Here is a 57,671-nt window from a genome sequence, read left to right as displayed (position 1 = left end):
CCGGCCGCGGTGACCTGTGCAGCCCGGACCAACCGGACGCATGGATCGATTTCCACGACAACCCGAACGAGACCGACGAGAACCTCACTGCCTCCGTGCGCAATCTCGCGGCGGGCAAGTTCTCCCGGCTGACGCTCATGCTGCAGGCCAAGGACGAGAGCGACCCGGCGGCTTGGAAGCGGTTCGACGACAACGCCGAACTTCAGGTGATCTACGTTCCGAAGCCGGGCGTACCGTCGTCGGTGGGGCTCATTCCGGGAGACGGAACGACCGCCTACTGCAACAAGTCCCAGTCGGACCCGCTGATCGTCACGCGGGTGGATCCGATGGCCCAGGCTCGGGTGCAGACGCAGGTGAAGCCCAAATCCACCGAAGAGAAGGGTGAGCTGCAGGCGGAGTTCGTCGTCCAGCGCGGTGACGACGCGGACTGGCACCAGGTGTGGTCCGACTACCGGCCGAAACCGGGCTGGGATCCGGACGAGACGCTGGAGAAGGTCCGGATGGACAACCGCGCCGACGGCGGGCTCTACCGCATGCGGGCGCGCACCCAGTCGCACTGGACGTACGGCACGAAGTCCGGCGACCTGTGGTCGACCTACTCCTCTTGGTGCTACTTCAAGATCGACTCCACGGCGCCGAAGGTCCCGAAGATCACTGCCAACGGCGTGTACACCGAGTGCACCGCCAACCTGTGCGAGGGCAAGGGGGGACCCGGGATCACGGGCTCCTTCCAGCTCGAACCGAACGTCGCCGACCAGAAGGAGGACATCAAGGCCTATCGCTGGCGTCTGCTGACCGACAAGAAACCGACCATCAAGGCCGGTTCGACCGTGATCATCGAGCCGGTGCCGTCGCTGGCCGGCACGCAGGTGCTGACGGTTCAGGCCAAGGACGTGCGAGAACGGTGGGGCGAGCCCGCCGAGTTCGTCTTCAAGGTGGCCAATGCCTCTGGTCCGGTGGGTACTTGGCACTTCGATGACGGGACACCCGGCTCCACGGTGACGACGGCCAAGGACACGGCGACCGAGGGCACGCGCCACGACGCCAAGCTGTACCCGCAGACCGATGGAACCACGGCAGGCTGGTCCGTGCTCGGCCGACGCGGTACGGCTGACTACTCCCTGCGTCTGAACGATGACGTCACGGACAGCACCAAGCAGACCGGCTACGCCGCGACCGCGAGCCCTGCCGTGAACACGGGGGACTCCTTCACTCTCTCCGCGTGGGTTCTGCTCACCGACGACTCGAAGAACCGCGTGGTCGCCTCGGCGACGGGGGCCAACGACTCGGCCTTCGCCTTGTACTACTCCTCGTCGTACAAAAAGTGGATCTTCAACCGTTCGGCGGCTGACGTGAAGACCGGGGCCGTCTACGTGCGCTCTCTCGCGGACACCGCGAGCCCGCCCAAGGAGGTCTGGACCCACCTCGCGGGCGTCTTCGACACCAAGGGCGACACCGACAAGACGAACGACACCATCCAGCTCTTCGTCAACGGTCGCGCGCAGGGGCAACCCGTGAGGCTGTACGGCGCCTCCACCGCGTACACGCCGTGGGCGTCAACCGAGGGACTGCAGGTCGGCCGCTCCAAGACCGGCGCCGCCTACGGCGGGTACTTCCTCGGACGCGTGGACGAACTCAACGTGTGGCAGCGCGTGCTGACCCCGGACGAGATCCGTCAGGACGCGCGCCTGGAGTCCGACGGCGTCGCGGCGACCGAGCTGGTCGCCTACTGGGACAGCGCCACCGCTGCGAACGGCAAGATCGTGGAGTTCACCTCCTATGCCCCGGGCTCCATGGACATCTCGTCCACGGGAGCACTGGCGGACCCGGAAGAGAACGAACTGCATCTCGACGGGACCTCCGGGTACATGGCGACGACGGGACCGGTGATCGACGAAACGGGGTCCTTCACGGTTACCGCCGACGTCAAGCTGGACGGTGCGAAGTTCGCCGCCATGCCGATCGGCGGGCGGGCCCAGGTCTTCGGTCAGGCCACCCCGGACGGCAAGGAGTCGTCGTGGGCGCTGTGGGTCGAGAAGGTCTCCGCGGACGGTTACCTGTGGTGCTTCGGCCGCACCGCGACCGACTCCACCGGCATTGTCGTCGCCAGCGCCTCGGTGCCGTCCGAGACTTCGGCGGAGATGGACACCTGGGTCCAGGTGACCGGTGTCTACGACGCCACCGAGGAAGCGGGCAGCGGCTACGGCAACACCCACCTGTACGTGAGTGAGGCCGAGCAGGCTCAGGAAGGCGGCTCCGCCTTCACCGCGCTCGAGCAGGGCGGTGGCGAGATCGCCGCCGGCCGCGGTCGCTCCGGCGGCACCACCGGGTACTACCTGCCCGGATCGCTCGACGAGGTCCGGGTATGGGCGGGCGCCATGAGCGCCGATCAGGTTCGCTCGAAGGCGCTCGGCGCGCCGGGCGACGAGTAGAGCGAGCAGCACGGTCAGGGGCTGGGTGGCAGGCAAGTGTGCCTGCCACCCAGCGGACACGCGATCCGCCGGTGCTGCACACGCCTCCAGGCCCCATTCCTTTCCACGATCACCACGGCAGACGTGCCGTGGTCAGCGCTGCCCGGGAGCGGGCGGCCTCACAGGGGAGTGCGATGACATGAAATGGCTTCGACCAGGCACGTCATGGACCGAGGCACGGGGTAGACGACTGGCGGCGGCGCTCGGATTCGCCATGCTGCCGGGTCTGCTGACTCCCGTGGCCTTCGCCGCGGACACCGATCCGCTCGGCCGGCCGGATCTCAAGGCCCCAAAGGCCACCAGGGTCAGCCCGTTCACGGCGAAGGCCGACAAGAGGACCGCGGCCTTGGTGCGCAAGTCCGCTGAGGCCGACCGCGTTGCTGCCGCGCGTGCCCGCCATGACCAGCAGCGGAAGGTCAGCTGGCCGAAGTCGGGGAAGGCGTCGCTGACCGTACCGGTCGAGGGCACCGCGGAAGCGGCTCCCGGTTCGCTGCCGCTCCAGGTCAGTGCACCGGACAAGGGCAAGGCCGCCGAGTCGGTCACCGTCCAGGTCCTGGACCAGAAGGCGGCCGCGAAGCTCGGCGTCAAGGGCGTCGTTCTCAAGGTCACCGGAGCGAAGGGCGGCGGCAAGGTCCGTCTGGGCATCGGCTACTCGGCCTTCGCCTCGGCTTACGGCGGTGACTGGGCGGGCCGTCTCCGGCTGGCCCGGCTGCCTGCTTGCGCGCTGACGGATCCAGCCGCGGCGAAGTGCCGCAGGATCGATGGCCTCGGCTCCGTCAACAACCGGGAGAAGAGCCGGATCTCGGCCCCGCTGAGTCTCTCCGCGAGCGGCGCGCCGATGATGCTGGCTCTGGCGGCCGGCACGAAGTCCGGTGCCGGTGACTACAAGGCCACGCCGCTGTCCGCCTCCTCGACCTGGGAGGCGGGCGGTTCGTCCGGCTCGTTCACCTGGTCGTACCCGCTGCGCGTGCCGCCCGCCGCGGCCGGCGCGCAGCCGTCTCTGGACATCTCGTACGACTCCGGTGCGGTGGACGGCCGTACGGCGAACACGAACAACCAGGGCAGCCAGATCGGCGAAGGCTTCGACCTGACCTCCTCGTTCATCGAGCGCAAGTACGGCACCTGCGACGACGACGGTCAGGACGGCAAGTACGACCTGTGCTGGAAGTACGACAACGCCTCGCTGGTGCTCAGCGGCAAGGCGAGCGAGCTGGTGAAGGACGACACCACCGGCAAGTGGCGGCTGAAGGACGACGACGCCTCCACCGTGACCCGCTCCACGGGCGCGGAGAACAACGACGACAACGGCGAGTACTGGACGGTCGTCACCGGCGACGGCACGAAGTACGTCTTCGGCCTCAACAAGCTGGACGGCGCGGGAGCGGACGACCGCACCCAGTCGGTCTGGACCGTGCCGGTCTTCGGCGACGACGAGGGCGAGCCCGGCTATGCGGACGGTACATCCTTCTCAGGTCGCGCCAAGAGCCAGGCATGGCGGTGGAACCTCGACTACGTCGAGGACACCCACGGCAATGCCATGTCGTACTGGTACACCGCCGAGCACAACAACTACGACAAGCTCGGTGACGATGACACCGGCACCGACTACGTGCGTGGCGGCTACCTGAAGGAGATCCGTTACGGACAGCGGGCGGGGGCGCTGTTCTCCGGCTCTCCGGCGGCCTCCAACAAGGTCGTGTTCTCCTATGAGGAGCGTTGCCTGGCCTCCGGCACCGGGTGCGACTCGTTGACCGGGGACACCCGCGACAACTGGCCGGACGTGCCGTTCGACGCGATCTGCAAGGACGGCGACAAGTGCACCGGCAACGTCGGGCCCACGTTCTTCACCCGCAAGCGTCTGACCACCGTCACCACGTACGCGTGGAACGCGGCGGCCTCCACCCCGGCCTTCGAGCCGGTGGACGTCTGGGCACTCAAGCACCTCTACCTGGACCCGGGCGACACGGGTGACTCCACCGACCAGTCGCTATGGCTGGACGAGATCAAGCACACCGGCAAGCGCGGTACCGATCTGTCTCTGGACCCGGTCAAGTTCAGTCACGTCATGCTGCCGAACCGGGTGGACGGCGCGGCCGACAACATCCTCCCGCTCAACAAGCCTCGCCTGAAGACGGTCACCTCTGAGGCGGGCGCGCAGACGATCGTCAACTACGCCCCGTCCGAGTGCTCGGCCGGCGGCACCAAGCCGAAGCTCGACGAGAACACCAAGCGCTGCTACCCGGTGTACTGGTCCCCGAACGGCGAGAAGGATCCGGTTCTCGACTGGTTCCAGAAGTACCCGGTCACGTCGGTGTCGACGACTGACCCCTTCGGTGGCTCGGAGGCGGTGCAGCACACCTACCAGTACTCGGGTGGAGGCGCCTGGCACTACAACGAGGACCCGATGACGCCCGCCAAGGAGCGCACCTGGTCCATCTGGCGAGGCTACGGCCAGGTCACCCACCTCACCGGCGTGGCCGGCCGTACCCAGAGCAAGACGGTGACCGTCTACCTGCGCGGCATGAACGGCGACCGCGTCCTGGGCTCCGACGGCAAGACCCCGGACCCGGACGCCCGCAAGACGGTCAAGGTCTCCGGCATCAAGGCCGCCGAAGTCACCGACTCCGACCAGTACGCGGGCTTCACCCGGGAGACGGTCACCTACGACGGCAGCGCCGAGGTCACCGGCACGGTCAGCGACCCCTGGTCCAGGCGGACGGCCACCCAGCACAAGTCGTACGCGGACGTCGAGGCGTACTTCGTGCGCACCGGCGCGGCCCACACCCGCGCCAACATCACCAGCAAGCTCACGCCGTACGACCGCGTACGCACGGTGAAGACCACCTTCGACGACTACGGCATGGCCGAGACCGTCGAGGACCAGGGTGACGACGCCGTCACGGGCGACGAGAAGTGCACCCGCACCTGGTACGCCCGCAACGACGACAAGGGCATCAACTCCCTGGTGTCCCGTACGCGTACGGTGGCCAGGAGCTGCGCGACCGCCGACTCGGCACTGGACCTGCCGGCCGACTCCACGCGGCCCGGCGACGTCATCGCCGACACCGCCACCGTCTACGACGACACGACGGCCACCGCTTGGTCCGCCTCGCAGAAGCCGGTCATAGGCGACGTGAACTGGACCGGACGGGCCAAGTCGTACGGCAGCGACGACGCTCCTACCTGGCAGAAGGTCGCGACGACGACCTACGACGCACTCGGCCGCCCGCTCGTCGTCAAGAACACCAACGGTCTGGCCGTGTCCACCACCACCTACGACCCGGTGGCGACCGGTCCGCTGACCGCGACGACGGTCACCAACGCCAAAACCCACAAGACCACCACGGCGCTGGACTTCGCGACCGGTGCGACCCTGAAGGTCACCGACCCCAACATCAAGATCACCGAGAGTGAGTACGACAGTCTCGGCCGCGTGGTGAAGGTGTGGCTGGCCAACCGCTCCAAGTCGCTGGGCAAGACACCGAACTACGTCTACGACTACAAGATCAGCAGCACAGCCATGTCCTGGGTGTCCACCGGAACACTCAAGGGCGACGGCTCCGGCTACAACACCAGCTACGAGTTCTACGACTCCCTGCTTCGCTCGCGTCAGACGCAGACTCCGAGCCCGACAAGCGGTCGGATCGTGTCACTGACGCTCTATGACGATCGCGGCCTGGCGGTGAGCCAGCAGTCGGACATCTGGGACGCCACGTCGGCTCCCTCAGGCACACCGGTGCAGACGGACGGCGGCCAGGCCCCGATCCAGACCGACACGACGTACGACGGAGCCGGCCGTGCGACCACGGCGGTGACGAAGGTTTACGGTGTCACCCGCTGGACGATCGACACCACGTACACCGGTGACACCGTCGCGACCACCGCGCCGGCCGGCGGCCAGGCGACGGCCGTGGTCACCAACGCCCTGGGCCAGATGACGCAGCGCCGCGAGTACGCCGGCCCGACGCCGACCGGTACGGACTTCACGACGACCGACTACAGCTACACGGCCGCCGGTCAGCAGGAGACGGTCACGGGCCCCGACCGGACCAAGTGGTCGTACACCTACGACCTCTTCGGCCGGCAGGTCACGGCCACGGACCCCGACAAGGGATCGAACACCACCGAGTACAACGAACTCGACCAGGCCAGCAGCACCACCCCGAACGGGGACGCCTCCAAGAAACTGCTGTACGAGTACGACGAACTGGGCCGCAGGACGGGCATGTGGCAGGTTGACAAGACCGACGCCAACAAGCTCGCCGCCTGGACCTTCGATACCTTGGCCAAGGGACAGCAGGACACCGCCACCCGCTACGACGGCGGCGTGACCGGCAAGGCCTACACCCAGAAGGTCACGACGTACGACGCCCTGTACCGCGCCACCGCCAGCCAGCTCATTCTGCCCGACACCGAGCCCCTGGTCTCCGGCGGCTACGTGTCGAAGACGCTGTCGTTCAGCACGGGCTACAACCTGGACGGCACCACCAGCCAGTACTCCGCTCCCGCCGTCGGCGGACTGGCCTCCGAAACGATCTCCTACACCTACAACACCCTGGGCCAGCAGCTCACCTCGAAGGGCACCACCGGCTACCTGCAGGGTGCCACCTTCTCCCCGCAAGGCGACCTGCGCCAGCTCACCCTCGGTGTGGACGGCACGTCCTCGGCGAAGAAGGCCTACCTCAACTGGGACTACGAGGCGGGCACGCGCCGCCTGACCCGCTCCTACGTCACCGACGACGTGCACGGCTACATGCCGCAGGAGCTGCAGTTCACCCAGGACGACGCGGGCAACGTCACGTCGATCTTCGACGCCACCACGCAGGGCGGCACGACCAAGGCCGACTACCAGTGCTTCGCCTACGACGGCAACCGCCGCATGACCGAGGCCTGGACCCCGAAGACCGCGGACTGCGCGACCTCCGGCCGCACGATGTCCAACATCGACGGGGCGGCGCCGTACTGGACGTCGTACACCTACACCGACGCCGGCCAGCGCAAGACGGAGACGCAGCACACGTCCTCGGGTGACAAGGCCACCACGTACACCTACGACGACACGACCGACACCAAGCCGCACACGCTGGACAAGACGACGGGCGCCCGAGCCGCCACGTACGCCTACGACAGCGCCGGCAACACCACATCCCGTCCCGGCGCCACGACCCAGCAGACACTGGCCTGGAACGCCGAGGGCGACCTGTCCAAGCTGACGGAGGGCACGAAGGAGACCGGCTACCTCTACGGCGCAGACGGTGAGCTGCTGATCCGCCGGGCCAAGGGTGACGGCGACACGATCCTCTACCTCGGCGCCGGGACCGAACTCCGCCTGACCACCAAGGGCACCACGAAGACCGCCTCCGGTACGCGCTACTACACGGCGAACGGCCAGACGATCGCGGTCCGCACGGCGACCTCCGGTGTCACCGGCACGAAGCTCAGCTTCCTGGCCGCGGACCACCACGGCACTTCCAGCATCGCCCTCGACTCGGCCACCTACGCGGTCACCAAGCGCTACAGCACCCCCTTCGGCGCCCCGCGCGGCACCAAGCCGGCGTCCTGGCCCGACGACAAGACGTTCCTCGGCAAACCGGCCGACGACACGACCGGCCTCACCCACATCGGGGCGCGCGAATACGACCCGGTGACCGGCCAGTTCATCAGCGTCGACCCGCTCCTGGAACTCGACCACCACCAGACCCTCAACGGCTACAGCTATGGGGCGCAGAACCCGGCCACCCAGTCCGACCCCTCGGGCGAAGGACTGGCATGCGGCAAATCGGGAGTCGAAGGGGCAGCCTGCCCCACCCGCCCGGACGGCAGCAAAGGCAACGGCAGCCCCGGTGAAGCCGTCGATCCCTCCCAGCCCCACAAGTCCTACCCGTGCAACAGCAACTGCGGCACCGCTCATAGCGGCAGCACCAACAATGGCCAGACCATGGTCAGCGACGACGGCCAGGTCCTTGCTTGCGCTTACGGGCACTGCGTGGGCAACGTGGCGAGCACTGACACGGAAATCTGGCTTGGCAACTATCTCAGCAGCTTGGCGACGAACGGGGATTTCTGGAGCGGGCTCATTGAGGTCATCGGCGGGAGCATCATCGACATCTTCGGTGGAGGTGCGATCGCCACAGGCGCCACAGCGTGTGGAACAGGGGTCCTCTGCGCCGGTGGCGCCCCGGCCATAGCCCTCGGCACAGGAATGCTGGCCGTCGGCAGCTCGAAGATGGCGTCTGGCGCAGATAAGCTCGGCAAGGCTTTTCGTGAAGCGGATAGTTCCACCGGTAGCGCAGGCGGCGTCACAGTCAGCGACGAGGAAGGGCTTAATGCTGCTAAAGAAGCAGCAAGCAAGTTCGAGCACCCCGGAGGGACAAATGGTGCGCTTTACATCGAAGGTTATGAGGACTCGGTTGCAGTTTCCTCCGGCAAGGCGAATCAGCCCGCTGGATACGTAGATCCTCCAGGTGTACTCAAGGTCAACCGCGAGCATGCGGAAACGCATGCTATCGGGTTGATGCGGCAGAACAACTGGTCAAGGGCACGCCTGTACATCGATCAGGATTACATCTGTTCCACCTGCATGAGGAACATAAAGAAGATTCTTCCAGCGGGATCTAGACTGGACGTTACCTATAGGAACTCGCTGGGGCAGATCAAGACGATGGAGTTCGGCGCGAAGGATTGGTGATGCACAAGGATCCCCTGCCCCGCAAGGGGCAGGGGATCCTTGTGTTTCATGCTGGTTTCTATGTAAGCGCTGCTAGCACCAGTCGATCCCTGGCATGCTCTCCAGGTAAGCGGCGGCCTCAGGTGTGACGGCTCCTACCTGGACCTCACTGCGACCAGAAACATCTTCCATCGGGGCCCCATCGCTGATTGCTGGCCCTATCTCGGCGACGACGTCCCGCCCCATGAAAAGCCGATGACCTGAGTCAGGCCAATTCCATGCCCCGATAGCTACCTCCTCCATGGAGGCCACAATATCAGCGATGCGCACGTTCTGCACTGAGTCGCAAGAAATTGCATATGGCGCGTTATAGACAGCCTCACCAATCATGTTGTGAACGAGGAAGTCCGACAATGACTCCGGGATCTTCGCCCAATCTCCGTACAGGCGGCCCTCGTAAACATTCTTCGAATCATCTGCATCGAATCCCCAGATCGCGTCAGAGGGATCCGTCAAAAAGACCATTTTACCGTTGCGTAGTTTGATGTCGGTAGGTGCGACAAACCGCTTGACGCCCAGCAATGATACGGAGTACTTCGCCGCGAGGTCATACCAGGCGTGCAGTGGCGCGGGAAGGTGGTCGCAATCGGTTGCGCTATTTGCTGGCTGATCCGGCATTCCGTACCATTTGTTGGCGAATTGCGCAAGATCAATTGAGGCAAGGTCGATCATGTGGTGATTATTGCATAGATGGTCAGCGGTCGACGCCGTATCTGGTGATGGAGTCAATTCGGGCTGACTACCATACTCATCCACCGCTCCTCCCAGCATGGTCAATACCGTAGCTGCAGGCTCGAAAGCAATCTCGGTTGAGAGAGGGAGCACGGCTGCCGGGACTGGGTGTAGTGACCGCTGAGCGCTTTCAGCGTTGACGCTCCAGGGTGAGGATGGCAGCGGCGATGACCGTCATGCGGTTGGGGCTGCAGCGGGCTCTGCGGAAGACGCGTCAGGACTTCAGTCTGGCGATGCTCCGTTCGGCCGATGCTCGTGCCCCTGACAGGGTCCGGTTGATCGTCCGCTGGGTCGGGTTGAGGTCCTGTGCGTAGCCGTCTGGTCGGCGTGGTCACCCAAGAGTTGGCGTCGATGTAGGCGCGGTCGGCGAGGACGGGAATCCCTGCCATTCGCGGATCCGGATGATGCGGTGGGTGCGGGCCGCGGTCAGGTCGTGGGTGCGGCCGGGCAGTGCGGGCGAGATTCACAGCGGTTTGCCCTGACCGGCCTGTTCCGGCCGCCCCATGGCGCGACCGTCCGCCTCGTTCTAGCCGCTGCGGACGGCGACGTCCTGGACCGGGTCATTGGGTGCTTCCTCCGGGAATGTCAGGCGTCGGCCGCCGGTCGCAGGCTCATCGCCGTCGATGGCAAGACACTCTGCGGCGCCTGCACCCGGCACAAATCCGCCACCGCCCTGATCGCCGCATGACCCACGGCGGACAGGTCCTGACCCAAGGGCAGGTCGACGGCAAGAGCAACGAGATCCTGGCCTCCGCCCCGCTCCTGGACGACGTCGATCTGACCGACGTGGTGATCACCGTCGACGCCCTGCACACCCAGCACGGCCACGCCTCCTAGCTGCACGGACGCGCAGCTCACTACCTGACCGTCGTCAAGCGGGACCACCCCGGACTCCATGAGCGGGTCCGCCGCCTTCCCGGCGCGATATCCGCCTGGACCACGTCGAGCGCGCCCGGACCCGTCACCGCGACGATATCCGCCGGCTGAAGACCGCCGCGTTTGCCCACATCGACTATCCCCACGTCCGTCAGACCCTCCAAGTCGTGCGCTGGAAACGGGATCTGGGCGTCGGCAGGCTGACGAGCGAGCGGATCTACCTGGTCACGAGCCTGCCGCCCGGCGCGGCCACCGGAAGTGAACTCGCCGCCTGGATCCGCGGGCAGTGGCTCATCGAGAACCAGCTCCACCAAGTCCGGGACCGCACCTTCCGCGAGGACGCCTCCAAGGTCCGTACCCGGCACCTACCCCGTGTCATGGCTGGCTTGCGCAACCCTGTCATCGGCGTCCACCGCCAAGACGGCCACACCAACATCGCCGCCGCCCTCCGCCGCACCGCCTCGACCGCCTGCGGCCCCTCACCCCCCCTCGGACTGACCTGACGAACCCGGACACAAGACCACTTCTCAGAGACCCTGGGGTGACGGGGCAGGTTCCCGCAAGTGTGCTCAGCGGTGAGGTAACGGCTACGCCCAAGAACGGCGAGGACCCCTCGATACGATCCGAGTCCTGAAGATCGCCAAGGACTCTGCCGTCAAAGCACGCGTCCAGGCCGGGAACCAGCTCAAGGCCGTCCTCGTCAACGCCCCCGCGGGGGTGTGTGTGACCCCTTGGAGGGCTCGGCCGTGCCGCAGCTTCTCGCCCCGGTGCAGCGCGCTCGCACAGGACGGGCTCGGGGCTGTCGAGTCGGCCGTTGTCCACACCCTGCGCCGACTGGCACGGCGCATCCAGTACCTCGTCGCGGAGATTAAGGATGCCCTGGAGCAGATGACCGGCCTGATCGAGCAGGCGGTGCCGGCTTTGCCGCAGTTCCAGTGCATCAGGCCGGACTCGGCGTCCGCCTCGCTCATCGCGGCCGGGGACAACCCCGACCGGCTGAGGGGTGAGGCGTCCTTTGCTGCCTTGTGCGGGGCCAGCCCCGTCGAGGCGTCTCCCGGAAAGACCATCCGCCGCCGACTCAACCGCGGCGGAAACCAGCAGGCCAATCCAGTCCTGTTTCGAGCGGTGCTCTCCCGCCTGCGCTGGGATTTTGCCACCCAGGAGTACCTCAAGCGCCGGACCGCTGAGGGCCTGTCCAAACTGGAGATCATCCGCCGCCTGAAGCGCTGCCTCACCCGAAGTCTAGAAAATCCTCCGCGCCAGCTTTCCTACCAGCGGCCACTTGCCATCCAAAGGGGCATCGCTCGACCTGCCCCATAATCGTCACCTGTGAAGGTGGCCGCCTGCAAGCTGCCCCCGCGCCAGCGGGCTCTCATCGGCCTGATCGGTCGTGGCAAGCGCGCGGCGATCTTCAAGTAGCGATCTCCCGCTCCTTCTCGCCCCGCCGCCCGCTCACCTCGAACCACAGCAGCTTTCCGGCACCCCGTTCCAGGGGGTTGTCGCCGAGGGGCCAGCCGCCCCAGGAGTCGGCGTACTGCTGTACGAGGTGCAGGCCGCGCCCTCCTTCGGCTTCCGCCGGCACGCGCGGGACGCGGTCCCAGGGCGGCTCGCCGAAGGGTGCGGGGATGCGGGGGTGGCTGTCCCACACCCCGACCCGCAACCGGCCGTCCGCCAGTGCGGTCAGCCGAAGGGAAGCGGGGCCGCTGGTGTGCCGGTAGGCGTTGGTGACCAGTTCGGACGTCAGCAACTCGACGGCCTCCAGTGCCTCCTGTCTGCCGTGGCTGTGCAGCGCGGCCCTTACGGTCATGCGTGCGACGCGTGCCGCGCGCGGATCATGGGGCAGGCGAAGGGCGTACACCCAGGTGGCGGGCAGGGATACGGTGCCCATGGAAACCTCCGCAGGTAGAAGGGATCGGCTCGCTCAACGACTCCGCCGGGCGGTGGCTTGCCTGAGCAGGTGCACTTCCGGCTTGTCAGCGGCAGGAGTTGAGCGGTACGTGACTACCGTAGGGCGGATGGTTAGATGCATCTAACGAAATCGATGGAATGCATCCATTCTTCACTCGTGTGAGGGAGCGGAGCGCCGCATCGCGGCCGGGAAGGAGACGTCGTGCCGCCCACCAACAGCCCCACTCTCCGGCAGCGACGGCTGGGTGCGGAGCTGCGCAAACTCCGCGAGCGAGCCGGACTCACCGCCACGGCTGCGGGCGAGCTCCTGGGCGTCAACCAAGCGCGTGTCAGCATGATCGAAACCGGTCGCACACCCGTCAGCGCCGACCGGCTGCGCACCATGGCGCACGCCTACGACTGTTCCGACGATGCCCTCATCGACGCACTCGCCTCGATGACAGGACGACGCACCCGTGGCTGGTGGGAGGAATACCGGGACCACGTGCCCGTCGCACTGGTCGATCTGGCCGAGTTGGAGCACCACGCCTCCGCGCTGCGTGTGGCGTTGCTGATCCACATCCCGGCGCTGCTCCAGACGACCGACCATGCCCGCGCCCTTTTCCGGGCGGTGGTGCCGCCCATGCACCAGTACCAGATCGAGCATCGCCTCACACATCGCATCAAGCGGCAAAGCGTCCTGCACCGGACGGACCCGCCCCCGTACACGGCGATCATTCATGAGGCGGCGCTCCGCATGGACTTCGGCGGCCCTGTAGTGGCCCGTGGCCAGCTCGAGCACCTGCTTGAGATGAGCGAACTGCCCCACGTCGATGTCCGGGTGATTCCCTTCGGGGCGGACCACTTCCCCACCACGGGCCAGTCCTTCGACTACGTCGTGGGCCCCGTCCCGCAACTGGACACCGTTCAACTGGACTCACATCACGGAGCCTGTGAATTCCTCGACGCCGAGGGTCAGTTGAGCAAGTACCGGGCCGTACTGGATCGTATGGAGTCCTGCGCGCTCACACCCGCCATGACGCGCGACTTCATCCGGCAACGTATCCAGGACATGTGAGAGGGAGATCGTGCAGGCAATCCACTGGCAGAGGTCCAGTCACAGCGGCGACGGTTCGAACTGCGTAGAGATAGCCACCACCCCCTCCGTCATACACGTCCGCGACTCCAAGCGCCCCACCGCCCCGCATCTCACCCTCACCCCCACCACCTGGACGGCGTTCCTGCCCTATGCCGCCCAAGCTCGGAGGCGCGGCGCGCGGCCGTGACCTCTCAGTCCGTCCCCGCGCCGGGTGAGAGCAACGTTCCTTCGCGGTCACCCGGTGCCACAGGGCGGAAACGCGCTCTCCCTACCTTCGGGAACCACCGAGCCCGAAGCGCACCGTGGAGGCGTCATGACAGCACCGAGCAGGGGCGGCCGCTGGATCCGGCACTGGGATCCGGAGAACGAGACCTTCTGGGACGAGACCGGGGAGAGGACCGCCAAGCGCAACCTCTTCTTCTCCGTGCTGTCCGAGCACATCGGGTTCTCCGTGTGGACCCTGTGGTCCGTGCTGGTGCTGTTCATGGGCCCGGAGTACGGGCTGACCCCCGCCGACAAGTTCCTGCTCACCTCGATGGTGACGCTGGTCGGGGCCGTCGCCCGGGTCCCCTACACCTTCGCCGTCGCGGTCTTCGGCGGCCGCAACTGGACCGTCGTCTCGGCCGGCCTGCTGCTCGTCCCGACCATCGCCGCCTTCGCCGTCATGGAGCCGGGGACCTCCTTCTCCACCTTCCTCCTTGTCGGCCTGCTGGCCGGTGTCGGCGGCGGCAACTTCGCCTCCTCCATGACCAACATCAACGCCTTCTTCCCGCTGAGGAAGAAGGGCTGGGCGCTCGGGCTCAACGCGGGCGGCGGCAACATCGGCGTGCCGGTCATCCAGCTGGCCGCGCTCGCGATCATCGGCGCGGGCGGCGGGCCGCGGGTGCTGCTGGGGATCTACATCCCGCTGATCGTCGTCGCCGCCGTCCTCGCCGCCCGCTTCATGGACAACATCGAGAACGTCAGGAACGACACCGGCGCCGCCCGGGACGCCGCGAAGGACCCGCACACCTGGATCATGTCCTTCCTCTACATCGGCACCTTCGGGTCGTTCATCGGCTACTCCTTCGCCTTCGGGCAGGTGCTCACCAACCAGTTCGGCCGCACCCCGCTGCAGGCCGCCTACGTCACCTTCATCGGCCCGCTGCTCGGCTCGCTCATCCGGCCGGTGGGCGGCCGGCTCGCCGACCGGTACGGCGGCGCGCGGATCACCCTGTACAACTTCGTCGCCATGGGCGCCGCGACAGCGGTGCTGATCGTCGCCTCGACGGAGAAGTCGCCGGCGCTGTTCACCGTCGCGTTCGTGGTCCTGTTCGTGCTCACCGGTCTCGGCAACGGCTCCACGTACAAGATGATCCCCGGCATCTTCCAGGCCAAGGCCCTCGCCGAGGGGCTGGTGGGCGAGGCGGCGGCCGCGTACGGGCGGCGGCTGTCCGGGGCGTCCATGGGGCTCATCGGCGCGGTCGGCGCGCTCGGCGGCGTCGGCATCAACCTCGCCTTTCGCCAGTCCTTCCTCTCCTACGGCTCCGGCACCGGCGCGTTCGTCGCCTTCCTGGCCTGCTACGCCCTCTGCTTCGCGGTCACCTGGGCCGTATACCTTCGGCGTTCGGGCGCCGAGACGCCCTCCACGGCTGCCACGGAGACGAAGCCGCAGCTCAGCTATGCGGAGGTGTGACGTAACACCGGCGACATGAGGCCGAACCGAGCCTGTCACGCGCCGTTGACAGGCTCGTTCGGCATGCGGGATCCGCGACCATCGCCTGCACGACGACTCGAGTTCGGGACGAGAGCCATGTACGACGAACAGCAGCGACCGGACCACGGCCCCCTGGCGGGCTTCACCGTGGGTGTGACGGCCGCGCGCCGCGCCGACGAACTGGGGGCGCTGCTGCGGCGCCGGGGAGCCGCCGTCCTGCACGCGCCCGCCCTGCGCATCGTGCCGCTCGCCGACGACGGCGAACTGCTGGCGGCGACAAAGGATCTGATCGACCGGTCGCCGGACGTCGTGGTGGCCACCACCGCGATCGGCTTCCGCGGCTGGGTGGAGGCCGCCGAGGGCTGGGGCCTGGGCGAGCCGCTCCTGCGGCGGCTGCGCGAGGTCGAACTGCTCGCCCGCGGGCCCAAGGTGAAGGGCGCCGTCCGCGCGGCCGGGCTGACCGAGGAGTGGTCGCCGTCCAGCGAGTCCATGGCGGAGGTGCTCGACCGGCTGCTGGAGGAGGGGGTCGACGGGCGCCGCGTCGCCGTGCAGCTGCACGGCGAGCCGCTGCCAGGCTTCGTGGAGTCGCTGCGAGCCGGGGGAGCGGAGGTGGTCGGGGTGCCGGTGTACCGGTGGATGCCGCCGGAGGACATCGGGCCGGTGGACCGGCTGCTGGACGTCACCGTCTCCCGCGGCCTCGACGCGCTCACCTTCACCAGCGCCCCGGCGGCGGCCTCGCTGCTGTCGCGGGCCGAGGAGCGCGGGCTGCTGACGGAGCTGACCGACGCCCTCCACCACGACGTGCTGCCGGCCTGCGTCGGCCCGGTCACCGCGCTGCCGTTGCAGTCCCGCGGCATCGACACCGTCCAGCCGGAGCGGTTCCGGCTCGGCCCGCTGGTGCAGCTGCTGTGCCAGGAACTTCCCGGCCGGGCAAGGGCGTTGCCGGTCGCCGGGCACCGGGTGGAGATCCGCGGGCACGCGGTGCTGGTGGACGGCGAGCTGAGGCCGGTGCCGCCGGCCGGGATGTCGCTGCTGCGGGCGCTGTCCCGGCGGCCGGGGTGGGTGGTGGCGCGGTCCGAGCTGCTGCGGGCGTTGCCGGGCGCCGGGCGCGACGAACACGCGGTGGAGACGGCGATGGCCCGGCTCCGGACGGCACTCGGCGCCCCGAAGCTGATCCAGACGGTGGTGAAGCGGGGCTACCGGCTGGCGCTGGACCCGGCCGCGGACGCGAAGTACGCCGACGCGTGAGTCCCGCCGGGCTGTCGCCCCGGGCGGCCCCGGGCGGCCCCGGTCGTTCTCGGCGGTCCCTCGCCGGTACGAGGGGTTCCGGCGCTGTGAAGGGAGGGGCACTGTAGGAGGGAGACGGTTTCCCGGCCCCTTCACTGGCGTCCACCGGCCCCCGCGCGGCCGGGGTGACCCCGAGGCGGTGACAGGCACATGGCACTGGGTACGGCCACGGCCCCGTACGAACTGCGGTTCGGCGCCGGGCGGATCTGCCTCGATCTGCTCGCCACCACCCATCCCGAGGAACGGTTCGACTCCCTCGACGCGTTGCGCGCCTGGATCGCCGGAGCGGGACTGGTGCCGGACGGCACGCCGTTGGCGCACGCCGACGGCGGCTGGCTGACCGCCTTCCGTGAACTGCGGGACGAGCTGAGCCGGTTGGTGCGGGCCGGTCTGGCGCCCGAGCCCCGTCCGGCGCCCGGCGCCGCGCTCGGCCGGGTCAACGAGATCGCGCGTACGGCGCCCCCGGCCCCGCGCGCCGTGCCGGACCGGGACGGCTCGCTCGTACGGGAGTTGGACGGGCCGCCCGAGTGCGCGCAACTGCTCGGCGCGGTCGCCCGGGATGCCGTGGAGCTGCTGACGGACCCCGTCGCGCGGGCCCGGCTGCGGCAGTGCGAGGGCGACAACTGCCCGATCGTCTACCTGGATTCGTCACGGGGCCGCCGGAGGCGCTGGTGCTCCAGCGAGGTCTGCGGGAACCGCGAGCGGGTGGCCCGGCACCGGCGGCGCGCGGCGCTCACCCGCTCCTGACCGCCCCTGGGCGGGACTCCTGACCGGTCGTTATGCGGTTTCTGCGCTGCGGCTGTTGATGTGACGTCTGTTACATCGCGTTTACCTGGGCGGTCGTGGGGCCGCCCGGCCCCGTCGGCTCGACCCCTGTCGGTGTGGCGGAAATGTGAAGGTCGAGCGGCGAGAATGTGCTCGGTTGTCCCTCTCGTCACATCACCCGCCAGAAAACCGTCGCTTCTCTTTGAACGGGCCGCGCGGTCCCTGCGTACCCGTGCACGAGCGACCGACTGGGGGAACCCCCGGACACCGGAGGTGGGCGTGCGCAAGGATGCGGCCGTGGCCAATGAACGTGGATCGAGGGCCCGACATCGCATGTCCCAGCCCTCAGAACCTGACGAGGAGCTGATGCGTGCCCTCTACCGGGAGCACGCCGGACCCTTGCTCGCATACGTGCTGCGCCTGGTCGCCGGAGACCGGCAGCGCGCCGAGGACGTGGTCCAGGAAACGCTCATCCGTGCCTGGAAGAACGCCGGTCAGCTCAACCGGGCGACCGGATCGGTACGCCCCTGGCTGGTGACGGTCGCACGGCGCATCGTCATCGACGGCCACCGCAGCCGGCAGGCCCGGCCGCAGGAGGTCGATCCGTCGCCGCTGGAGGTCATCCCCGCGGAGGACGAGATCGACAAGGCGCTGTGGCTGATGACGTTGTCCGACGCGCTCGACGACCTGACCCCGGCCCACCGGGAAGTGCTCGTCGAGACGTACTTCAAGGGGCGTACCGTCAATGAGGCGGCCGAGACGCTGGGCATACCGAGCGGCACGGTCCGGTCCCGGGTGTTCTACGCCCTGCGTTCGATGAAGCTGGCGCTGGAGGAGCGGGGGGTGACGGCGTGATGAGTGTTTACGGGGGATTCGGAGCGAACGGTACGGGTATGTCTGGCCCTATGCAGGGATCTCCGGTGCCGAACGAGCATGAGACGGTCGGCGCCTACGCCCTCGGCATCCTCGACGACGCCGAGGCGACCGCCTTCGAGGCCCACCTCGCCGGCTGCGAATGGTGCGCCCAGCAACTCGACGAACTCGCCGGGATGGAGCCGATGCTGGCCGCCCTCGCGGACCTGCCGGGCTCCGGCTCACCCGCGATCGGCGAGTCGCTGTCCGCCAAGCCCAGCCCACGGCTCGCGGAGAAGCTGGTCGACGAGGTCGTGGTGCGCCGCAGGACCAGGACCCGGCGCAACCTCTTCGCGCTCGCCGCGTCGGTCGCGCTGATCGCCGGAGGCCCGCTCGCGGTGCTCGCGGCCACCGGAGACTCGGACGACACCGGCACCCAGGCCGCGGGACCCGCCCAGGCGGCCTTCCAGTCCATGGGCGACCGGGTCTCGGCGACCGACCCGGGCACGCACGTCAGCGCCACGGTCGCGATGGAGAAGAAGGACTGGGGCACCCACGCCGTCCTGCAGCTGAAGAACGTCAAGGGACCGCTCAAGTGCTCCCTGATCGCCGTCGGCAAGAACGGCGAGCGTGAGACGGTGACCTCCTGGTCCGTCCCCAACTGGGGGTACGGCATCCAGGACGCCAAAACGGAGCAGTCCCGCAACCCGCTCTACGTCCACGGCGGCGCGGCCTTCACCCCCAACCAGATCGACCACTTCGAGGTCATGACCTTCGACGGCAAGAAGCTCGTCGCGGTCGACGCGTAGCGCCTGTCCGGCGGACCGGGCGGCGGGCACGCGGTGCGCCTGCCTGTCGGCCGTCGGCGGTGCCGTGCGGTGCCGCCTGCCCGCCGTGGACGGTGCCGTGCGGTGCCGCCCGTCCGCCGCGGACGGTGCGCGCCGCGATTGGGGGAGGGCGGCGCCTGCCTGCCTGTCGGCCGTCGGCGGTGCCGTGCGGTGCCGCCTGCCCGCCGTGGACGGGGCCGCGCGGTGCCGCCCGTCCGCCGCGGACGGTGCGCGCCGTGGTCGAGGGAGGGCAGCGGCGCCTGCCCGCCGCAGACGGTGCCACGCGGCGCCGCCTGCCCGCCCGCCGCCGACGGCGCGCCGTGGCCGGGGGAGGGCAGCGGCGCCTCGCGGCCCAGGGCGAGCGCGGGGAGCCGGCGGCCGACGATGCCACCTCCCCGTAGCTTCCACCGCCCCCCTTCGCGTACGGTTGACGGCTGCCCAGCACGTCAGAAGGGGGCCCGGTGGCCGCTCAGGCTCAAGAATCCGCGGTCGGCTCGGTTCACGACTCCGCCCACGACTCGGTGCGTGACCGAGAGATCGACATCGAACAGGAACACCTGGACCGGGTGTACCGGCGCCTCGAGGAGAAGATCCACGAGGCCGAGTTCCTGATGAACGACGCGGCCAAGCGCGGCCAGGTGGGCACCCCCGGCGCGCTCGCCGAGCGGGACGCCCAGGTCTTCCGGGCGGGGATCCACCTCAACCGGCTCAACAGCGAGTTCGAGGACTTCCTCTTCGGACGCATCGACCTGCTGCCCGGCAAGGACGGCAAGAAGGGCCCCGACGGCGCCTACACCGCCGTCGAGCCCGCCGAGGGCGCGGTGCGGGCCGACAACACCGCCGACATCGCCGAGACCCTGCGCATCGGCCGCATCGGCGTCCTCGACCAGGACTACTCCCCGCTGGTCATCGACTGGCGGGCCCCGGCCGCGGCCCCCTTCTACCGCTCCACCCCGGTCGACCCGGGGCGGGTCGTCCGGCGCCGCGTGATCCGTTCCAAGGGCCGCAAGGTGCTCGGCGTCGAGGACGACCTCATGCGCCCCGAGCTGACGGCCTTCCTCGACGGCCGCGAGCTGCCCGTGATCGGCGACGGCGCCCTCATGGCCGCCCTCGGCCGGGCCCGCAGCCACACCATGCGGGACATCGTCGCCTCCATCCAGGCCGAGCAGGACCTGGTCATCCGCGCCCCCGCCGCCTCCGTCACCTACGTCGAGGGCGGCCCCGGCACCGGCAAGACGGCCGTCGCCCTGCACCGCGCCGCCTACCTCCTCTACCAGGACCGGCGCCGCTACGCGGGCGGCATCCTGATCGTCTCCCCGACCCCGCTGCTGGTGGCGTACACCGAGGGCGTGCTGCCCTCCCTCGGCGAGGAGGGCCAGGTCGCCATCCGCGCGGTCGGCTCGCTCGTCGACGGCGCCGAGGCCACCCTGTACGACTCCCCGGCCGTGGCCCGCGCCAAGGGCTCCTCCCGCATGCTCAGGGTGCTGCGCAAGGCCGCGCGCGGAGCCCTGGAGCTCAACGGTTCGCCGGACCGGCTCCGGGTGGTCGCCTTCGGCCGCCGGCTGGAGCTGGAGGCCGCGGAGCTCGACCACGTCCGGCGCACCGCCCTCGGCGGCACCGCCCCCGTCAACCTGCTGCGCCCGCGCGCCCGCCGGCTGCTGCTGGACGCGCTGTGGGCGCGGTCCGGCGCCGGCAGCCGGCAGACCGACCCCGAGCTGGCCGCCGAGCTGCGTTCCTCCTTCGACGAGGACATCACCTCCGAGGACTCCTTCACCGAGTTCCTCGACGCCTGGTGGCCGGAGCTGACGCCGGGGGACGTGCTGGCGGCGATGGCGGACGAGAGGCGGCTCGGCCGCTGGGCCAGACGCGTCCTCAACCCCGGCGAGGTCCGCAGGGTCGCCCGTTCGCTCCGGCGCGAGGGCCACACCGCGCACGACATCGCCCTGCTGGACGAGCTGCACGCGATCCTCGGCGTGCCGGCCCGCCCGAAGCGCCGGCGCGAGCTGGACCCGCTGGACCAGCTGACCGGTCTCGAGGAGCTGATGCCGGTCCGCGAGGAGTCGCAGCGCGAGCGGGCCGAGCGGCTGGCGCAGGAGCGCACCGAGTACGCGCACGTCATCGTCGACGAGGCCCAGGACCTCACGCCGATGCAGTGGCGCATGGTCGGCCGCCGCGGCCGGCACGCCACCTGGACGGTCGTCGGCGACCCGGCGCAGTCGTCCTGGTCGGACGTCGACGAGGCCGCCGAGGCCCGCGACGAGGCCCTCGGCACCCGTCCGCGCCGCCGCTTCCGGCTCACCGTGAACTACCGCAACCCCTCCGAGATCGCCGAGCTGGCGGCCAAGGTGCTGGCCCTCGCCATGCCGGGGACGGAGGCCCCGTCCGCCGTCCGCTCCACGGGCGTGCGGCCCCGCTTCACCGTGGCGGGCGAGTCGCTGGGCGAGACGGTCCGCGCGGAGGCCGCCCGGCTGCTGGACCTCGTCGACGGCACGGTGGGCGTCGTGGTCGCCATGAACCGGCGCGCGGAGGCGGCCCGCTGGCTGACAGGACTGGGTGACCGGGTGGTGCCGCTCGGCAGCCTGGAGGCCAAGGGCCTGGAGTACGACGCGACGGTCGTCGTCTCCCCGGCCGAGATCGCCGACGAGTCGCCGGCCGGCCTGCGGGTGCTGTACGTCGCCCTGACCCGGGCGACCCAGCAGCTGACCGTCGTATCGGGCGAGCGGGACGAGCCGGACGCGTCCGGCATCCCGGACCTGCTGAGGGACTGAGGACCCGCCGACCGACCGAGAGGTCCCGGTCAGCCGGGGGGCTGAGGACCCGCCGACCGGCCGAGAGGTCCCGGTCAGCCGGGGGGCTGAGGACCCGCCGACCGGCCGAGAGGTCCCGGCCCGCCGGGGGACTGAGGACCCGCCGACCGGCCGAGAGGTCCCGGTCAGCCGGGGGAGTGACAGGTCCGCCGGGGGACTGAGGCAAGGAACTCGCCGTACGGGAATGGCCATCCGGGATCCGTGCGTTAGCCTGGGTGTGGCACCGGCCCGATCCAAGCCCCCGGGCCCAACCTTTGTCGCCACGAGCGACCACTTGCCGCGAGGCGAGCATGGCGGGTCGGTGTCACAGACCACGGAAGAGGTCCGCGTCCACTCCGGCGCGGACCTCTTCGCGTTCTCCCGTTCCCCCGCCCCGGCAGGGGGACCCGCTGTGAACAAAACGTCCGCAATCCCGTCCCGCTAACGCCTACCCGGCAGTAGGTGCGACGATCGGACGGCATACAGCGTCACCCGGTGAAAGCAGAGGAAGTCGGTCATGGCAACGGCGCCCAGCGTCTCCTACTCGATGACGGTCCGGCTGGAGGTGCCCGCGAGCGGAACCGCCGTCTCGCAGCTCACCACCGCCGTGGAGTCTTCCGGAGGCTCGGTGACCGGCCTCGACGTGACCGCGTCCGGCCACGAGAAGCTGCGCATCGACGTCACCATCGCGGCCACCTCCACCGCGCACGCCGAGGAGATCGTCGAGGAACTGCGCGGCATCGAGGGCGTCACGCTCGGCAAGGTCTCGGACCGTACCTTCCTGATGCACCTCGGCGGCAAGATCGAGATGGCGTCGAAGCACCCGATCCGCAACCGCGACGACCTGTCCATGATCTACACGCCCGGCGTGGCCCGCGTCTGCATGGCCATCGCCGAGAACCCCGAGGACGCCCGCCGGCTGACCATCAAGCGCAACTCCGTTGCGGTCGTGACCGACGGCTCCGCCGTGCTGGGCCTGGGCAACATCGGCCCGAAGGCCGCGCTGCCGGTCATGGAGGGCAAGGCCGCCCTCTTCAAGCGGTTCGCCGGCATCGACGCCTGGCCGATCTGCCTCGACACCCAGGACTCCGACGCGATCGTCGAGATCGTGAAGGCCATCGCCCCGGGCTTCGCCGGCATCAACCTCGAGGACATCTCCGCCCCGCGCTGCTTCGAGATCGAGGCCCGGCTGCGCGAGGCCCTCGACATCCCCGTCTTCCACGACGACCAGCACGGCACCGCGATCGTCGTCCTCGCCGCGCTGAAGAACGCGCTGCGCTGCACCGGCAAGGCGATCGAGGCCATCCGGGTCGTGATGTCCGGCGCCGGCGCGGCCGGCACGGCCATCCTGAAGCTGCTGCTCGCCGCGGGCGTGAAGAACGCCGTCGTCGCCGACATCCACGGCGTCGTGCACGCCGGCCGCGAGGACCTGGTCCGGGCCGCCGCCGACTCGCCGCTGCGCTGGATCGCCGACAACACCAACCCCGAGGGCCTGACCGGCACCCTGAAGGAAGCGGTGCGCGGCGCCGACGTGTTCATCGGCGTCTCCGCCCCGAACGTCCTCGACGGCGGCGACGTGGCCGCGATGGCCGACGACGCGATCGTGTTCGCGCTCGCGAACCCGGACCCCGAGATCGACCCGGCGGTCGCCCGGCAGACCGCGGCCGTCGTGGCCACCGGACGCTCCGACTTCCCCAACCAGATCAACAACGTGCTGGTCTTCCCGGGCGTCTTCCGCGGCCTGCTCGACGCCCAGTCCCGCACGGTCAACACGGAGATGATGCTGGCGGCCGCGACCGCGCTGGCGGAGGTGGTGACCGAGGACGAGCTGAACCCCAACTACATCATTCCGAGCGTCTTCAACGACAAGGTCGCGGGTGCCGTGGCCGGCGCGGTGCGGGAGGCGGCGAGGGCGGCGTCCGCCGTGTCGTAGGCCTGCCGTACGGTCCCGGAGCTGTGAGTATCGCCACCCCCGTGGTGCCCCGGCGCGTCGGGGAACCGGGGCCCGACGGCCGCACTCTAGGGTTGCGGGCACGCGCGAGCCTCTCCGTGTGACTCCCCAGGGTGGTTGCACGACTCCTACGGGTGCCCGGATTGGCTTTCCCGCCGCAGGTAGGGGCAGGATGCGTCCCTGGGCGCGAGCGCATCGACTTTCACAGCGCCTGACATGCGGCTCCGCCGCGTGGCACGCCTCAACGGCAAGAAGAACACGGGAGTAACAACATGAACCGCAGTGAGCTGGTGGCCGCGCTGGCCGACCGTGCCGAGGTGACCCGCAAGGACGCCGACGCCGTTCTGGCCGCGTTCGCCGAGACCGTCGGCGAGATCGTCGCCAAGGGCGACGAGAAGGTCACCATCCCCGGCTTCCTGACCTTCGAGCGCACCCACCGTGCCGCTCGCACCGCGCGCAACCCGCAGACCGGCGACCCGATCCAGATCCCGGCCGGTTACAGCGTGAAGGTCTCCGCGGGCTCCAAGCTCAAGGAAGCCGCCAAGGGCAAGTAGCAACCCCGCCGGCGCGTCCCGGAACGACGCGCCAGGCTCTGTCGACGCCAATGGGGCGGCCACCCGGTGAGGTGGCCGCCCCATCGTCCGTGTCGTCGGCCGTCCCGTCCCGGGCCGGCGGCGCCTAGCCGAGCGCCTTGCCCGGCAGCTCCACCTTCGCGCCCAGCTCGACGAGCTTCTCCATGAAGTTCTCGTAGCCGCGGTTGATCAGGTCGATGCCGTGGACGCGGGAGGTGCCCTGGGCCGCGAGCGCGGCGATCAGGTACGAGAACCCGCCGCGCAGGTCGGGGATGACCAGGTCGGCGCCCTGGAGCTTGGTGGGGCCGGAGACGACCGCGGAGTGCAGGAAGTTGCGCTGGCCGAAGCGGCAGTCGGAGCCGCCCAGGCACTCCCGGTAGAGCTGGATGTGGGCGCCCATCTGGTTGAGCGCGGAAGTGAAGCCGAGCCGGGACTCGTAGACCGTCTCGTGGACGATGGACAGGCCGGTCGCCTGGGTGAGGGCCACCACCAGCGGCTGCTGCCAGTCCGTCTGGAAGCCGGGGTGCACGTCCGTCTCCAGGGCGATGGACTTCAGCTGCCCGCCCGGGTGCCAGAAACGGATGCCCTCGTCGTCGATCTCGAAGGCGCCGCCCACCTTGCGGTAGGTGTTCAGGAACGTCATCATCGAGCGCTGCTGGGCGCCGCGGACGTAGATGTCGCCCTCGGTCGCGAGCGCCGCGGAGGCCCAGGAGGCGGCCTCCAGGCGGTCGGGCAGGGCGCCGTGGTTGTAGCCGCCGAGCCGGTCCACACCGGTGATGCGGATCGTGCGGTCGGTGTCCATCGCGATGATGGCGCCCATCTTCTGCAGGACGCAGATCAGGTCCTCGATCTCCGGCTCGACGGCGGCGTTCGACAGCACCGTCACGCCCTCGGCGAGGACGGCCGTCAGCAGCACCTGCTCGGTCGCGCCGACGGACGGGTACGGCAGCCGGATCTTCGTGCCGCGCAGCCGCTGCGGCGCCTCCAGGTACTGCCCGTCGGCCCGCTTCTCGATCTTCGCGCCGAACTGCCGCAGCACGTCGAAGTGGAAGTCGATGGGCCGGCCGCCGATGTCGCAGCCGCCGAGGCCGGGGATGAACGCGTGCCCGAGCCGGTGCAGCAGCGGACCGCAGAACAGGATCGGGATACGGCTCGACCCGGCGTGGGCATCGATGTCGGCCACGTTGGCGCTCTCGACGTGGGTCGGATCGAGCACCAGCTCGCCCGGCTCCTCACCCGGACGGACCGTCACCCCGTGCAGCTGCAGCAGGCCGCGTACGACACGCACGTCACGGATGTCCGGCACGTTGCGCAGTCGACTCGGTCCACTGCCCAGCAGGGCGGCGACCATGGCCTTCGGCACGAGGTTCTTCGCACCGCGGACACGGATCTCGCCCTCCAGCGGGGTTCCGCCGTGGACGAGCAGTACGTCGTCATTGCCGTTGACGGTCATGTATCTCGCGTTCCGATGAGTTGGGCAGGGCCAGAAGGGAAAGGGTAATCGCCGCCCACCCCCCTTCAGTAAGCCCGAGAACGGCCCAGCCTTGTCATAGCTGTGTCACAACACGAACGGTTCCCCGCCGGGCACGCGCGGTCACCGCCCCGTTCGTGCGCCCGGCGTGCTCCGAACCGTCCCGGGGTGCGCTCACCCCCTTACCCGCATTGCCTCCCCACTCCGGCGGAAGATGCGGGATCATGTCTGGCATGACCGAGGTGTCCTCGCTCACAGGGCGGCTGCTCGTGGCAACGCCCGCCCTGGCGGACCCGAACTTCGACCGTGCGGTGGTGCTCCTTCTCGACCACGACGAGGAGGGCTCCCTCGGCGTCGTCCTCAACCGTCCGACCCCGGTCGACGTGGGCGACATCCTGGAGGACTGGGCGGACCTCGCCGGCGAGCCCGGCGTCGTCTTCCAGGGCGGCCCGGTGTCGCTGGACTCGGCACTCGGCGTGGCCGTCATCCCGGGCGGGGCGGCCGGGGAGCGGGCCCCGCTCGGCTGGCGCCGGGTGCACGGCGCGATCGGCCTGGTCGACCTGGAGGCCCCGCCGGAGCTGCTCGCCTCGGCCCTCGGCTCCCTGCGCATCTTCGCCGGGTACGCCGGCTGGGGCCCGGGCCAGCTGGAGGACGAGCTGGCGGAGGGCGCCTGGTACGTCGTCGAGTCCGAGCCCGGCGACGTCTCCTCGCCCTCCCCGGAGCGGCTCTGGCGCGAGGTGCTGCGCCGCCAGCGCAGCGAACTGGCGATGGTGGCCACGTACCCGGACGACCCTTCGCTCAACTGATGGGTGTGAGCTTCAGTACTCTTGGCGGCATGAGCACTCTCGAGCCCGAGCGCGGGACTGGTACGGGGACCCTCGTGGAGCCGACGCCGCAGGTGTCGCACGGCGACGGCGACCACGAGCGCTTCGCCCACTACGTCCAGAAGGACAAGATCATGGCGAGCGCTCTCGACGGCACCCCCGTCGTGGCGCTGTGCGGCAAGGTCTGGGTGCCGGGCCGCGACCCGAAGAAGTACCCCGTGTGCCCCATGTGCAAGGAGATCTACGAGTCCATGGGCAGCGGCGGCGACGACAAGGGCGACGGCGGCAAGTAGCCCGTACCGGCAGGCGTTCGCGAGACCCCCCGGGGCGCGGTTCCGCGCGACCCGGGGGGTCTTCGCGTCTTCCGGCCGGTAAGTGGTCGAGACCTCTTGTGGGCGCCTCGCCGCACTCCGTAGCCTCCGTTGCGCAAGCCTCCGTCAGCCTCATGTGCGCAAGCCTCCGCCGCGCCGAGCGAGCCGCGGTGGTGCGCAGCAGGCCTCCGTCGCGCGAAGCGAGCCTCCGTCGCGCACGGCGGCACGAGACGGCCGGTCTCCGGGCCGGGCGAGAGCGGTGAAGGGCTGACGCGATGGACCTGATTCCCGAACCCCGGCAGGCGACGGCCCGTGCGGACCGCTTCCTCGAACTCGGCCCGCGGACCGCGCTGGCCGCCGGGACCGGCACGGAGCGGACCGAACGCTGGCTGCGCGCGACGCTGGGCGCGGCCACCGGCCTGCCGCTTCCCCCCGGGGACCCGGGCGGGCCCGGCGTGCTCCGCCTGTCCGTCGACCCGCGGGTCACCGAGGACCTCGGTGCCGAGGGCTACCGGCTCGCCGTCACGCCGGACGGCGCTCACCTCGCGGGCGGCGGCCCCGCCGGAGTCTTCTGGGGCGCCCAGACGCTGCGGCAGCTGCTGGGTCCGGACGCCTTCCGGCGCGCCCCCCTCCCCGGCCGGCGGTGGCGCCTCCCCCTCACCCGCATCGAGGACTCGCCCCGGTTCGGCTGGCGCGGCCTCCTGCTCGACGTCGCCCGGCACTTCATGCCCAAGGACGACGTCCTGCGCTACCTCGACCTGATGGCCGCGCACAAACTCAACGTCCTGCACCTCCACCTGACGGACGACCAGGGCTGGCGCGTCGAGATCCTGCGGTACCCGAGGCTGACCGAGACCGGCGCCTGGCGGGCACGCACGAGATTCGGCCACCGCGCCTCGCCGTTGTGGGAGCCGAAGCCGCACGGCGGTTTCTACCCGCAGGACGACATCCGGGAGATCGTCGCCTACGCGGCCGAGCGGCACATCGCCGTGGTCCCCGAGATCGACGTGCCCGGCCACTCGCAGGCCGCCATCGCCGCGTACCCGGAGCTCGGCAACACCGACGTCGTCGACACCGCCGCCCTCTCCGTCTGGGACGACTGGGGGATCTCGCCGAACGTACTCGCCCCCACCGACGACACCGTCCGCTTCTACGAGGGGGTCTTCGAAGAACTGCTCGACCTCTTCCCCTCGCGGTTCGTCCACGTCGGAGGCGACGAATGCCTCAAGGACCAGTGGCGGCGGTCCCCGGCCGCGCAGGCGCGCATCAGGGAACTCGGGCTCGCCGACGAGGACGGTCTGCAGGCCTGGTTCATCGGGCACTTCGACGCGTGGCTGTCCGCGCGCGGGCGCCGGCTCATCGGCTGGGACGAGATCCTCCAGGGCGGCCTCGCCGAGGGCGCGGCGGTGTCGTCCTGGCGCGGCTACGCGGGCGGGGTGGCCGCCGCGCGCGCCGGCCACGACGTCGTCATGTGCCCCGAGCAGTACGTGTACCTGGATCACCGTCAGGCGCCGGGCGAGGACGAGCCGGTGCCGATCGGGTACGTGCGCACCCTGGAGGACGTCTACCGCTTCGAGCCGGTCCCGCCGCAGCTCACCGAGGAGGAGGCCCGCCATGTGCTGGGCACCCAGGCGAACGTGTGGACCGAGGTGACGGAGGACCGCGCCCGCGTGGACTACCAGACGTTCCCGCGGCTCGCGGCCTTCGCCGAGGTGGCCTGGAGTCGCCTGCCGGCCCCCGGACAGCGCGACCTGGCCGGCTTCGAGCGGCGAATGACCGCGCATTATCGTCGACTTGACGCGCTGGGAGTCGCCTACCGGCCGCCCGCCGGACCGCGGCCGTGGCAGCGGCGCCCCGGCGTGCCCGGCCGCCCGATCGAGGGCGCGCCCCCGAACAGGTAGCCGACCTCCCGAACGGAGGCGGGAAAAACATCGCAAGCATCACCGAAAGGTGCCAACCGGATCGCCCAGGTGATGCCGTGTGAAAACGGACCATCTCCCTGGTGAGGCGGGCGAATGCCTCCTAGCGGACCCACGTCTTCGGCCCCTGCGAAGATGTGCCAGAGTTGCCACGTCCGCCCTGTCGGCACGTACCGTACGGCGCAACAGGCGGGACCAGCTGGGACCAGGTGGGGCAGCGGGAAGGGGCAGCCGGGTTGACCATGCACGCACCGCAGGCGGCGCAGGCCGTGACGCTGCCCGCGACGCTGGACGAGGCCGTGGCGGCGCTCACCGCCATGCCGGCGGCCGTGCCCGTCGCGGGTGGCACCGATCTCATGGCAGCCGTCAACTCCGGGCAGCTCAGACCCGCCGCGCTGGTCGGCCTCGGCCGGATCAGCGAGATCCGCGGCTGGCAGTACCAGGACGGTCACGCCCTGCTCGGCGCGGGTCTCACCCACGCGCGCATGGGCCGCCCCGACTTCGCCGCGCTCATCCCGGCGCTGGCCGCGTCCGCGCGCGCGGCGGGCCCGCCGCAGATCCGCAACGCCGGCACCCTCGGCGGCAACATCGCCTCCGCCCATCCCACCGGGGACGCGCTGCCGGTGCTGGCCGCCCTGGAGGCGACGCTGATCATCGCGGGCTCGGGCGGGGCCCGCCGGGAGCTCCCGGTCTCGCACCTGCTGGCCGGCGTCGACATGCTGCGCGGCGGCGAACTCATCGGCTACGTGCGGGTGCCGCTGCTGCACGCCCCGCAGGTCTTCCTCAAGGCCACCGGACGCACCGGCCCCGGGCGCGCCGTCGCGTCCGTCGCCCTGGTCCTCGACCCGGCCCGGCGCGGCGTCCGGTGCGCCGTCGGCGCCATAGCGCCGATGCCGCTGCGGCCCCTGGAGGCCGAGCACTGGGTGGCCCGGCTGATCGACTGGGACAACAACCGCGCGATCGTCCCGGAGGCGCTGGGCGCCTTCGGTGAGTACGTCGCCGCGGCCTGCATCCCGGACCCGGCCCCGGAGGCGGACGGCTCCGTGCCGCAGCTTCCGCCCGCCGTACTGCACCTGCGGCGCACCGTCGCCGCGCTGGCCCGACGAGCACTGGGGAGGGCGCTGTCGTGACCGACGACCAGCACGGACAGGGCGCGCCCCAGGGCAGCGCGGGCCGCTGGGACCCGCTGCCCCAGGGCGACTACGACGACGGCGCCACCGCCTTCGTGAAGCTCCCCGAGGGCGGCATCGACGAGCTGCTCGCCTCCTACGACACCCCCCTCGCCGCGCCGGGCCACGGCTACGTGCCCCCGCAGATAGCGGCCACCCCCGCCCCGGGCGCCGGGGCCGACCCCGCGGCGCCGGGCGCCTGGGCGGCGCCGGCCGACGGCGCCCCGTGGCCCGACCCGAACGCCGCCGCCCAGGGCGCGCCGGACGACCGGTTCACGTACCACCCGGGTGCCACGCAGCAGTGGAACTTCGGCGACAACGCCGGCCACGAGGCCCCGCCCGCGCCGGCGCCCGCGCCCGCGCCGGGGCAGGACGTGACCGGGGAGTGGTCGATCCCCGTCGCCGGGGGCGACCTGCCGGACGAGTCGGGCGAGTTCACCACGTCGTCGCTGGTCCAGCAGTGGGGCGGCACGCCCCCCGCCACCCTGCCGGGCGGCGCGCCCGCGCCGTGGGCGACCGAGGGGGCGGGCCAGGCGTGGGCCTCCGCCGTCGAGGGCGCGACGGACGAGCGGACGGCCCCGCACACCGACCCCCGACAGCCGCACGAACCGTACGAGCCGCACCCGCAGCCGGGCGCCGGGTACGCCCAGCCACCGGCGGACGCCGGGTACGCCTACGGGACGCCCGCACCGGGCCACGACGCCCAGTCGGCCGCGGACGGCCCGGCCGGTCACGCCCCCGCCGGGCACGACCCCGCGGCACCGGAGCACCCGGTGCAGGGGCACCCGGCCGCGTCCGGCGAGCAGGACCCCGGGTCGCAGGCGGCGGCGCAGGCCACCCAGGCCGCGGAGGCGGTGCGGGAAGCCGCGCAGCGGGCTCAGGAGGCCGGTGAGGCCGCTGGGGCGGCGGAGGCCGCACAAGGCGCCGCCGAGGCCGCTGAAGGGGCCGTGGAGCCCTTCACGGAGCCCGCCGCGGAGCGGTCGGCCGAGGAACTGTCGGCCGAGGAGCCCGCGGCCGGGGAGCGGCCCGCCGAGGAACCGTCCGCCGCGGAGCAGGCAGCGGCGGCGGACGAACCCGCCCCGGCCGCGCGGGAGAACCCGCAGACCGACGGTCCCGCGCAGGCCCCCTCCGACCCCCGCGAGGCCGACTCCCCGGATCACGCGGACCAGGCGGACGGCACGGCCGGCCCGGCGGAAGCCACCGCCCCGGACGAGACCCCGCCGCCCGCGCCCACCGGCGAGGAGCACCCCCTCGCGTCCTACGTCCTTCGGGTGAACGGCGCCGACCGCCCCGTCGCCGACGCCTGGATCGGCGAGTCGCTGCTGTACGTGCTGCGCGAGCGGCTCGGCCTCGCGGGCGCCAAGGACGGCTGCTCGCAGGGCGAGTGCGGCGCGTGCAGCGTCCAGGTCGACGGACGGCTCGTCGCCTCCTGCCTGGTGCCCGCCGTGACGGCCGCCGGCAGCGAGGTCCGCACGGTCGAGGGACTCGCCGTCGACGGGCAGCCCTCCGACGTGCAGCGGGCGCTGGCCCGGTGCGGCGCGGTGCAGTGCGGCTTCTGCGTGCCCGGCATGGCGATGACGGTGCACGACCTGCTGGAGGGCAACCCGGCGCCCACCGAGCTGGAGACCCGCCAGGCGCTGTGCGGCAACCTGTGCCGCTGCTCCGGCTACCGGGGCGTCGTCGACGCGGTCCAGGAGGTCGTCGCCGAACGCGAGGCGCACTCCGCGGCCGACGACGCGACGGACGCCCAGGCGAAGGCCGAGACGAACGCCGGGACGCACGCCGACGAGGCGCGCATCCCGCACCAGGCGGGCCCGGGGGCCGGCGGCGTCAACCCGTCGGCGTTCGAGTCACCCGGATCACCCGGATCACCGGGATCACCCGGACCGCACGACCAGGCGTACGGACAGGACGGAGGCCAGGCGTGAGCAACGAAGCCGCCACCGCGACCACCGCCGCGGAGGCAGCACCCGCCCCGGAGCCGATCCCGCACGGCATCGGCGCCTCCCTGCCGGCCGCCGACGCCCGGGCCAAGACCGAGGGCACGTTCCCGTACGCGGCCGACCTGTGGGCCGAGGGCCTGCTGTGGGCCGCCGTGCTGCGCTCGCCGCACGCGCACGCGCGCATCGTGTCCATCGACACCTCCCACGCGCGCGAGATGCCCGGCGTGCGGGCCGTCGTCACGCACGAGGACGTCCCCGGCGCCCCGCTGCACGGCCGCGGAAAGGCCGACCGCCCGGTCTTCGCCTCCGAGGTCGTGCGCCACCACGGCGAGCCCATCGCCGCCGTCGCCGCCGACCACCCCGACACCGCGCGCATGGCCGCCGCCGCCGTCATCGTCGAGTACGAAGTGCTCGACCCGGTGACCGACCCCGAGCAGGCCTTCGAGGCGGAGCCGCTGCACCCCGACGGCAACCTGATCCGGCACATCCCGCTGCGGCACGGCGACCCGGAGGCGGTCGGCGAGGTCGTCGCCGAGGGCCTGTACCGCATCGGCCGCCAGGACCCCGCCCCGATCGGCGCCGAGGCCGGCCTCGCCGTGCCGCGCCCCGACGGCGGCGTCGAGCTGTACCTGGCCTCCACCGACCCGCACGCCGACCGTGACGCGCTCGCAGCCTGCTACGGGCTCGCCCCGGAACGCGTGAAGATCGTCGTCACCGGCGTGCCCGGCGCGACGGCCGACCGCGAGGACCAGGGCTTCCAGCTCCCGCTGGGCCTGCTGGCGCTGAAGACCGGCTGCCCGGTGAAGCTGACGGCGACCCGCGAGGAGTCGTTCCTCGGCCACGTCCACCGGCACCCCACCCTGCTGCGCTACCGCCACCACGCCGACGCCGAGGGCCGGCTGGTGAAGGTCGAGGCGCAGATCCTGCTCGACGCGGGCGCGTACGCGGACACGTCGTCCGAGGCGCTGGCCGCCGCGGTGGCGTTCGCCTGCGGCCCGTACGTCGTGCCGAACGCGTTCATCGAGGGCTGGGCGGTACGCACCAACAACCCGCCCTCGGGGCATGTGCGCGGCGAGGGCGCGATGCAGGTGTGCGCCGCGTACGAGGCGCAGATGGACAAGCTGGCGAAGAAGCTCGGCGTCGACCCGGCGGAACTGCGGATGCGCAACGTGCTGGCCACCGGGGACGTGCTCCCCACCGGCCAGACGGTGACCTGCCCGGCCCCCGTCGCCGAACTCCTCCAGGCGGTGCGCGACTTCCCGCTGCCGCCGCTGCCCAAGGACACGCCGGAGGACGAGTGGCTGCTGCCCGGCGGCCCCGAGGGCGCCGGCGACCCGGGCGCGGTGCGCCGGGGCGTGGGCTACGGCCTGGGCATGGTGCACATGCTCGGCGCGGAGGGCGCCGACGAGGTCTCCACGGCGACCGTCCGCGTCCAGGACGGCGTCGCGACCGTGCTGTGCGCGGCTGTCGAGACCGGCCAGGGCTTCACCACGCTGGCCCGGCAGATCGTGCAGGAGACCCTGGGCGTCGACGAGGTGCACGTGGCCCCGGTGGACACCGACCAGCCCCCCGCGGGCGCCGGCTGCCGCGGCCGCCACACCTGGGTGTCCGGCGGCGCGGTGGAGCGCGCGGCGAAGATGGTCCGCACCCAGCTCCTTCAGCCCCTGGCGCACAAGTTCGGCATGTCCACCGAACTGCTGCAGATCACCGACGGCAAGATCACGTCGTACGACGGCGTCCTGTCGACCACCGTCACCGAGGCCCTGGACGGCAAGGAGCTGTGGGCGACCGCCCAGTGCCGCCCGCACCCCACGGAGCCGCTGGACGACTCCGGCCAGGGCGACGCCTTCGTGGGCCTGGCGTTCTGCGCGATCCGCGCGGTCGTCGACGTCGACGTCGAGCTGGGCTCGGTGCGGGTGGTGGAGCTGGCGCTGGCGCAGGACGTGGGCCGCGTGCTGAATCCGGCCCAGCTGCACGCGCGCATCGAGGCGGGCGTCACCCAGGGCGTGGGCATCGCGCTCACCGAGAACCTCCGCACCGGCCGCGGCCTGATCCGCCACCCCGACCTCACCGGCTACGCCCTGCCGACGGCCCTGGACGCGCCCGACATCCGCATCGTCAAGCTCGTCGAGGAGCGCGACGTCGTCGCCCCGTTCGGAGCGAAGGCGGTCAGCGCGGTGCCGGTCGTCACGTCCCCGGCGGCCATCGCCTCCGCGGTCCGCGCCGCCACCGGCCGCCCGGTCAACCGCCTCCCCATCCGCCCCCAGGCGGCCGTGGTGACGGGGCAGTGAGCGGACCGGACCCGCGGCGGAGGCAACGCGCCGCGGCCGTCTGACGTCTTCCCCCGGGGGCCGGTCGGTCCGTGGGCCGTTGGCCCATGGGGCGCAAGTCATCGGGCCGTAAGTCGGTGGGGCGTTGTCAGTGGGGCGGCGTAATGTTCTGGCAGTGGGGACGCCCGCTTCCGGCGGGAGACCGGACCACAGGCCGGGCCCCGCACGGGGACGAGCAAGCACATCCGGGGGAACCATGAGCACGACCGACACCGCCGTCGCGGAGACGGCTTCGATCGACGACCATCCGAACCAGCGGGCGTTCGAAGGTCACTTGAACCCGCAGGCGTTCGACGGCCTGGACCCGCTCGCGTTCGGGGGCCTGCTGCGGCCGGCGGGCCCGCGCGGCCGGCCCGGTGACGCGGGCGCGCTCCGCCCGCTGACCGGGGCCGCCGCCACCCCCACCGTCTCGGGCCTCGCCCTCGACCTGCCCGCCCGCCTGCTGGACCGGGAGTTCGGCCCCGGCCGGCTGGTCCGCTTCGAGGACATCGACTTCCCGTCCGCGCTGACCCACGAGCCGACCCGCCACTTCCTGTGCGAGACCGGCCTGCCCGAGGACACCGCCCTCTTCCAGCTGGACACGGACATCCCGCTGCCGACGCTGGCCGAGTACTACGCGGACGACCACCGCCCCGAAGTGGCCCCGTCGCCCGACCTGCTCCCGCCGCACGCGGCCCGTCTGATACGCCTCGGCGACCTGGACGAGCAGCACGCCGTGCTGCTGGACGGCGCCACGGGCGCGATCCTGACCTGGCGCGGCCCCGGCACGACCCCGCACCCGCTCTCCACGGACGTCTCCACCTTCGCCCTCACCCTCTGCCTCCTCCACCACGACGGCACCCACCCGGAGTGAAGCGGGGTCCGTCACGGAGCGACCGCACGAACGAGGAGCGTCCCGATGTGCCCAGGCCGAGGCGCGTCGAGGACCCGCGCGTCGGCCGTGGCGAAACCGGCCCGGGTGAGCAGGCGCTCCCACACGGCTGGGCGGTAGCTGTAGCGGTAGGTGAACATCGCCTTTCCGGCGAAGCCTCCCTTGTACATTCCCTGCGGTCCGTAGGCGCCTGGGATGGCCGGAGGCTGCGAGAAGGCGAAGACGCCCCCGGGCCTGAGCCGTCGACGGACCAGGGGAAAGAGACGGCCCGGATCGGTGAACCAGGCGGCGCCGAAGATCGAGTAGACCGCGTCGTACGCCTCCGCGTGCTCGCTCAGGTACTCCAGCACCTCGGAGCACACGAACTCCGCGCCGGTGCCCGCCCACTTCGTGGTGGTCTTCTCGACCATGACGGGGGACAGGTCGACGCCCCGAGCGGTGATGCCGCGTCGAGCGAGGTAGGCGACAGCACGGCCGGTGCCGCAACCGATCTCCAGCGCCGAGCCCGGGTTTCCCAGTAGCTCCGCGCCGGGTCCGTGACCGGCGTACTGGGTCCAGCAGAAACCCGGCTCCGCGTCGTCCTTGAAGGCGGAAGCGGCGAAGGTGTCCCACAACTCCGTCTCGGCGGCGATGTCATGTTGTGCGGGCAAGACGATTCCTCTTCGCAGGGGTCGGCCCCTGATCCTCAGGGGCACCGAGAAGCAGGGGCCGACGTAGAACGGTTCAGTGACTGTCGGGGACCTTGTTGTCGCACGGCGAGCAGTCCGTGCCGTCGATCGCCCACAACTCCTCGTCGATGTCGAAGCCGGCGGATTTCAGGAAGTCGGCCGTGCGCAGGCACAGCCCGTCACGGCGGCGCTCGATGAAGGGGGCGTGGTGCTTGTAGCGGCCCTCGTTGTACACGTCGCAGAGGGCCCACCACACCGGCGTGTCGAGGATGAGCTGGTGAACGCCGATGTCGACGAGCTTACCGACCCCGAGGTGGACCTCCGGGTGCTCCATGCAGCCGATGGTGTACATGACCGCGTTGCCGAGGATGCGTTCGGCCATGTCGCGGACCATCGTGTGGTCGCGCAGCAGCAAGGCGACCTCGCGGTCCCAGAGGGTCATGTCTCCGTCCAGCACGTTGATCGTCAGGTGCTTGATGTGGGGTTGGACGGCGTTGAGGAGTTCCTTCGGGCCCCGTGTGCGGATGCTCGCGGGCTGGTCGAGTGTGACGGTCATGGACTGCTCCTTCGGAGAAAGGTCGTGCCGTACCGGTTCGAGCCCGTCCCACCTGTCAGACCTTCCGGGTGGAAGCGGGGCGCGGGCGCCTTGCGCTTCCCAACCCAGCGAGGACTGCTGGCTGATTCGGCTGGAGCGGGCGACTTGGCTGGCGCCCTGGCCGTTGCCCACTCAGCGGACCTGGTCAAGGCGTCGGCCATGAGCAGGACGCTAGGAGCGGAGCGTTGACCGGCGGTAGGCTGTTTTCTCGAATTTGCTCGCGCACGTCCAGGATTGCTGGTGTTTTCTCCTGAGGCTCGCCTGAGCCAGTAGTGCCAGGCCAGGACTCCCCACCATGCTGATGTGGGATTACCACCCCACGGAAGGGAGAACGTCCATGGTTCGTCGGCTGCGTTTCGTCGGCACGGACAGCAAGGTCGACGGTTGCCCCGCCCTGCACACGGACGAAGGCACCGGCGAGATCATCGTTCAAGGCACGCCAGTCACCGACCCCGAAGACCTCGCACAGCTCCAGCACTTCGGAGTCGACGAGGCAGCGGTGGCGGTGCCGCGGGAACTGCTCGTGAACTGGGGACCGAAGGAGATGGAACGGGTGCCGGAACTCGTGGACCGGGCCACCTTCCGCCGCCTGTTCGAGACCTTCGAGCACACCGCCTGGCGGCTGGAGACACGGCGCGGTTATGCGTCGGACCGGCAGGACCCGGAGTTTCAGGTATTCCTGGCCACCGGCTCGTCACCCTGCGACCCCGACGAACCCTGGTTCGTCAACATCAAGGCCCAGACGGGAGCCGGAAAGACGGTCGGCCGTGTCCGAATTGCCGATGACCCGCCCACCGCGGAGCAACTGTTCCTGCTCGACTACGCCCGGCACAACGCCGCCTTCGGCGAGGACATCCGGTACCTGTGGCGCGAGGACGCCGCGCGGGCCGACGTGCCCGCTGAGGACTTCTGGATCTTCGATTCACGGCTGGTCGCCCTGCTGCACTTCGACGACGAGGACAACCTGCTCAACATCGAGCTGATCACCGAGCCGGCCGAGGTCGTGCGGTACGCCATCGTGCGCGACGCAGCGATGCACCACGCAATCCCGCGCGAGAAATTCGCCGCGCAGGTGGCCACGACCGAATAGCGCGCGACAGGTGAGCACTGACTACCAGCAGGCACGGGCGGCGCTGGGAGCGCGGCTGCGCGAACTCCGTTTCATGTGCCCCGGTGGTCGGCTCACCGGTCAGCAGCTTGCACAGCGGCTCGGCTGGCCAGGCTCCAAGGTCAGCAAGCTGGAGAACGGCAGGCAGACCGCCACCCCCGAGGACCTCAGAGCCTGGGCCGAGGCGACCGAACAGCCGGGGGTGTACCCAGAACTCGCCGCCAGACTGGCCGGGTTCGAGTCGCACATCAGGTCATGGCGTCGGGCCCTGGCGAACGGCTTCAAGCCCCTTCACGAGGGGCTGAGCGCTGAGATCGACCGCACGTCGGACATGTGGGTCTGGGAAGAGTCAGTCATCGCCGGGCTCCTGCAGACCCCGGAGTACGCCCGACACGTCGTCCAGCGGTACTCGGAGCTTCTGGGCGGAGCCGGCGATATCGAGGCAGCTGTCCGCTCTCGGGTGCAGCGTCAACAATGGCTCTACCGGACCGGCCGCAAGCTGCACGTGTTGATGTGGGAGGCCGCGTTGCGGTCCCAGATCTGCCCTCCCTCGGTGCTGGCGAGCCAACTCGACCGCCTCAACGGCGTGATCGGCATGGACACGGTAGAGATGGGCGTGATCCCCTTCGAGGCGTCCGTGAAGATCGTTCCCGCCAACGGCTTCTGGGTGCTGGACAACCGGCTGGTCGTCGCCGAAGACTGGCACGCTGAACTGTGGCTGGACGACGCCGACAACATCGCCTTGTACAAGAAGGTCTGGAAGACTCTGAGCGAGTCGGCGGTGTACGGAGCTGATGCCCACAACATCGTCAACGCAGCCCACCAAGCCCTGAACCGGCGGCGATGACGTTCGCGGGCTACGCCCGACCAGCCGCAGAAGCCCCGGGTAAGCACTCGCCTGCCCAGGGCCCTGCCGTGTCAGAGTGCCGCGAACTCGACGAACGCGGTCCACGCCGTGGGTTCCACGGCGAGTGCGGCACCGGTCGTGTCCTTCGAGTCGCGGACGTGGACCCTGCCGGGGGTGGCGGCGACCTCTATGCATTCGCCGCCCGCTCCACTGCTGTGACTGCTCTTGCGCCAGGCCGACTCAGGTACGGGCTGTTCGATGCTCATCTCTCTCCAAGCAGCTTCTCGACGAGGGCCAGCGACTCGCGTGGAGTGAACGCTTGGGCCCGAAGGATGCCGTACTGTTCCTCGATCTCCCGGACTGACTTCCGCTCCGTGTAGAGGCGGCTGTCCTGTTGAGCCTCCACGTACGCGATCCTCCGCCCTTCCTTCGTCTCGATCAAGGTGAACGGACCAGCCAGACCGGCATGCTCGTCACGCTCGATCGGCATCACCTGGATCTCCACGTTGCGGCGCTGGCCGTGGAGCAGGATCTGCTCCAACTGTCCTCGCATCACGCCCCACCCGCCCAGTGGCCTACGCAGAACCGACTCCTCGACGACGAAGCTGATGGTGGGCAACTGCGTGCGGCAGAAGATCTCCTGCCGGGCCAGACGCGCTGTCACCCTCTGCTCGACCACGTCCTCGTGCAGCAGAGGACGCCAGTTGGTAAACACCGCCCGCGCGTACTCTTCGGTCTGCAACAGTCCGGGCACCGCCTGGTTGGCGTACACATGAAGCTCAATCGCCTCGGCCTCCAACCTGGCCGCGTCCCGAAAGAACGCCGGATAGTGAGCGCGAGCCACTTCCTCCTTGCTCGCGCTCAACACCCCGCCCGCACCGAGCACTTCGTCCGCCTGATCGATGAATCTCGGCGGCGGGATGCGTCTCCCCTGCTCGAACGACGCGATCGTCGACGCCGAGTAGCCGGTCAGCGACCCGAACGTCGCGCGGTCCATCCCCGCCCGCTCCCGGAACAGCTTCAAGTGGCGCCCGAACAGGCAGAGAATGCCCGCCCCGACCTCGTACTCCGGCTGCTGAACCTCGTCGCCCACGGCGCGGCTCCCTCCCGTACGACGGACCTAGCCCGCCCAACGCGCGGCCTCGCAACCGGTCACGCCCCGCGTCACGGACAAGCGCGTCACCCGCGCGTACAGCCCGTATCCGTCGGCGTCACGGAGCCTGGATCGGCTGGGTGAGGTTCAACGGGTTGCCGTCGGGGTCCTCGATGTGGGCGACGCGCTGTCCCCACGGCATGTCCTTGGGCCCGCCGCGCACCGAGCCGCCCAGCGCCGTCACCCGGCCGAGCACCTCGTCGACGTCGTCGACACCGATGCTGAGCAGGATCCGCGGCGCCGACCCGGTCCCCGGGTCCTCTTTGGACACCAGCCCGAGGTCGGTGTCGCCGATGCGCAGGCCGAGGTAGAAGGCCGGGCCTTTCGCCGGTACCCGGAAGATCTCCTCGGCGCCGAACAGTTCCGTGTAGAAGCCGAGCAGGCGTTCCTGGTCGGCAGTGATGATCACTGGCTGGATGGTGGACATGGCACCCCTGTCGAGAACGGTCAGGTCGCCGGGCAGACCGTCCGAAGACGGTGAACTCATCGGCAAGACCGCACAGGCTTGGGGTGCCGTCCTTCCATTTTTCCTGGTCAGGCCAGGTAGAGGCTGTGGCGGGATTTGAACCCGCGTAACTCGCTTTGCAGGCGAGCCCCTGAACCACTCGGGCACACGGCCGTGTCGGTGAGACGACCGTAGGGCGGGGCGGGGGAGGGGCTCAAGGGAATCGCGGGGGCCGCAACGGGACTGCCATACGCCGTTCATGAGAGGGCCGGAGGCGCAGGCGGCCTACGACGAAGGTCCTGGGACAGGGCGACCTTGGACAGGGGTCAGAACGGGCTGCGCACCTTACCCTGGCGACCATGGCCGTCCATGAGCCGCGGGACACCGCGACCACAACCGAACCCACAGACAGAGCAGACAGTGCCGACAGCGCAGACAGCGCCGACGAGGGCGTGCTGGGGCGGTCGCACCGGGCACTGAGCATCGGGATCGTGTCCGTCGTCCTGCTGATCGCCTTCGAGGCGACCGCGGTGGCCACGGCGATGCCGGTCGCGGCGCGGGAACTGCACGGGGTGTCGCTGTACGCGTTCGCGTTCTCCGGGTACTTCACCACCAGCCTGTTCGGCATGGTGCTGGCCGGGCAGTGGTCCGACCGGCGGGGGCCGCTCGGGTCGCTGACGGCCGGCATCGCCGCCTTCGCCGCCGGGCTGCTGCTCGCCGGGACGGCCGGAGCGATGTGGGTGTTCGTCCTCGGGCGGGCCGTGCAGGGGTTCGGCGGCGGGCTGGTGATCGTCGCGCTGTACGTCGTCGTCGGCCGCGCCTACCCCGAACGGCTGCGGCCGGCGATCATGGCGGCGTTCGCGGCGAGCTGGGTCGTGCCGTCCGTGGTCGGCCCGCTCGCCGCGGGCGCGGTGACCGAACACCTCGGCTGGCGCTGGGTGTTCGTCGGCATCCCGGTGCTGGTGGTCTTCCCGCTGGCACTCGCGCTGCCGCAGATACGGCGCCGGGCGTCCGGCCCGGTGGAGCGGGCGGCCGACGCCTCCCCCGACCGCCGCCGCATCAAGCTCGCCCTCGGCATCTCCCTCGGCGCCGGGCTGCTCCAGTACGCCGCCCAGGACCTGCGCTGGATCTCGCTGCTGCCCGGCGCCGCCGGCGCCGCGCTGCTCGTACCGGCCGTGCTCGGGCTGCTGCCGCGCGGCACGTACCGGGCGGCGCGCGGGCTGCCGTCCGTGGTGCTGCTGCGCGGCATCGCCGCGGGGTCGTTCATCGCGGCGGAGTCGTTCGTGCCGTTGATGCTCGTCACCCAGCGGGGGCTGTCCCCGACGCTCGCCGGGCTCTCGCTCGCGGCGGGCGGCGTCACCTGGGCGCTGGGGTCGTGGGTGCAGTCGCGGGCGCGCGTGGAGCCGTACCGGGAGCGGCTGATGATGGTGGGGATGCTGCTGGCCGCGGCCGCCGTCGCCGCCGCGCCGAGCGTGCTGATCGACGCCGTGCCCGCCTGGACCGTGGCCGTCGCCTGGGCGTTCGGCTGCTTCGGGATGGGCCTGGTGATCGCCTCCACCAGCGTGCTGCTGCTCCAGCTCTCCGCCCCCGAGGAGGCCGGCACCAACTCCGCCGCCCTGCAGATCTCCGACGGCCTGGCCAACGTGATCCTGCTCGCCGCCGGCGGCGCCGCCTTCGCGGCCCTCGGCGGCGGCTCGGTGACCCACACGGCGACCCAGGCCACGGCGTCCCGTCCGGCCGCCTTCGCGGCGGTGTTCCTGCCGATGGCGGCGGTGGCGCTGCTGGGGGCGTGGGTGACGACGCGGCTGCGTTCGGTGCAGGGTGCCACCGCTTAGTACCGTCGGGGCATGGCCGGACTCAACCCGCGTTTCACGGACGAAGAGCTCGACGCCCTGCATGAGCGTGCGGCGGACGGGCGCAGCATGCGGGCCTGCGCACACGACGTGGTCGTCGCAGCCATGAACGAGCACTCGCGACTGTTCCACGAGGCTGCGCAGCACGTGCTCAAGGCCAGTGCCGAGTTGAACCGGAGGCTCGCCTGATGCACTACCTCACCCTGCCCGACTTCCTGCACCTCGCGAAGCGGCTCGGGGCGGCCGAGGTGCGCGACTACGGACACCTGGACTCGGCCTTGGCGTGACCCCGGTCCAGCGTGTTCGGCCAGGACGCTTATCCGGGCGCGCAACTGCCGCGCTTCGCGCGCTGACGGGCTGCGGCGAAGGGGCGGGTGTGACGTGAATCCCACCCGTGGCCGAGCCGCGCCGGTCCGCGCGTCCGGGCCGTCGCGCCGCCGGTAGGGTGGCCCGGTCGTCGTACGCAGCCGAGCCGTCCTACCCCTCCCGGAGACCGTGACTACCACCGCCGCCAGCTCTGCCTCGCACGCCCACTCGCACCACCTGTCGCCCGCCTTCCCCGGCCGCGCCCCCTGGGGCACCGCCGGCAAGCTGCGCGCCTGGCAGCAGGCGGCGATGGACAAGTACATCCAGCAGCAGCCGCGCGACTTCCTCGCGGTCGCCACCCCCGGCGCCGGAAAGACGACCTTCGCGCTGACGCTGGCCTCCTGGCTGCTGCACCACCACGTCGTGCAGCAGGTGACCGTGGTCGCCCCGACCGAGCACCTGAAGAAGCAGTGGGCGGAGGCCGCCGCGCGGATAGGGATCAAGCTCGACCCCGAGTACAGCGCGGGCCCGCTCGGCAAGGAGTACGACGGCGTCGCCGTGACGTACGCGGGCGTGGGCGTGCGGCCCATGCTGCACCGCAACCGCGTCGAGCAGCGCAAGACCCTGGTCATCCTCGACGAGATCCACCACGCCGGCGACTCCAAGTCCTGGGGCGAGGCGTGCCTGGAGGCCTTCGAACCGGCCACCCGGCGCCTCGCGCTCACCGGCACGCCGTTCCGGTCCGACACCAACCCGATCCCCTTCGTGAGCTACGAGGAGGGCCAGGACGGGATCCGCAGGTCCGCCGCCGACTACACCTACGGTTACGGCAACGCGCTCGCCGACCACGTCGTGCGGCCCGTCATCTTCCTCTCCTACAGCGGCAACATGCGCTGGCGCACCAAGGCCGGGGACGAGGTGGCCGCCCGGCTCGGCGAGCCGATGACCAAGGACGCGATCAGCCAGGCCTGGCGCACCGCCCTGGACCCGCGCGGCGACTGGATGCCGAGCGTGCTGCGCGCCGCCGACCAGCGGCTGACCGAGGTCAGGAAGGCCATCCCGGACGCGGGCGCCCTCGTGATCGCCTCCGACCAGGACTCCGCGCGCGCCTACGCCAAGCTCATCCGGGAGATCACCGGCAGCAAGGCCACCCTCGTGCTGTCCGACGACGCCGGCGCCTCCGGCCGGATCGACGAGTTCAGCGGCAACCAGGACCGCTGGATGGTCGCCGTCCGCATGGTGTCCGAGGGCGTCGACGTGCCCCGGCTGGCCGTCGGGGTCTACGCCACCACCATCTCCACCCCCCTCTTCTTCGCGCAGGCCGTCGGCCGCTTCGTGCGGTCCCGGCGCCGCGGCGAGACCGCCTCCGTCTTCCTGCCGACCATCCCGGACCTGCTCACCTTCGCCAACGAGATGGAGGTCGAGCGCGACCACGCCCTCGACAAGCCGAAGAAGGAGGGCGAGGAGGACCCCTACGCCGAGTCCGAGAAGGAGATGGAGGAGGCGAACAAGGAGCAGGACGAGGACACCGGCGAACAGGACATGCTGCCCTTCGAGGCGCTGGAGTCCGACGCCGTCTTCGACCGGGTCCTCTACGACGGCGCCGAGTTCGGCATGCAGGCCCACCCGGGCAGCGAGGAGGAGCAGGACTACCTCGGCATCCCCGGACTCCTCGAACCCGAGCAGGTGCAGCTGCTGCTCCAGAAGCGGCAGGCCCGGCAGATCGCGCACAGCCGCAAGAAGCCGGACGCCGAGGCCGACCTGCTGGAGCTGCCCGCCGAGCGGCGGCCCGTCGTCTCCCACAAGGAGATGATGGAGCTGCGCAAGAAGCTCAACACGATGGTCAGCGCCTACGTCCACCAGAGCGGCAAGCCGCACGGCGTGATCCACACCGAACTGCGGCGCGTGTGCGGCGGCCCGCCGAGCGCCGAGGCAACGGCCGGGCAGCTGCGCCAGCGCATCGCCAAGGTGCAGGAGTGGGCCACCCGGATGCGGTGACGCCGGCCGCGTCGGCACGGCGTTCTCCGGGCGTGCGCGCGGCGCGGGGGCGGTGACCTGCCGGTTGCTGGCCCCCGTACGAATCGGGACATACGGAGGGACTCCTTCCTTATCGGTGCCCGGATTCTGGACGGAGCCTTCCGCTGAGCGAACCTGCTTCGCTACTGTCCCGCTACGCACACGCCCCGTGGCAGCGCCGCCGCGGAGCGCAGCCGTGAAGCGACGCGGTCCGGGACATGCCGGGCCGCCGGCCGATCGGCGGCCTCTGAAGCGCGTCGCCGACGGGACTCGGTGACGCACGCCGCGAGAGGGCCGCCGACCTCACCACCTGGAGGAGTGGGCGTCGTGACCGCGGAGACCTCTCAGACGCTCGACCGGGGACTGCGCGTCCTCAAACTGCTGGCCGATACGGACCACGGGCTGACCGTCACCGAGCTGTCCAACCGACTGGGCGTGAACCGGACCGTCGTGTACCGGTTGCTCGCCACCCTCGAACAGCATGCGCTCGTACGTCGCGACCTGGGCGGACGTGCCCGGGTCGGGCTCGGCGTGCTGCGCCTGGGCCGACAGGTGCACCCCCTGGTACGGGAGGCCGCACTGCCCGCGCTCAGGTCGCTGGCCGAGGACATCGGGGCGACCGCGCACCTGACGCTGGTCGATGGGGCGGAAGCGCTGGCGGTGGCCGTCGTCGAGCCGACGTGGACGGACTACCACGTCGCCTACCGGGCCGGGTTCCGCCACCCGCTGGACCGCGGCGCCGCCGGCAAGGCGATCCTCTCCGCCCGGCGGCAGCCGTCGAAGGAGCCCGGGTACGTCCTGACGCACGGTGAACTCGAAACGGGCGCGTGCGGAGCCGCCGCACCGCTGATCGGCGTCACGGGGGTCGAGGGCAGCGTCGGTGTGGTCATGCTGGCCGACGTGGTGCCGGAGCGGGTGGGCCCCCGGGTGGTGGACGCGGCCCGCGAGGTGGCGGAGGCGCTGCGCTGACGCCCGCCGCGACCGGTCTCCCGGCCCGACCCGGGCGGCCCCGTGGCAGGCGGGTCGCCCCGGTCCACCGGCATCCGGCCGGAAGCCGCCGTCCCGTAGATTGATCCCGTGCTCTCTCGCCTCACGCGCCCTCAGGCCCTCGCCGTCTGTGCCCTGCCCGCGGTGGCTCTGGTCGCCACGGCCGTCTTCGCGCCGCTGCCGTTCTCGCTCGCGCAGCCCGGGATGACGGCCGACGTGCTCGGCCGGAACAAGGGCACCGCGGTGATCACGGTCTCCGGCGCGCCCACCCGCAGGACCAGCGGGCAGTTGCGCATGACGACGATCGAGGCGACCAACCCGGACGCGCACGTCTCGCTCGGCCAGGTGCTCGACGCGTGGTTCGCCACGGACCGCGCGGTCATGCCGCGCGACTCGGTCTATCCGAGCGGCGAGAGCACCCAGGAGATCCAGAAGCACAACACCGAGCAGATGAAGCAGTCCCAGGACGCGGCGACCGAGGCCGCGCTGGACTACCTGCACATGAACGACAAGGGCGTCAAGGTCACCCTGCGGCTCGCCGACGTCGGCGGTCCCAGCGCCGGGCTCCTGTTCACCCTCGGCATCATCGACAAGCTGCACGGCGACGGCAGCGGCGGCGACCTCACGGGCGGCCGCACCGTCGCCGGCACGGGAACCATCGCCGCCGACGGGACCGTCGGCGCGGTCGGCGGGGTCGCGCTGAAGACGCAGGCCGCGCGCCGGGACGGGGCGACGGTGTTCCTCGTCCCGAAGGCCGAGTGCTCCGACGCCCGGGCGCAGCTGCCCAAGGGGCTGCGGCTGGTCCCGGTCACCACCCTGAAGGGCGCGGTGAACGCCCTGACCGCGCTGCGCACGGGCACGGGGGCCGTTCCCGGCTGCTGAGTGCTTCGCTGAGTGCTTCGCTGAGTGCTTCGCTGAGTGCTTCGCTGAGTGCTTCGCTGGGTGTGCCGCGTGCCGCGTCGTGCCGTCGGTCGGCTGCGGCGCCGTCGTGGCCGGTCGCGTGGTTCCCCGCGTCCCTTCAGCGCGCTGCCGAACCGCCGCGGACTTCGAGCCGCTGCCGAACCGCCGCGGACTTCGAGCCGCTGCCGAACCGCCGCGGACTTCGAGGCCGTCACTCGCCGCGGGCCGCCTGCTCCACCAGGGGTATGGTCCGCAGCGGGACGGGGTTCTCCATCACGATCGCGGTCGAGGCCCGCACGATGCCGTCGAAACCGACGACCAGGTCGATCACCCGTTGCAGGTCGGCGTTGGAGCGGGCCACCAGCCGGCACAGCATGTCCCCGCTGCCGGTGGTGGTGTGCAGCTCCAGCACCTCCGGGACGGACGCCAGGTGCGCCCGCACGTCGGCCCCCTGCCCCTGGCGGATCTGGAGCGTGGCGAAGGCGGTGACCGGATAGCCGAGGGCCGCCGGATCCACCTGCGGCCCGAACCCGCGGACGACCCCGCTCGACTGGAGCCGGTCGAGCCGTGCCTGCACCGTCCCCCGGGCCACCCCCAGCCGCCGGGACATCTCCAGCACCCCGATCCGCGGCTCCCGCGCCAGCAGCACGATGATCCGTCCGTCCAGCCCGTCGATCGCCACGTCAGCCTCCCGCGTGAAGTGGTCATCCCAATGGTCATCCTGTACAGAAAGCCCGGAGGAGCGAGCATCCGACTGGGCAGATTGACCAGCGAATACGCAAACTATTGCGCACCTTGCCGTCCGCCACCAGGCTTCCGGTATGACCCAGACCACACACCACGCTCCCGACACCGCCCGGCAGGCCGACCCCTTCCCGGTCAAGGGAATGGACGCGGTCGTCTTCGCCGTGGGCAACGCCAAGCAGGCGGCGCACTACTACTCCACCGCCTTCGGCATGCGGCTGGTCGCCTACTCCGGACCGGAGAACGGCAGCCGCGAGACCGCCAGCTACGTGCTGGAGAACGGCTCGGCGCGGTTCGTCCTCACCTCGGTGATCAAGCCCGTCACCACCTGGGGCCACTTCCTCGCCCAGCACGTGGCCGAGCACGGCGACGGCGTCGTCGACCTCGCCATCGAGGTCCCGGACGCGCGCGCCGCCCACGCCTACGCGATCGAGCACGGCGCCCGCTCCGTCGCCGAGCCGTACGGCCTGAAGGACGAGCACGGCACGGTCGTCCTCGCCGCGATCGCCACCTACGGCGAGACCCGCCACACCCTCGTCGAACGCACCGGCTACGACGGCCCGTACCTCCCCGGCTACGTCGCCGCGAAGCCGATCGTCGAGCCGGCCGCCGAGCGCACCTTCCAGGCGGTCGACCACTGCGTCGGCAACGTCGAACTCGGCCGCATGAACGAGTGGGTGGAGTTCTACAACAAGGTCATGGGCTTCACGAACATGAAGGAGTTCGTGGGCGACGACATCGCCACCGAGTACAGCGCGCTGATGTCGAAGGTCGTGGCCGACGGCACGCTCAAGGTCAAGTTCCCGATCAACGAGCCCGCCGTCGCGAAGAAGAAGTCCCAGATCGACGAGTACCTGGAGTTCTACGGCGGCGCCGGCGTCCAGCACATCGCGCTCAACACCAACGACATCGTGCGGACGGTGCGGACCATGCGCGCGGCCGGTGTCGAGTTCCTCGACACCCCCGACTCCTACTACGACACCCTCGGCGAGTGGGTCGGCGACACCCGCGTCCCCGTCGAGACCCTGCGCGAGCTGAAGATCCTCGCCGACCGCGACGAGGACGGCTACCTGCTGCAGATCTTCACCAAGCCGGTCCAGGACCGCCCGACCGTCTTCTTCGAACTCATCGAGCGGCACGGCTCGATGGGCTTCGGCAAGGGCAACTTCAAGGCGCTGTTCGAGGCGATCGAGCGGGAGCAGGCCAAGCGCGGCAACCTGTGAGCCGATGAGCCGATGAGCCGATGAGCCGATCAGCCGATGAGCCGAAATCCTTGCGGCCGGTGAACGGTGGTTGACACCCTCGAAGTCCCGCGGGCGCCGCACGGGCGTCCGCAGGACTCGGGGGAGCCCGTGTGGTGACACGCATCGACCTGGCCGTACCGTCCACCGGTTGGCTGTCGCGGAAGGCGACGCTGAAGGAGCCGACGGTGCTCCAGTCGTTCGCCTTCGACGACGTGCGCGGGCACCTGTACGTCCTCCAGGTCACCGCCCGCGGCCACGCGGCCGGCGACCTGTGCCTGAACCGGCTCGACCACCGGGGCGAGCGGCTGGGCCACATGTACCTCAAGGGCTTCGGCCACGGCGTCAGCATGGGCGTGCAGCACGACGCCTCCGACGGCTCCACCTGGATCTGGACCGAGGCCGACGCGAAGAACGGCTACGGCCAGGGCGTCACCCGCTTCCACTTCGCCGCCGGCGCGGTCCGCACCGCCGCGAACGTCAAGGTGCGTCACCCCGTACCCGGCTCCGCCAACAACCAGCCGTCCGTCTGCCCGGAGTCCGGCCGCATCGCCGTCCGCTACCGGGACAGGGCCCGCAGGCCCCGCTACCGCGTCTGGGACCTCGACGCGTTCGTCGCCCGCGACTACGCGAACCCGGTCGCGGACATCGCGCAGACCGGCGCCCACCCCGACCCGAAGGTCCCCTTCCAGGGCTACGCCCTCTACCGGGACGCCATCTACCAACTGGCCGGCTCCCCCTACGACGAGCGCACCAACCCCCGCGCCTCCCGCGGCAACGCCTACGTCTCCTGCCTCGACGTCCGCACCGGCGAACTGCTCCAGCGGCAGCGCACCGTCGCCGGGTACGGCCTGGAGCACCGCGAGCCCGAGGGCCTCGCCGTGCGCGGCGGAACCGACCCGCGGATCTACCTCGGCTTCGCCTCCGGCCCCCTCGGCGCCCGGCGCTTCTCCCTCTACGTCAAGGGCGGCACGGCGGCATAGCGCCTCGGCCGTCCCGCCCCCGCTCCCGCTGGGCGGCGGAGCGTCCGGGGCCCGGGCATCCGACGGCTGCCGTACTCGGGGTTCACACCGCCGGCCGCCGGTGCGACGCTGTGATCATGAGCCGTATCGAAGCGCCCCGCGACGAGGTCACCGGCAACCTGATCGACCGGCTGCGCGGCGGGCTGCCCGCCGACGCGGTCCTCACCGACCCCGACGTCACGGCGTCCTACGCCAACGACATGGCCAGCTTCTGTCCGGCCGGCGCCCCCGCGGCCGTCGTGCTGCCGCGCACCGTCGAGCAGGTCCAGCACGTCATGCGCACCGCCACCGAGCTGCGCGTCCCGGTCGTCCCGCAGGGCGCCCGCACCGGCCTGTCGGGCGCCGCCAACGCCACCGACGGCTGCATCGTGCTGTCCCTGACCAGGATGGACCGCATCCTGGAGATCAACCCGGTCGACCGCATCGCGGTGGTCGAGCCGGGCGTGGTCAACGCCGCCCTGTCCCGCGCGGTGGGCGAGCACGGCCTCCACTACCCGCCGGACCCCTCCAGCTGGGAGACGTGCACGATCGGCGGCAACATCGGCACCGCCTCCGGCGGCCTGTGCTGCGTGAAGTACGGGGTGACCGCCGAGTACGTCCTGGGCCTCGACGTCGTCCTCGCCGACGGCCGCCTGATGACCACCGGCCGCCGCACCGCGAAGGGCGTCGCCGGGTACGACCTCACCCGCCTGTTCGTCGGCTCCGAGGGCTCGCTCGGCGTCGTCGTACGGGCGGTCCTGGCGCTGCGGCCGAAGCCGCCGCGGCAGCTGGTGCTGGCGGCCGAGTTCGCCTCCGCGGCCGCCGCCTGCGACGCCGTGTGCCGGATCATGGCGGGCGGGCACGTGCCGGCCCTGCTGGAACTGATGGACCGCACCACGGTGAAGGCGGTCAACGACCTCGCCCACATGGGCCTGCCGGAGACCACCGAGGCCCTCCTGCTGGCCGCCTTCGACACCCCCGACCCGGCCGCCGACCTCGCCGCCCTCGGCGCGCTGTGCGAGGCGGCCGGCGCCACCGCGGTCGTCCCGGCCGACGACGTGGCCGAGTCGGAGCTGCTGCTGCAGGCGAGGCGGCTGTCGCTCCCCGCGCTGGACGCGGTCCGGGGCACCACGATGATCGACGACGTGTGCGTGCCCCGCTCCCGGCTCGGCGACCTGCTCGACGGAGTCGAGCGGATCGCCGCCGAGCACGGACTGACCATCGGCGTCGTCGCCCACGCCGGCGACGGCAACACCCACCCGACGGTCTGCTTCGACGCGCAGGACGACGACGAGTGCCGGCGCGCCCGCGAGTCCTTCGACGAGATCATGGCCCTCGGCCTGGAACTGGGCGGCACGATCACCGGCGAGCACGGCGTGGGCGTGCTGAAGAAGGAGTGGCTGGCGCGCGAGATCGGCCCGGTGGGGCTGGAGATGCAGCGGCAGATCAAGCAGGTCTTCGATCCGCTGGGCATCCTGAACCCGGGCAAGCTCTTCTGACGTCCGCCGCCCGGCACCGGGCGGGCGACCGGTCGGGCCCCGCCGTTCCGTCACCCGGCGAGCAGCTCGTCGAGCGCGTCGTCGAGGCCGAGCTGGTCCGCCTCCGTCCCCGCGGGCACCGCCCGCAGCGTCCGCTCCAGCCAGGCGGACACGATGCCGGCCGGCGCCTGGAGCAGGGCGTCGCCGGCGGGGGAGTCCAGCGCCACCAGCACGACGCCGCAGCCGTCGGCCTTGCTCGGCCACACCCGCACGTCCCCGTGCCCGCTCGGCCGGAACACCCCCTCCACCAGCAGGTCCCGGGAGAACGTCCAGTCCACCTGGTGCTCGGAGCCGACGTGAAAACTGACATGGACGGCGTACGGGTCGTCGGTGCGGTAGCCGAGCCTGGCCGGGACCGGAATGCTGCGCTCCGGCGACAGGATCAGCCTCAGTTCCAGTTCGCGTTCCACCACGGTGTGGCGCATGGCGTGCGTTCCTCTCTCGAGCAGGTGTACGCGGCCCGTTGGGCGAGCCCGCACGGGTGAGAGGGGGGTGACAGTCATTCCTTACGCGAGTCGGACGGATTTTTTTACGAAACGTGCGAACCCGGTGCCCGTCATTGCCCGGAAAGTAGTGGGTCCGGCGGGACTTGCCGTGCCGGGGCGGCGGGTCTGGTAGATGTGGAGCCCCCCATACCCACCCCCGAGCAGATACGGGACGACGGACATGAGCGCCCCAACGCCGGCACCCGGTGACGACAGGCCCCGCGAAGGGTATTACCCGGACCCGTCCATTCCTGGATACGTCCGGTACTGGAACGGTGCCGCCTGGGTGCCCGGCACCAGCCGTCCGGCGCCGACGGACGGCGAGCGGCTCGTCCCGCCGCCCGGGGTGGGCCCCGCGCCCGCCGCGGTCGAGGAGACCGGCCCGCACTTCTTCGACGAGGACCCCCAGCCGCAGGTGCCCCCGGCCGACGCGGGGCACGGCAGCCGTCCGGAACCCGCCTCCGCGTGGGGCGCCGACCGCTCGCACCAGACCGGCTTCGGCGGCGGCCAGGACCGACGGGTCTCCTGGGGCGCTCCGCAGGGCGCCGACCCGCGCGTATCCGCCGGGCCCGCGCCCCGGCCCGCCGGGCCCCAGTCCCAGCCCGCCGGGCCCCAGCCCCAGCCCGCCGGGCCCCAGTCCCAGCCCGCCGGGCCCCGGCCCCAGTCGGCCGGGCCCTCCGCGTCCACGGACGGCACGGCGACGATCCCGCCGGCGGACGAGACCCCCGGGCAGGCGCCTGCCGGACAGCCGACCCCCGGTCAGGTGTCCTCGGACGGCACGTTCGTCTTCCGCCGCCCGACCGGGACGGCTCAGGGGAGCCCCCACGGCGCGGGCACGCCCGGGGGCTCCGGGGGCTCCGGGGCGGGTGCGGCGCCTTCCGTGGGGCCTGCCGCTCCCGGTGCCCAGGGTCCGGGCGGCCCGGTCGGCGACGACGGCACCATGATCTTCCGTACGCCGTCCCCGGGCGCGCAGCGGCAGGGCTCGGGCCCCGGCTTCGGCGCCGGCAAGGCCGCCGCCGAGCGGGCGGCCACGGCGCAGGCGCAGGCGCAGGCCCAGGCCCAGGCCCAGGCGCAGGCGCAGGCCCACGCGCAGGCGCGGGCAGCCGCCCCGCAGGCGGCTCCCGCTGCCCCGGCGGCTCCCGTGCCCCCCGTGGCACCGGCACCGTCTCCGGCCGCCCCTTCCGGACCCCAGCAGGTCTCTCCGGCGACCGCTCAGCCGCCCGCGGCGCAGCCCGCCCCGGCCTCCGCCGCCCAGGTCCCTCCTCCCGCCCCCGCTCCCGCTCCTGCCCCCGCCCCGGTGACCACGGGGCCCGGTGGCGGCCAGCCCTCCTGGGCGCAGCAGGTGCACCGGCTGGCCGGCGCCACCGGCGGCGAACAGCCCGTGGCGCCCTGGAAGCCGCCGGTCGAGGACGTGTTCCAGGCCGCCGCCCGGCGTCAGGCCGCCGCCCGCCCGGCGGGCCTCGGCAAGCGGCTCGTCGCCCGGCTGCTGGACACCGTCGTGGTCGCGGGCGTCACCGCCGTGGCCGCCGTACCCCTCGGCGCCAAGGCGCTCGACCACGTCGACGAGAAGATCGACGCGGCCAAGCTGTCCGGGGAGACCGTCACCGTCTGGCTGCTCGACGGGACGACGTCGGCGTGCCTCGGCGCCGTCCTCGCCGTGCTGCTGCTGTCCGGCGTCCTGTACGAGGCGCTGCCCACCGCCAAGTGGGGCCGCACGCTGGGCAAGAAGCTGCTGGGCCTGGAGGTGCGCGACATCGAGGCGCACGAGCCCCCGTCCTTCGGCGCCGCGCTGCGCCGCTGGCTCGTCTACAGCGTGCCCGGCGTCCTGCTGATCGGGGTCGTGGGTGTCCTGTGGTGCCTGTTCGACCGTCCGTGGCGCCAGTGCTGGCACGACAAGGCCGCGCACACGTTCGTGGCGGGCTGACCGCGCACGCCGGCCGTATCCGTCGAACGGACGCCCGGATCCCGTACTCCGGACGGCCGCTCGCCGGATGCGGACCACGGGCGTTCGCGGTCGACTCGGGCCATGAGCACCGAACCGCCCCCCGGATCCGGCCGGCAACCGGATGACGACCCGTTCAGGAAGCAGCCTCCGCCCGGAGGGCCCGGGGCGGGCTCGGGCTCCCCGTACGACGCCCCGCACGGCGGCGGCGACCAGCCGCCTCCGCACGGCGGCGGGCCGTACGGCGGCGGTCCTCCCGGCGGGCCTCCGGGCGGCGGTCCTCCCGGCGGCGGCCCCTACCCCGGCGATCCGCTGGCCGGCATGCCGCCGCTCGCCGACAGCGGCCGGCGCACGCTCGCCCGGATCATCGACATGATCCTCGTCGGCATCGTGGTCTGGCTGCTCACCTGGGCGATCGGCACGCACCAGTACAGCGTCGCGGCGGCCGAAGTGCAGTCCGTCAAGTCGTTCCTGCAGGCCCTGGTCGCCGCCGTGCTCTACATGGGCTACGACACCGTCATGATCAGCAGGTCGGGCCAGACGCTCGGCAAGAAGTGGCTGAAGCTGCGGGTGGCCAACCTCGCCGACGGCGCCACGCCGTCCGTGCAGACGTCCTTGATCCGCGCGGCGGTGCTGTGGATCCCGTTCGCGTTCTGCTGCGCCTGCGTCTGGACCGCGATCGCGGGCGGCTGGAGCTTCTTCGACAAGCCCTACAAGCAGGGCCTGCACGACAAGGCGGCCAAGACGGTGGTGGTCAGCACGGCCGCCTGACGCGGATCAAGGACGGCTGAAGCGGATCGGGGCCCGGCTGCCGGGCGTCAGGCGGAAGCCGACCGGCCGGACGCCGCGACCGGCACGGGCTGTCCGCCCTGCCCGCCCTGTCCGCCCTTTCCGGCCTGTCCCGCCTGCTGCTCGCCCCGGCGCCCGGCCCGCGCCGCGGGTTCGGGCGCCGGCGCGGTCCTGGGCCCGGACGGCGCGACCGTCAGGGCGACGAGGAGTCCCAGAGCGACCGCCGAGACGGCGATGACCGCGATGCCCGTGACCGAACTCGTCCCGGACAGCAGCAGCATGGCGAGCGTCGAGAAGATCACGGTGCACGAACCGTAGGCGAGTTGTGCGACGGTCGGACGAGGCATGGCAATCGTGTCCTCGGAAGTGGGGGTCCACGGGGGTGTCGGCCTGGCTTTCCGCCGTATGCAGGGCGTTCCGCAGTCGACTCTAACCGCGTGCATGCCCGAGTGGAACGATGAGTAAGCGTGACCTAACCAACAGTGCAGGTGCACGGGGGGCGCACGGAGTCATGACGTCCACCAGGCGGACGGACTCGCGCGCCTGTCGGACGGTCGGGCGGGCGTTCGTAAAGCGAACGTCCGGTCCGCATAGTGCAATTGACCTGTCCAAGTCAAGGTCTGTTTTTTCTTACCAACCTCTAGTCCAATGACGTCACTTGACAACACGCGTACCCCACGCGCGCGGCTCTCCCTTGTCCGGGACCACCTTCCGCGCGCGCCCCGGACGCGGGGGAGGAACTCAAGTGACCCACAGATCATGGACGTTCAGAGCGGCCGCGGTCGGTGTCGCGCTCGCGGCGGCGACCGCCACGTTCTCGACGTCCGCCGTGGCGCAGGCCGACAAGGCCGCGGGCGCCACCGTCGACCGGCACGACCCGGCGGCCAAGAGCATGAAGCAGCACGACCTCGACGGCCCGCTGTCCAAGACCCAGGACGCCCAGCGGCAGGAGGCCCTCGACCAGGTCATCTCCGGCAAGGCCCAGGTCAAGGACCGCAACGGTTCGCAGGTCGTCCAGCTCGAGAGCAAGAAGGGCGACAGCAAGTACGTCGAACTCGGCCGCGAGAAGACCGACAAGATCTTCACGATCCTGGTCGAGTTCGGTGACCAGGTCGACAGCACCTACGGCGGCACGGCCGGCCCGGCGCACAACCAGATAGCCGCGCCCGACCGCACGAAGGACAACTCGACCGACTGGCAGGCCGATTACGACCAGCAGCACTACCAGGACCTCTACTTCGGCACCGGCGACGACGTCGAATCGCTGAAGAAGTACTACGAGAAGCAGTCCTCGGGCCGCTACTCGGTCGACGGCGAGGTCACCGACTGGGTCAAGGTCCCGTACAACGAGGCCCGTTACGGCTCCAACAGCTGCGGCAACTGCGCCTGGTACGCGGTGCGCGACGGTGTCACCGCCTGGGTCGCCCAGCGCGAGGCGGCCGGCGAGACCGCCGCCCAGATCCGCGCCGAACTGGCCGAGTTCGACCAGTGGGACCGCTACGACCACGACGGCGACGGCGACTTCAACGAGCCCGACGGCTACATCGACCACTTCCAGATCGTGCACGCCGGCGAGGACGAGTCCGCGGGCGGCGGCGCGCAGGGCGAGGACGCCATCTGGGCGCACCGCTGGTACGCCTTCGGCACCGACGCCGGCGCCACCGGCCCCGAGGACAACAAGCTCGGCGGCACGCAGATCGGCGACACGGGCATCTGGGTCGGCGACTACACCATCCAGCCGGAGAACGGCGGCCTGGGCGTCTTCGCCCACGAGTACGGCCACGACCTCGGCCTGCCGGACGAGTACGACACCAACGGCGGCGAGAACTCCACCGGTTTCTGGACCCTGATGTCGTCCGGTTCCTGGCTCGGCACCGGCAAGAACGCCATCGGCGACCTGCCCGGCGACATGAACGCCTGGGACAAGCTCCAGCTGGGCTGGCTCGACTACGACGTGGCGCAGGCGGCCACCCGCTCCACGCACAAGCTGGGCGTCGCCGAGTACAACACCAAGAACGCGCAGGCGCTCGTCGTCGAGCTGCCGCGCAAGGAGGTCACCACCGAGGTCGTCGCCCCGGCCCAGGGCGCGAGCCAGTGGTGGAGCGGCAGCGGCAACGACCTGCGGAACACGCTGACCCGTTCCGTGGACCTCACCGGCCGGACGTCGGCCGAGCTGACCCTCGACGGCTGGTACGACATCGAGGCCGACTACGACTACCTCTACACCGAGGTCTCGACCGACGGCGGCGCCAACTGGACCGCCCTGGACGGCACCGTGGACGGCCGGGCGATCCCGCGTGACGGCAGCGACAAGCCCGCCCTCACCGGCTCCGTCGACGCCTACGCGAAGCTCGCGTACCCGCTGGACGCCTACGCGGGCAAGAAGATCGACCTGCGCTTCCGCTACCAGACCGACGGCGGCGTGGCGCTGAAGGGCTTCGCGGCGGACGAGATCAAGGTCACCGCCGACGGTGCCGCCGTCTTCGCGGACGACGCCGAGTCCGCGGACGCGGCCTGGACGGCGAACGGCTTCTCCCGCATCGGCGCCTCCATCACGGACGACTACGCGCAGTACTACCTCGCGGAGAACCGCCAGTACGTGTCGTACGACAGGACCCTGAAGGTCGGCCCGTACAACTTCGGCTTCTCCACGACCCGTCCGGACTGGGTGGAGCACTACCCGTACCAGAACGGCCTGTTGATCTGGAAGTGGGACACCTCCCAGCCGGACAACAACACCGGCGACCACCCGGGCACCGGTCTGATCCTCCCGGTGGACTCGCACCCGACGCCGCTGAAGTGGTCCGACGGCAAGCTGATGCGCAACCGCATCCAGGCCTACGACTCGCCGTTCAGCTGGTACCGCACGGACGGCATCACGCTGCACCGGGCGGACGTCGCCACGGAGATCCCGTCGCTGCGGGGCGTGCCGGTCTTCAACGACCACAAGCACACCTACTACGACGAGTCGAACCCGGCCGCGGGTGTCAAGATCACTGACACCAACACCAAGATCAAGATCGTCCAGGAGCCGCTGAGCGGCTCGACGATCTCGCTCGAGGTCGGCCCCGCGGTGAAGTAGTCGGCACTTCCGCAGGTCAAAGGCGTATCGGCGGTGACCCCCTGGCGGGTCGCCGCCGATCGTGTTTAGGTGCGTCCTGTGACTCGCTTATTGACACCGACGCGCACGGGGGTATGACCGCATGGCCACAGGAGGTTTCGCCAAGCTGCCGACCGGCAGCGTGGTGGTGGCGCTGAACCTGCCCAGCCCCACCGCCGACGGGACGGGCCCGGTCCGTGTCCTCGTCCACGCCCGCAACCGCGCACGCGCCCTGACCCGGCTGCGCAACCTCGGGATGCGGGCGGTCTACCTGCGGGGCAACGCGGCCCCGCCGACCCCCGACGAGATCACGGCGGTGCTGCACCATCCGGACGGCCTGATATGGCGCACGGCCCCTGACAACGGTGTCGCCGCGGGCCCGGTCCAGGAGCTGTGGCACCCGATCAGGGCGCTGCTGCGGCAGCCGGCGGCCCGGGCCTGACCGGTCCGCCCCCTCTGCCCCGTCCGCCCCCTCCGGTCCGGGCCCCCGGGCGGCGGAATCCGTCCGGGGCTCTCGCCGACTGACTCCGTCCGCGGCTCTCGCCGACTGACTCCGTCCGCGGCTCTCGCCGACTGACTCCGTCCGC

The 57,671-nt window shown here is 71.1% G+C and carries 47 protein-coding genes, 1 tRNA gene and 2 pseudogenes (1 of these 50 only partly in view); 37 read left to right on the top strand and 13 right to left on the bottom strand.

The window, feature by feature from the left end; all coding sequences use genetic code 11:
• Together VKA29_RS06190 and VKA29_RS06185 are read left to right on the top strand one after the other, a co-directional pair.
• Positions 1 to 2,432: the 3' portion of a LamG domain-containing protein gene (locus tag VKA29_RS06190; RefSeq protein WP_420718447.1), read on the top strand. Its footprint begins 1,234 nt before the window's first position; the window shows 2,432 of its 3,666 coding nt (coding positions 1,235-3,666); its start codon lies beyond the left edge, outside the window; it ends in the stop codon at positions 2,430 to 2,432.
• A 277-nt stretch (positions 2,433 to 2,709) separates the two neighbouring features.
• Positions 2,710 to 9,159, top strand: a complete 6,450-nt coding sequence (locus tag VKA29_RS06185) for an RHS repeat-associated core domain-containing protein (protein WP_420718443.1) — start codon at positions 2,710 to 2,712, stop codon at positions 9,157 to 9,159.
• Positions 9,160 to 9,231: 72 nt separating this feature from the next.
• Here VKA29_RS06185 and VKA29_RS06180 read toward each other — a convergent pair whose 3' ends face one another.
• Both VKA29_RS06180 and VKA29_RS06175 read right to left on the bottom strand, forming a co-directional pair.
• Entirely contained in the window at positions 9,232 to 9,969 is a 738-nt protein-coding gene (locus tag VKA29_RS06180) for a hypothetical protein (RefSeq protein WP_324784155.1), read from the bottom strand.
• A 91-nt stretch (positions 9,970 to 10,060) separates the two neighbouring features.
• Positions 10,061 to 10,393, bottom strand: a pseudogene (locus VKA29_RS06175) (transposase family protein); the annotation flags it as partial.
• Between the two features lie 221 nt (positions 10,394 to 10,614).
• Between VKA29_RS06175 and VKA29_RS06170 the strand changes: the two are divergent.
• From VKA29_RS06170 to VKA29_RS06160, 3 genes are all read left to right on the top strand, one after another.
• Positions 10,615 to 10,767: a hypothetical protein gene (locus VKA29_RS06170; protein ID WP_324784154.1), complete on the top strand. Its 153-nt coding sequence runs from the start codon at positions 10,615 to 10,617 to the stop codon at positions 10,765 to 10,767.
• 206 nt (positions 10,768 to 10,973) lie between these two features.
• Positions 10,974 to 11,309: a hypothetical protein gene (locus VKA29_RS06165; protein ID WP_324784153.1), complete on the top strand. Its 336-nt coding sequence runs from the start codon at positions 10,974 to 10,976 to the stop codon at positions 11,307 to 11,309.
• Between the two features lie 385 nt (positions 11,310 to 11,694).
• On the top strand, positions 11,695 to 12,126 hold the full coding sequence (locus tag VKA29_RS06160; RefSeq protein WP_324784152.1) for a transposase: 432 nt from the start codon (positions 11,695 to 11,697) through the stop codon (positions 12,124 to 12,126).
• Between the two features lie 91 nt (positions 12,127 to 12,217).
• Here VKA29_RS06160 and VKA29_RS06155 read toward each other — a convergent pair whose 3' ends face one another.
• The gene (locus VKA29_RS06155; protein ID WP_324784151.1) at positions 12,218 to 12,694 is read right to left on the bottom strand and encodes an ATP-binding protein; all 477 of its coding nucleotides are present in this window, start codon (positions 12,692 to 12,694) and stop codon (positions 12,218 to 12,220) included.
• 222 nt (positions 12,695 to 12,916) lie between these two features.
• Here VKA29_RS06155 and VKA29_RS06150 point away from each other — a divergent pair, with 222 nt between their 5' ends.
• The 10 genes from VKA29_RS06150 to VKA29_RS06105 all read left to right on the top strand — a co-directional run bounded on the left by VKA29_RS06150 (position 12,917) and on the right by VKA29_RS06105 (position 24,510).
• The gene (locus tag VKA29_RS06150) at positions 12,917 to 13,771 is read left to right on the top strand and encodes a helix-turn-helix transcriptional regulator (RefSeq protein ID WP_324784150.1); all 855 of its coding nucleotides are present in this window, start codon (positions 12,917 to 12,919) and stop codon (positions 13,769 to 13,771) included.
• 10 nt (positions 13,772 to 13,781) lie between these two features.
• Positions 13,782 to 13,979, top strand: a complete 198-nt coding sequence (locus VKA29_RS06145; RefSeq protein WP_324784149.1) for a DUF397 domain-containing protein — start codon at positions 13,782 to 13,784, stop codon at positions 13,977 to 13,979.
• A 126-nt stretch (positions 13,980 to 14,105) separates the two neighbouring features.
• Complete coding sequence (locus tag VKA29_RS06140) at positions 14,106 to 15,467, top strand: nitrate/nitrite transporter (RefSeq protein WP_324784148.1); 1,362 nt, start codon at positions 14,106 to 14,108, stop codon at positions 15,465 to 15,467.
• A 117-nt stretch (positions 15,468 to 15,584) separates the two neighbouring features.
• Entirely contained in the window at positions 15,585 to 16,736 is a 1,152-nt protein-coding gene (locus VKA29_RS06135) for a uroporphyrinogen-III synthase (protein ID WP_324784147.1), read from the top strand.
• Positions 16,737 to 16,925: 189 nt separating this feature from the next.
• Entirely contained in the window at positions 16,926 to 17,522 is a 597-nt protein-coding gene (locus VKA29_RS06130) for a CGNR zinc finger domain-containing protein (RefSeq protein WP_324784146.1), read from the top strand.
• A gap of 351 nt (positions 17,523 to 17,873) precedes the next feature.
• On the top strand, positions 17,874 to 18,395 hold the full coding sequence (locus VKA29_RS06125) for a sigma-70 family RNA polymerase sigma factor (RefSeq protein WP_010039908.1): 522 nt from the start codon (positions 17,874 to 17,876) through the stop codon (positions 18,393 to 18,395).
• Positions 18,395 to 19,201, top strand: coding sequence for an anti-sigma factor family protein (locus VKA29_RS06120; protein WP_420718442.1), 807 nt, complete (start codon positions 18,395 to 18,397; stop codon positions 19,199 to 19,201). The genes VKA29_RS06125 and VKA29_RS06120 overlap by 1 nt, the downstream gene beginning before the upstream one ends.
• Before the next feature lie 479 nt (positions 19,202 to 19,680).
• Positions 19,681 to 21,987, top strand: a complete 2,307-nt coding sequence (locus VKA29_RS06115; protein WP_324784144.1) for a HelD family protein — start codon at positions 19,681 to 19,683, stop codon at positions 21,985 to 21,987.
• Positions 21,988 to 22,522: 535 nt separating this feature from the next.
• Positions 22,523 to 23,938 (top strand): NAD-dependent malic enzyme, encoded by a 1,416-nt coding sequence (locus VKA29_RS06110; protein WP_324784143.1) that lies wholly within the window; start codon positions 22,523 to 22,525, stop codon positions 23,936 to 23,938.
• Between the two features lie 290 nt (positions 23,939 to 24,228).
• Complete coding sequence (locus tag VKA29_RS06105) at positions 24,229 to 24,510, top strand: HU family DNA-binding protein (RefSeq protein WP_007382399.1); 282 nt, start codon at positions 24,229 to 24,231, stop codon at positions 24,508 to 24,510.
• A 124-nt stretch (positions 24,511 to 24,634) separates the two neighbouring features.
• On the opposite strand, the gene murA is transcribed toward VKA29_RS06105, so the two are convergent.
• The gene (gene murA / locus VKA29_RS06100; RefSeq protein WP_324784142.1) at positions 24,635 to 25,981 is read right to left on the bottom strand and encodes a UDP-N-acetylglucosamine 1-carboxyvinyltransferase; all 1,347 of its coding nucleotides are present in this window, start codon (positions 25,979 to 25,981) and stop codon (positions 24,635 to 24,637) included.
• Positions 25,982 to 26,232: 251 nt separating this feature from the next.
• On the opposite strand from murA, the gene VKA29_RS06095 reads away from it, so the two are divergent.
• The 7 genes from VKA29_RS06095 to VKA29_RS06065 all read left to right on the top strand — a co-directional run bounded on the left by VKA29_RS06095 (position 26,233) and on the right by VKA29_RS06065 (position 35,348).
• Complete coding sequence (locus VKA29_RS06095) at positions 26,233 to 26,805, top strand: YqgE/AlgH family protein (protein WP_324784141.1); 573 nt, start codon at positions 26,233 to 26,235, stop codon at positions 26,803 to 26,805.
• 29 nt (positions 26,806 to 26,834) lie between these two features.
• Positions 26,835 to 27,116, top strand: a complete 282-nt coding sequence (locus tag VKA29_RS06090; protein ID WP_324784140.1) for a DUF3039 domain-containing protein — start codon at positions 26,835 to 26,837, stop codon at positions 27,114 to 27,116.
• 293 nt (positions 27,117 to 27,409) lie between these two features.
• Positions 27,410 to 29,035 (top strand): beta-N-acetylhexosaminidase, encoded by a 1,626-nt coding sequence (locus VKA29_RS06085; protein WP_324784139.1) that lies wholly within the window; start codon positions 27,410 to 27,412, stop codon positions 29,033 to 29,035.
• A gap of 254 nt (positions 29,036 to 29,289) precedes the next feature.
• The gene (locus VKA29_RS06080; protein ID WP_324784138.1) at positions 29,290 to 30,183 is read left to right on the top strand and encodes an FAD binding domain-containing protein; all 894 of its coding nucleotides are present in this window, start codon (positions 29,290 to 29,292) and stop codon (positions 30,181 to 30,183) included.
• Complete coding sequence (locus VKA29_RS06075; protein ID WP_324784137.1) at positions 30,180 to 32,150, top strand: 2Fe-2S iron-sulfur cluster-binding protein; 1,971 nt, start codon at positions 30,180 to 30,182, stop codon at positions 32,148 to 32,150. The genes VKA29_RS06080 and VKA29_RS06075 overlap by 4 nt, the downstream gene beginning before the upstream one ends.
• Positions 32,147 to 34,456: a xanthine dehydrogenase family protein molybdopterin-binding subunit gene (locus VKA29_RS06070; protein ID WP_324784136.1), complete on the top strand. Its 2,310-nt coding sequence runs from the start codon at positions 32,147 to 32,149 to the stop codon at positions 34,454 to 34,456. Before VKA29_RS06075 ends, VKA29_RS06070 begins: the two co-directional genes overlap by 4 nt.
• Positions 34,457 to 34,691: 235 nt before the next feature.
• Complete coding sequence (locus VKA29_RS06065; RefSeq protein ID WP_324784135.1) at positions 34,692 to 35,348, top strand: SUKH-4 family immunity protein; 657 nt, start codon at positions 34,692 to 34,694, stop codon at positions 35,346 to 35,348.
• Between the two features lie 11 nt (positions 35,349 to 35,359).
• On the opposite strand, the gene VKA29_RS06060 is transcribed toward VKA29_RS06065, so the two are convergent.
• Both VKA29_RS06060 and VKA29_RS06055 read right to left on the bottom strand, forming a co-directional pair.
• Positions 35,360 to 36,016, bottom strand: coding sequence for a class I SAM-dependent methyltransferase (locus VKA29_RS06060; RefSeq protein WP_324784134.1), 657 nt, complete (start codon positions 36,014 to 36,016; stop codon positions 35,360 to 35,362).
• Between the two features lie 73 nt (positions 36,017 to 36,089).
• Positions 36,090 to 36,590, bottom strand: coding sequence for a hypothetical protein (locus VKA29_RS06055; RefSeq protein WP_324784133.1), 501 nt, complete (start codon positions 36,588 to 36,590; stop codon positions 36,090 to 36,092).
• A gap of 376 nt (positions 36,591 to 36,966) precedes the next feature.
• Between VKA29_RS06055 and VKA29_RS06050 the strand changes: the two genes are divergently transcribed.
• A complete protein-coding gene (locus VKA29_RS06050) occupies positions 36,967 to 37,719 on the top strand; it encodes a DUF6879 family protein (protein WP_324784132.1) in 753 nt (250 codons plus the stop codon).
• A 10-nt stretch (positions 37,720 to 37,729) separates the two neighbouring features.
• Positions 37,730 to 38,584 (top strand): helix-turn-helix domain-containing protein, encoded by an 855-nt coding sequence (locus tag VKA29_RS06045; RefSeq protein ID WP_324784131.1) that lies wholly within the window; start codon positions 37,730 to 37,732, stop codon positions 38,582 to 38,584.
• A gap of 71 nt (positions 38,585 to 38,655) precedes the next feature.
• Here the strand turns inward: VKA29_RS06045 and VKA29_RS06040 are convergent, their stop codons facing one another.
• From VKA29_RS06040 to VKA29_RS06025, 4 genes are all read right to left on the bottom strand, one after another.
• On the bottom strand, positions 38,656 to 38,850 hold the full coding sequence (locus VKA29_RS06040) for a DUF397 domain-containing protein (RefSeq protein WP_324784130.1): 195 nt from the start codon (positions 38,848 to 38,850) through the stop codon (positions 38,656 to 38,658).
• Positions 38,847 to 39,677 carry a helix-turn-helix transcriptional regulator gene (locus VKA29_RS06035; protein ID WP_324784129.1) on the bottom strand — a complete coding sequence of 277 codons (831 nt, stop codon included), beginning with the start codon at positions 39,675 to 39,677 and terminating at the stop codon, positions 38,847 to 38,849. Before VKA29_RS06035 ends, VKA29_RS06040 begins: the two co-directional genes overlap by 4 nt.
• 118 nt (positions 39,678 to 39,795) lie before the next feature.
• Positions 39,796 to 40,164, bottom strand: coding sequence for a VOC family protein (locus tag VKA29_RS06030; protein ID WP_324784218.1), 369 nt, complete (start codon positions 40,162 to 40,164; stop codon positions 39,796 to 39,798).
• A 120-nt stretch (positions 40,165 to 40,284) separates the two neighbouring features.
• A tRNA-Cys gene (locus VKA29_RS06025) sits at positions 40,285 to 40,356 on the bottom strand.
• A gap of 185 nt (positions 40,357 to 40,541) precedes the next feature.
• Here VKA29_RS06025 and VKA29_RS06020 point away from each other — a divergent pair.
• The 6 genes and pseudogenes from VKA29_RS06020 (at position 40,542) to VKA29_RS05995 (ending at position 46,226) form a co-directional block, all read left to right on the top strand.
• A complete protein-coding gene (locus VKA29_RS06020; RefSeq protein WP_324784128.1) occupies positions 40,542 to 42,017 on the top strand; it encodes an MFS transporter in 1,476 nt (491 codons plus the stop codon).
• A 12-nt stretch (positions 42,018 to 42,029) separates the two neighbouring features.
• Positions 42,030 to 42,224, top strand: coding sequence for a hypothetical protein (locus VKA29_RS06015; RefSeq protein WP_324784127.1), 195 nt, complete (start codon positions 42,030 to 42,032; stop codon positions 42,222 to 42,224).
• Positions 42,224 to 42,319, top strand: a pseudogene (locus VKA29_RS06010) (death-on-curing protein); the annotation flags it as partial. The gene VKA29_RS06015 and the pseudogene VKA29_RS06010, both read left to right, overlap by 1 nt.
• 211 nt (positions 42,320 to 42,530) lie before the next feature.
• A complete protein-coding gene (locus VKA29_RS06005; RefSeq protein ID WP_324784126.1) occupies positions 42,531 to 44,339 on the top strand; it encodes a DEAD/DEAH box helicase in 1,809 nt (602 codons plus the stop codon).
• Positions 44,340 to 44,684: 345 nt separating this feature from the next.
• Complete coding sequence (locus tag VKA29_RS06000; RefSeq protein ID WP_324784125.1) at positions 44,685 to 45,326, top strand: IclR family transcriptional regulator; 642 nt, start codon at positions 44,685 to 44,687, stop codon at positions 45,324 to 45,326.
• 108 nt (positions 45,327 to 45,434) lie between these two features.
• Positions 45,435 to 46,226, top strand: coding sequence for a S16 family serine protease (locus VKA29_RS05995; RefSeq protein WP_324784124.1), 792 nt, complete (start codon positions 45,435 to 45,437; stop codon positions 46,224 to 46,226).
• A 229-nt stretch (positions 46,227 to 46,455) separates the two neighbouring features.
• Here the strand turns inward: VKA29_RS05995 and VKA29_RS05990 are convergent, their stop codons facing one another.
• A complete protein-coding gene (locus tag VKA29_RS05990) occupies positions 46,456 to 46,926 on the bottom strand; it encodes an Lrp/AsnC family transcriptional regulator (RefSeq protein ID WP_324784123.1) in 471 nt (156 codons plus the stop codon).
• A gap of 139 nt (positions 46,927 to 47,065) precedes the next feature.
• Here VKA29_RS05990 and hppD point away from each other — a divergent pair, with 139 nt between their 5' ends.
• The 3 genes from hppD (at position 47,066) to VKA29_RS05975 (ending at position 50,729) form a co-directional block, all read left to right on the top strand.
• Entirely contained in the window at positions 47,066 to 48,211 is a 1,146-nt protein-coding gene (gene hppD / locus VKA29_RS05985; protein ID WP_324784122.1) for a 4-hydroxyphenylpyruvate dioxygenase, read from the top strand.
• Positions 48,212 to 48,345: 134 nt separating this feature from the next.
• Positions 48,346 to 49,212, top strand: coding sequence for a Teichoic acid biosynthesis protein C (Precursor) (locus tag VKA29_RS05980; RefSeq protein ID WP_324784121.1), 867 nt, complete (start codon positions 48,346 to 48,348; stop codon positions 49,210 to 49,212).
• Between the two features lie 110 nt (positions 49,213 to 49,322).
• Entirely contained in the window at positions 49,323 to 50,729 is a 1,407-nt protein-coding gene (locus VKA29_RS05975; RefSeq protein ID WP_324784120.1) for an FAD-binding oxidoreductase, read from the top strand.
• 50 nt (positions 50,730 to 50,779) lie between these two features.
• On the opposite strand, the gene VKA29_RS05970 is transcribed toward VKA29_RS05975, so the two are convergent.
• Complete coding sequence (locus tag VKA29_RS05970; protein WP_324784119.1) at positions 50,780 to 51,193, bottom strand: SsgA family sporulation/cell division regulator; 414 nt, start codon at positions 51,191 to 51,193, stop codon at positions 50,780 to 50,782.
• 241 nt (positions 51,194 to 51,434) lie between these two features.
• Between VKA29_RS05970 and VKA29_RS05965 the strand changes: the two genes are divergently transcribed.
• Positions 51,435 to 53,177, top strand: coding sequence for an RDD family protein (locus VKA29_RS05965; RefSeq protein WP_324784118.1), 1,743 nt, complete (start codon positions 51,435 to 51,437; stop codon positions 53,175 to 53,177).
• Between the two features lie 102 nt (positions 53,178 to 53,279).
• Positions 53,280 to 53,966: an RDD family protein gene (locus tag VKA29_RS05960; protein WP_324784117.1), complete on the top strand. Its 687-nt coding sequence runs from the start codon at positions 53,280 to 53,282 to the stop codon at positions 53,964 to 53,966.
• A 47-nt stretch (positions 53,967 to 54,013) separates the two neighbouring features.
• On the opposite strand, the gene VKA29_RS05955 is transcribed toward VKA29_RS05960, so the two are convergent.
• Positions 54,014 to 54,331 carry a hypothetical protein gene (locus VKA29_RS05955; RefSeq protein ID WP_324784116.1) on the bottom strand — a complete coding sequence of 106 codons (318 nt, stop codon included), beginning with the start codon at positions 54,329 to 54,331 and terminating at the stop codon, positions 54,014 to 54,016.
• A gap of 398 nt (positions 54,332 to 54,729) precedes the next feature.
• On the opposite strand from VKA29_RS05955, the gene VKA29_RS05950 reads away from it, so the two are divergent.
• Together VKA29_RS05950 and VKA29_RS05945 are read left to right on the top strand one after the other, a co-directional pair.
• Entirely contained in the window at positions 54,730 to 57,066 is a 2,337-nt protein-coding gene (locus tag VKA29_RS05950) for an immune inhibitor A domain-containing protein (protein ID WP_324784115.1), read from the top strand.
• Positions 57,067 to 57,187: 121 nt separating this feature from the next.
• Entirely contained in the window at positions 57,188 to 57,526 is a 339-nt protein-coding gene (locus tag VKA29_RS05945) for a hypothetical protein (protein WP_324784114.1), read from the top strand.
• Positions 57,527 to 57,671: the final 145 nt, after the last annotated feature.

This window comes from Streptomyces sp. H51, from assembly GCF_035656535.1.
In the GTDB taxonomy this organism is placed as follows: Bacteria; Actinomycetota; Actinomycetes; order Streptomycetales; family Streptomycetaceae; genus Streptomyces.
The sequence above is the reverse complement of the archived record's forward strand: the minus strand, read 5'-3'. Positions and strand labels throughout refer to the sequence as shown.

Bases quoted from the DNA above. Each gene is read 5' to 3' on its own strand.
- VKA29_RS06085 (WP_324784139.1), top strand. From the start codon at position 27,410: ATGGACCTGATTCCCGAACCCCGGCAGGCGACGGCCCGTGCGGACCGC.
- VKA29_RS06155 (WP_324784151.1), bottom strand. From the start codon at position 12,694: ATGGGCACCGTATCCCTGCCCGCCACCTGGGTGTACGCCCTTCGCCTG.
- VKA29_RS06160 (WP_324784152.1), top strand. From the start codon at position 11,695: ATGACCGGCCTGATCGAGCAGGCGGTGCCGGCTTTGCCGCAGTTCCAG.
- VKA29_RS06180 (WP_324784155.1), bottom strand. From the start codon at position 9,969: ATGCTGGGAGGAGCGGTGGATGAGTATGGTAGTCAGCCCGAATTGACT.
- VKA29_RS05960 (WP_324784117.1), top strand. From the start codon at position 53,280: ATGAGCACCGAACCGCCCCCCGGATCCGGCCGGCAACCGGATGACGAC.
- VKA29_RS05970 (WP_324784119.1), bottom strand. From the start codon at position 51,193: ATGCGCCACACCGTGGTGGAACGCGAACTGGAACTGAGGCTGATCCTG.
- murA (WP_324784142.1), bottom strand. From the start codon at position 25,981: ATGACCGTCAACGGCAATGACGACGTACTGCTCGTCCACGGCGGAACC.
- VKA29_RS05945 (WP_324784114.1), top strand. From the start codon at position 57,188: ATGGCCACAGGAGGTTTCGCCAAGCTGCCGACCGGCAGCGTGGTGGTG.
- VKA29_RS06135 (WP_324784147.1), top strand. From the start codon at position 15,585: ATGTACGACGAACAGCAGCGACCGGACCACGGCCCCCTGGCGGGCTTC.
- VKA29_RS06110 (WP_324784143.1), top strand. From the start codon at position 22,523: ATGGCAACGGCGCCCAGCGTCTCCTACTCGATGACGGTCCGGCTGGAG.
- VKA29_RS06040 (WP_324784130.1), bottom strand. From the start codon at position 38,850: ATGAGCATCGAACAGCCCGTACCTGAGTCGGCCTGGCGCAAGAGCAGT.
- VKA29_RS05965 (WP_324784118.1), top strand. From the start codon at position 51,435: ATGAGCGCCCCAACGCCGGCACCCGGTGACGACAGGCCCCGCGAAGGG.
- VKA29_RS06050 (WP_324784132.1), top strand. From the start codon at position 36,967: ATGGTTCGTCGGCTGCGTTTCGTCGGCACGGACAGCAAGGTCGACGGT.
- VKA29_RS06095 (WP_324784141.1), top strand. From the start codon at position 26,233: ATGACCGAGGTGTCCTCGCTCACAGGGCGGCTGCTCGTGGCAACGCCC.
- VKA29_RS06015 (WP_324784127.1), top strand. From the start codon at position 42,030: ATGGCCGGACTCAACCCGCGTTTCACGGACGAAGAGCTCGACGCCCTG.
- VKA29_RS06170 (WP_324784154.1), top strand. From the start codon at position 10,615: ATGACCCACGGCGGACAGGTCCTGACCCAAGGGCAGGTCGACGGCAAG.
- VKA29_RS06065 (WP_324784135.1), top strand. From the start codon at position 34,692: ATGAGCACGACCGACACCGCCGTCGCGGAGACGGCTTCGATCGACGAC.
- VKA29_RS06055 (WP_324784133.1), bottom strand. From the start codon at position 36,590: ATGACCGTCACACTCGACCAGCCCGCGAGCATCCGCACACGGGGCCCG.
- VKA29_RS06120 (WP_420718442.1), top strand. From the start codon at position 18,395: ATGAGTGTTTACGGGGGATTCGGAGCGAACGGTACGGGTATGTCTGGC.
- VKA29_RS06090 (WP_324784140.1), top strand. From the start codon at position 26,835: ATGAGCACTCTCGAGCCCGAGCGCGGGACTGGTACGGGGACCCTCGTG.
- VKA29_RS06020 (WP_324784128.1), top strand. From the start codon at position 40,542: ATGGCCGTCCATGAGCCGCGGGACACCGCGACCACAACCGAACCCACA.
- VKA29_RS06140 (WP_324784148.1), top strand. From the start codon at position 14,106: ATGACAGCACCGAGCAGGGGCGGCCGCTGGATCCGGCACTGGGATCCG.
- VKA29_RS06105 (WP_007382399.1), top strand. From the start codon at position 24,229: ATGAACCGCAGTGAGCTGGTGGCCGCGCTGGCCGACCGTGCCGAGGTG.
- VKA29_RS05955 (WP_324784116.1), bottom strand. From the start codon at position 54,331: ATGCCTCGTCCGACCGTCGCACAACTCGCCTACGGTTCGTGCACCGTG.
- hppD (WP_324784122.1), top strand. From the start codon at position 47,066: ATGACCCAGACCACACACCACGCTCCCGACACCGCCCGGCAGGCCGAC.
- VKA29_RS06125 (WP_010039908.1), top strand. From the start codon at position 17,874: ATGTCCCAGCCCTCAGAACCTGACGAGGAGCTGATGCGTGCCCTCTAC.
- VKA29_RS06030 (WP_324784218.1), bottom strand. From the start codon at position 40,164: ATGTCCACCATCCAGCCAGTGATCATCACTGCCGACCAGGAACGCCTG.
- VKA29_RS06130 (WP_324784146.1), top strand. From the start codon at position 16,926: ATGGCACTGGGTACGGCCACGGCCCCGTACGAACTGCGGTTCGGCGCC.